General features: G+C 67.1%; 56 protein-coding genes (2 of these 56 cut by a window edge). 22 read left to right on the top strand and 34 right to left on the bottom strand.

All coding sequences use genetic code 11. From position 1 onward, the window contains the following. The 6 genes from JF542_RS05640 to JF542_RS05615 all read right to left on the bottom strand — a co-directional run. Positions 1–719: the 5' portion of a hypothetical protein gene (locus JF542_RS05640; RefSeq protein ID WP_207075064.1), read on the bottom strand. 112 nt of this gene lie to the left of the window's left edge; only the first 719 of its 831 coding nucleotides appear in the window; it begins with the start codon at positions 717–719; its stop codon lies beyond the left edge, outside the window. A 373-nt stretch (positions 720–1,092) separates the two neighbouring features. Then, on the bottom strand, positions 1,093–1,884 hold the full coding sequence (locus tag JF542_RS05635) for a glutathione S-transferase C-terminal domain-containing protein (RefSeq protein ID WP_207075063.1): 792 nt from the start codon (positions 1,882–1,884) through the stop codon (positions 1,093–1,095). Positions 1,885–1,893: 9 nt separating this feature from the next. Then, complete coding sequence (locus tag JF542_RS05630; protein WP_242533603.1) at positions 1,894–3,240, bottom strand: cytochrome P450; 1,347 nt, start codon at positions 3,238–3,240, stop codon at positions 1,894–1,896. A 10-nt stretch (positions 3,241–3,250) separates the two neighbouring features. After that, positions 3,251–4,960 carry a Dyp-type peroxidase gene (locus JF542_RS05625; RefSeq protein ID WP_207075062.1) on the bottom strand — a complete coding sequence of 570 codons (1,710 nt, stop codon included), beginning with the start codon at positions 4,958–4,960 and terminating at the stop codon, positions 3,251–3,253. Positions 4,961–4,973: 13 nt separating this feature from the next. Further along, positions 4,974–5,987 (bottom strand): hypothetical protein, encoded by a 1,014-nt coding sequence (locus tag JF542_RS05620; RefSeq protein ID WP_207075061.1) that lies wholly within the window; start codon positions 5,985–5,987, stop codon positions 4,974–4,976. A gap of 1 nt (position 5,988) precedes the next feature. Next, a complete protein-coding gene (locus tag JF542_RS05615) occupies positions 5,989–6,660 on the bottom strand; it encodes a hypothetical protein (RefSeq protein ID WP_207075060.1) in 672 nt (223 codons plus the stop codon). A 725-nt stretch (positions 6,661–7,385) separates the two neighbouring features. Here JF542_RS05615 and JF542_RS24505 point away from each other — a divergent pair. From JF542_RS24505 to JF542_RS05600, 4 genes are read left to right on the top strand one after another with little or no spacing between them, the layout of a single operon-like run. Beyond that, positions 7,386–7,508, top strand: coding sequence for a hypothetical protein (locus JF542_RS24505; protein ID WP_277988576.1), 123 nt, complete (start codon positions 7,386–7,388; stop codon positions 7,506–7,508). Continuing rightward, positions 7,509–7,871, top strand: coding sequence for a MarR family transcriptional regulator (locus tag JF542_RS05610; protein ID WP_207075059.1), 363 nt, complete (start codon positions 7,509–7,511; stop codon positions 7,869–7,871). It begins immediately after the preceding gene. Further along, complete coding sequence (locus JF542_RS05605) at positions 7,868–8,935, top strand: efflux RND transporter periplasmic adaptor subunit (RefSeq protein WP_207075058.1); 1,068 nt, start codon at positions 7,868–7,870, stop codon at positions 8,933–8,935. The genes JF542_RS05610 and JF542_RS05605 overlap by 4 nt, the downstream gene beginning before the upstream one ends. A 10-nt stretch (positions 8,936–8,945) precedes the next feature. Continuing rightward, complete coding sequence (locus tag JF542_RS05600) at positions 8,946–11,996, top strand: efflux RND transporter permease subunit (protein WP_207075057.1); 3,051 nt, start codon at positions 8,946–8,948, stop codon at positions 11,994–11,996. A 77-nt stretch (positions 11,997–12,073) separates the two neighbouring features. Here JF542_RS05600 and JF542_RS05595 read toward each other — a convergent pair whose 3' ends face one another. Further along, entirely contained in the window at positions 12,074–13,264 is a 1,191-nt protein-coding gene (locus tag JF542_RS05595; RefSeq protein ID WP_110740114.1) for an MFS transporter, read from the bottom strand. 195 nt (positions 13,265–13,459) lie between these two features. Between JF542_RS05595 and JF542_RS05590 the strand changes: the two genes are divergently transcribed. Beyond that, complete coding sequence (locus tag JF542_RS05590) at positions 13,460–14,053, top strand: TetR family transcriptional regulator (protein ID WP_207075056.1); 594 nt, start codon at positions 13,460–13,462, stop codon at positions 14,051–14,053. Here JF542_RS05590 and JF542_RS05585 read toward each other — a convergent pair. Then, a complete protein-coding gene (locus JF542_RS05585; RefSeq protein ID WP_207075055.1) occupies positions 14,050–15,126 on the bottom strand; it encodes an ABC transporter ATP-binding protein in 1,077 nt (358 codons plus the stop codon). The two genes, JF542_RS05590 and JF542_RS05585, sit on opposite strands and share 4 nt — an antisense overlap. Positions 15,127–15,259: 133 nt before the next feature. Here JF542_RS05585 and JF542_RS05580 point away from each other — a divergent pair, with 133 nt between their 5' ends. The 11 genes from JF542_RS05580 to JF542_RS05530 all read left to right on the top strand — a co-directional run bounded on the left by JF542_RS05580 (position 15,260) and on the right by JF542_RS05530 (position 25,805). Further along, the gene (locus JF542_RS05580; RefSeq protein WP_007802878.1) at positions 15,260–15,961 is read left to right on the top strand and encodes a GntR family transcriptional regulator; all 702 of its coding nucleotides are present in this window, start codon (positions 15,260–15,262) and stop codon (positions 15,959–15,961) included. Further along, on the top strand, positions 15,958–16,869 hold the full coding sequence (locus JF542_RS05575; protein ID WP_207075054.1) for an alpha/beta hydrolase: 912 nt from the start codon (positions 15,958–15,960) through the stop codon (positions 16,867–16,869). Before JF542_RS05580 ends, JF542_RS05575 begins: the two co-directional genes overlap by 4 nt. 24 nt (positions 16,870–16,893) lie before the next feature. Continuing rightward, complete coding sequence (locus tag JF542_RS05570; protein WP_207075053.1) at positions 16,894–18,108, top strand: ABC transporter substrate-binding protein; 1,215 nt, start codon at positions 16,894–16,896, stop codon at positions 18,106–18,108. Positions 18,109–18,184: 76 nt separating this feature from the next. Beyond that, a complete protein-coding gene (locus JF542_RS05565; protein WP_007802884.1) occupies positions 18,185–19,108 on the top strand; it encodes a carbohydrate ABC transporter permease in 924 nt (307 codons plus the stop codon). Further along, the gene (locus JF542_RS05560) at positions 19,108–19,941 is read left to right on the top strand and encodes a carbohydrate ABC transporter permease (RefSeq protein WP_007802885.1); all 834 of its coding nucleotides are present in this window, start codon (positions 19,108–19,110) and stop codon (positions 19,939–19,941) included. The genes JF542_RS05565 and JF542_RS05560 overlap by 1 nt, the downstream gene beginning before the upstream one ends. A gap of 17 nt (positions 19,942–19,958) precedes the next feature. Beyond that, positions 19,959–20,846: a TIM barrel protein gene (locus JF542_RS05555; RefSeq protein WP_207075052.1), complete on the top strand. Its 888-nt coding sequence runs from the start codon at positions 19,959–19,961 to the stop codon at positions 20,844–20,846. Beyond that, complete coding sequence (locus JF542_RS05550) at positions 20,843–21,838, top strand: Gfo/Idh/MocA family protein (RefSeq protein WP_207075051.1); 996 nt, start codon at positions 20,843–20,845, stop codon at positions 21,836–21,838. Before JF542_RS05555 ends, JF542_RS05550 begins: the two co-directional genes overlap by 4 nt. A 211-nt stretch (positions 21,839–22,049) precedes the next feature. Then, positions 22,050–22,955 carry a glycine betaine ABC transporter substrate-binding protein OsmF gene (osmF, locus tag JF542_RS05545; protein WP_007802890.1) on the top strand — a complete coding sequence of 302 codons (906 nt, stop codon included), beginning with the start codon at positions 22,050–22,052 and terminating at the stop codon, positions 22,953–22,955. Positions 22,956–22,966: 11 nt separating this feature from the next. Beyond that, positions 22,967–24,136 (top strand): ABC transporter permease subunit, encoded by a 1,170-nt coding sequence (locus JF542_RS05540; protein WP_207075050.1) that lies wholly within the window; start codon positions 22,967–22,969, stop codon positions 24,134–24,136. After that, positions 24,133–25,068: an ABC transporter ATP-binding protein gene (locus JF542_RS05535; protein ID WP_007802895.1), complete on the top strand. Its 936-nt coding sequence runs from the start codon at positions 24,133–24,135 to the stop codon at positions 25,066–25,068. Before JF542_RS05540 ends, JF542_RS05535 begins: the two co-directional genes overlap by 4 nt. Then, complete coding sequence (locus tag JF542_RS05530; RefSeq protein ID WP_207075049.1) at positions 25,065–25,805, top strand: ABC transporter permease subunit; 741 nt, start codon at positions 25,065–25,067, stop codon at positions 25,803–25,805. The genes JF542_RS05535 and JF542_RS05530 overlap by 4 nt, the downstream gene beginning before the upstream one ends. A 103-nt stretch (positions 25,806–25,908) precedes the next feature. On the opposite strand, the gene JF542_RS05525 is transcribed toward JF542_RS05530, so the two are convergent. Further along, positions 25,909–26,223 carry a DUF6476 family protein gene (locus JF542_RS05525; protein WP_207075048.1) on the bottom strand — a complete coding sequence of 105 codons (315 nt, stop codon included), beginning with the start codon at positions 26,221–26,223 and terminating at the stop codon, positions 25,909–25,911. Between JF542_RS05525 and JF542_RS05520 the strand changes: the two genes are divergently transcribed. The 4 genes from JF542_RS05520 (at position 26,222) to phaR (ending at position 30,152) form a co-directional block, all read left to right on the top strand. Then, the gene (locus JF542_RS05520; protein WP_207075047.1) at positions 26,222–27,253 is read left to right on the top strand and encodes an RluA family pseudouridine synthase; all 1,032 of its coding nucleotides are present in this window, start codon (positions 26,222–26,224) and stop codon (positions 27,251–27,253) included. The genes JF542_RS05525 and JF542_RS05520 overlap by 2 nt on opposite strands. A gap of 241 nt (positions 27,254–27,494) precedes the next feature. Next, complete coding sequence (rpoH, locus tag JF542_RS05515) at positions 27,495–28,391, top strand: RNA polymerase sigma factor RpoH (protein WP_007802902.1); 897 nt, start codon at positions 27,495–27,497, stop codon at positions 28,389–28,391. Positions 28,392–28,526: 135 nt separating this feature from the next. Further along, entirely contained in the window at positions 28,527–29,498 is a 972-nt protein-coding gene (locus tag JF542_RS05510) for a Gfo/Idh/MocA family protein (RefSeq protein ID WP_207075046.1), read from the top strand. A gap of 93 nt (positions 29,499–29,591) precedes the next feature. Next, positions 29,592–30,152, top strand: coding sequence for a polyhydroxyalkanoate synthesis repressor PhaR (phaR, locus tag JF542_RS05505; RefSeq protein WP_007802906.1), 561 nt, complete (start codon positions 29,592–29,594; stop codon positions 30,150–30,152). A 107-nt stretch (positions 30,153–30,259) separates the two neighbouring features. Here phaR and JF542_RS05500 read toward each other — a convergent pair whose 3' ends face one another. The 15 genes from JF542_RS05500 to JF542_RS05430 all read right to left on the bottom strand — a co-directional run bounded on the left by JF542_RS05500 (position 30,260) and on the right by JF542_RS05430 (position 43,844). Then, the gene (locus tag JF542_RS05500; RefSeq protein ID WP_207075045.1) at positions 30,260–31,471 is read right to left on the bottom strand and encodes a DegT/DnrJ/EryC1/StrS family aminotransferase; all 1,212 of its coding nucleotides are present in this window, start codon (positions 31,469–31,471) and stop codon (positions 30,260–30,262) included. Positions 31,472–31,591: 120 nt separating this feature from the next. After that, the gene (locus JF542_RS05495) at positions 31,592–32,893 is read right to left on the bottom strand and encodes an FAD-dependent oxidoreductase (RefSeq protein WP_207075044.1); all 1,302 of its coding nucleotides are present in this window, start codon (positions 32,891–32,893) and stop codon (positions 31,592–31,594) included. A gap of 90 nt (positions 32,894–32,983) precedes the next feature. Beyond that, positions 32,984–34,345, bottom strand: a complete 1,362-nt coding sequence (locus tag JF542_RS05490) for a glutamine synthetase family protein (RefSeq protein WP_007802912.1) — start codon at positions 34,343–34,345, stop codon at positions 32,984–32,986. Beyond that, on the bottom strand, positions 34,342–35,022 hold the full coding sequence (locus tag JF542_RS05485; protein ID WP_207075043.1) for a type 1 glutamine amidotransferase: 681 nt from the start codon (positions 35,020–35,022) through the stop codon (positions 34,342–34,344). Before JF542_RS05485 ends, JF542_RS05490 begins: the two co-directional genes overlap by 4 nt. Positions 35,023–35,084: 62 nt before the next feature. Beyond that, the gene (locus JF542_RS05480) at positions 35,085–36,428 is read right to left on the bottom strand and encodes a glutamine synthetase family protein (protein ID WP_007802916.1); all 1,344 of its coding nucleotides are present in this window, start codon (positions 36,426–36,428) and stop codon (positions 35,085–35,087) included. Between the two features lie 109 nt (positions 36,429–36,537). Then, positions 36,538–36,954, bottom strand: a complete 417-nt coding sequence (locus tag JF542_RS05475) for a hypothetical protein (RefSeq protein WP_207075042.1) — start codon at positions 36,952–36,954, stop codon at positions 36,538–36,540. Positions 36,955–37,063: 109 nt separating this feature from the next. After that, complete coding sequence (locus JF542_RS05470) at positions 37,064–37,870, bottom strand: ABC transporter permease (protein ID WP_207075041.1); 807 nt, start codon at positions 37,868–37,870, stop codon at positions 37,064–37,066. A 112-nt stretch (positions 37,871–37,982) separates the two neighbouring features. Beyond that, complete coding sequence (locus JF542_RS05465; RefSeq protein WP_207075040.1) at positions 37,983–38,864, bottom strand: ABC transporter permease; 882 nt, start codon at positions 38,862–38,864, stop codon at positions 37,983–37,985. A 101-nt stretch (positions 38,865–38,965) separates the two neighbouring features. Further along, positions 38,966–39,688, bottom strand: a complete 723-nt coding sequence (locus tag JF542_RS05460; RefSeq protein WP_207075039.1) for a transporter substrate-binding domain-containing protein — start codon at positions 39,686–39,688, stop codon at positions 38,966–38,968. Between the two features lie 39 nt (positions 39,689–39,727). Further along, positions 39,728–40,504 (bottom strand): ABC transporter ATP-binding protein, encoded by a 777-nt coding sequence (locus JF542_RS05455; protein WP_007802924.1) that lies wholly within the window; start codon positions 40,502–40,504, stop codon positions 39,728–39,730. A gap of 191 nt (positions 40,505–40,695) precedes the next feature. Continuing rightward, on the bottom strand, positions 40,696–41,136 hold the full coding sequence (locus JF542_RS05450; protein ID WP_207075202.1) for a tellurite resistance TerB family protein: 441 nt from the start codon (positions 41,134–41,136) through the stop codon (positions 40,696–40,698). A 67-nt stretch (positions 41,137–41,203) separates the two neighbouring features. Continuing rightward, entirely contained in the window at positions 41,204–41,647 is a 444-nt protein-coding gene (locus JF542_RS05445) for a tellurite resistance TerB family protein (protein WP_007802926.1), read from the bottom strand. A 63-nt stretch (positions 41,648–41,710) separates the two neighbouring features. After that, positions 41,711–42,133, bottom strand: a complete 423-nt coding sequence (locus tag JF542_RS05440; RefSeq protein WP_207075038.1) for a tellurite resistance TerB family protein — start codon at positions 42,131–42,133, stop codon at positions 41,711–41,713. Positions 42,134–42,338: 205 nt separating this feature from the next. Continuing rightward, positions 42,339–43,025, bottom strand: coding sequence for a hypothetical protein (locus JF542_RS05435; protein WP_007802928.1), 687 nt, complete (start codon positions 43,023–43,025; stop codon positions 42,339–42,341). A gap of 33 nt (positions 43,026–43,058) precedes the next feature. Further along, positions 43,059–43,844 carry a 23S rRNA (adenine(2030)-N(6))-methyltransferase RlmJ gene (locus JF542_RS05430; RefSeq protein ID WP_207075037.1) on the bottom strand — a complete coding sequence of 262 codons (786 nt, stop codon included), beginning with the start codon at positions 43,842–43,844 and terminating at the stop codon, positions 43,059–43,061. A gap of 282 nt (positions 43,845–44,126) precedes the next feature. Here JF542_RS05430 and JF542_RS05425 point away from each other — a divergent pair, with 282 nt between their 5' ends. Further along, entirely contained in the window at positions 44,127–44,774 is a 648-nt protein-coding gene (locus JF542_RS05425; RefSeq protein WP_340689141.1) for an aspartate/glutamate racemase family protein, read from the top strand. A 17-nt stretch (positions 44,775–44,791) separates the two neighbouring features. On the opposite strand, the gene JF542_RS24375 is transcribed toward JF542_RS05425, so the two are convergent. Continuing rightward, positions 44,792–45,331, bottom strand: a complete 540-nt coding sequence (locus tag JF542_RS24375) for an ATP-binding cassette domain-containing protein (RefSeq protein WP_423734648.1) — start codon at positions 45,329–45,331, stop codon at positions 44,792–44,794. Between JF542_RS24375 and JF542_RS05410 the strand changes: the two genes are divergently transcribed. Beyond that, positions 45,330–45,659: an amidohydrolase family protein gene (locus JF542_RS05410; protein ID WP_242533601.1), complete on the top strand. Its 330-nt coding sequence runs from the start codon at positions 45,330–45,332 to the stop codon at positions 45,657–45,659. The genes JF542_RS24375 and JF542_RS05410 overlap by 2 nt on opposite strands. Before the next feature lie 4 nt (positions 45,660–45,663). Here the strand turns inward: JF542_RS05410 and JF542_RS05405 are convergent, their stop codons facing one another. From JF542_RS05405 to araD, 9 genes are all read right to left on the bottom strand, one after another. Beyond that, complete coding sequence (locus JF542_RS05405; protein ID WP_207075036.1) at positions 45,664–46,332, bottom strand: GntR family transcriptional regulator; 669 nt, start codon at positions 46,330–46,332, stop codon at positions 45,664–45,666. 138 nt (positions 46,333–46,470) lie between these two features. Then, the gene (locus tag JF542_RS05400; protein ID WP_207075035.1) at positions 46,471–47,799 is read right to left on the bottom strand and encodes a Y-family DNA polymerase; all 1,329 of its coding nucleotides are present in this window, start codon (positions 47,797–47,799) and stop codon (positions 46,471–46,473) included. Between the two features lie 141 nt (positions 47,800–47,940). Next, a complete protein-coding gene (locus tag JF542_RS05395; RefSeq protein ID WP_207075034.1) occupies positions 47,941–49,338 on the bottom strand; it encodes an NAD-dependent succinate-semialdehyde dehydrogenase in 1,398 nt (465 codons plus the stop codon). A gap of 236 nt (positions 49,339–49,574) precedes the next feature. Next, positions 49,575–50,564 carry an aldose epimerase family protein gene (locus JF542_RS05390; protein WP_207075033.1) on the bottom strand — a complete coding sequence of 330 codons (990 nt, stop codon included), beginning with the start codon at positions 50,562–50,564 and terminating at the stop codon, positions 49,575–49,577. Between the two features lies 1 nt (position 50,565). Beyond that, entirely contained in the window at positions 50,566–51,414 is an 849-nt protein-coding gene (locus tag JF542_RS05385; protein WP_207075032.1) for an SMP-30/gluconolactonase/LRE family protein, read from the bottom strand. Between the two features lie 129 nt (positions 51,415–51,543). Further along, positions 51,544–53,052 (bottom strand): aldehyde dehydrogenase (NADP(+)), encoded by a 1,509-nt coding sequence (locus tag JF542_RS05380; protein ID WP_207075031.1) that lies wholly within the window; start codon positions 53,050–53,052, stop codon positions 51,544–51,546. Between the two features lie 13 nt (positions 53,053–53,065). After that, positions 53,066–53,995, bottom strand: coding sequence for a dihydrodipicolinate synthase family protein (locus JF542_RS05375; protein WP_207075030.1), 930 nt, complete (start codon positions 53,993–53,995; stop codon positions 53,066–53,068). 15 nt (positions 53,996–54,010) lie between these two features. Next, positions 54,011–54,937, bottom strand: coding sequence for a Gfo/Idh/MocA family protein (locus JF542_RS05370; RefSeq protein ID WP_207075029.1), 927 nt, complete (start codon positions 54,935–54,937; stop codon positions 54,011–54,013). After that, positions 54,937–56,208, bottom strand: the 3' portion of a protein-coding gene (araD, locus tag JF542_RS05365; RefSeq protein WP_207075028.1) for an L-arabinonate dehydratase. The gene runs 474 nt beyond the window's last position; the window shows 1,272 of its 1,746 coding nt (coding positions 475–1,746); the start codon falls outside the window, past its right edge; the stop codon is at positions 54,937–54,939. Before araD ends, JF542_RS05370 begins: the two co-directional genes overlap by 1 nt.

Genomic DNA, 56,208 nt, shown 5'->3' with positions numbered 1-56,208 from the left:
GAGCTGTCGGCGCCGAGCGGTGTCGATGCCGCGCCCGCCGAGCCCACGGTGCCGCCGCAGGCGAAGGTGCCGGCGGTGCCGCAGAACGTGCCCGCGCTGCCGACGCTGCCGGCGGTGCCGACGGTGCCTCCGGCCTGGGTCGAGCTGTCGCCCATGCCGCTGCCGCCGAGCGGCGTCGAGGCGGCGCCCGCCGAGCCGACGCTGCCCACGGTGAAGGCGGATCCGGCGGTGCCGCAGACCGAGCCGAGGCAGCCACCCGTGCCGACGCTGCCGGCGGTGCCGCCGGCCTGGGTCGCGTCGCCGCTCTGTGCCGAGATCGGGCCGACGCTGCCGACCGAGCCGCAGGGCAGGCAGGGCGGGGGCGGAGGCATGGTCGCGACGGTGGCGCAGGGTGGAGGCGGCGGCGGGGGCGGTAGGGTTGCGACGGTCCCGCAGGGCGGAGGCGGCGGCAGCGTGGCGATCGTGCCGCACGGGAAGCATGGCGCGGGCCGCAGGCTCGCGATGGTGACCGAGGTGGCGGCGGCGCCCTGGGGGCCGCCGCCGCCCAGAGGCGTCGATGCCGCGCCTCCCGAACCGGCCGTGCCAGCGGTCGCAAAGGTTGCCGCGGTGCCGCAGACGCTGCCCACGGAGCCCACGGTGCCGACCGAGGCGGCGGTGCCTCCGGCCTGGGTCGAGGATGCCATCGTTGCGGCGGAGGTTCCTGCTTGCTGCATGGCCATTTCCAATGCTCCTATCTGATCAATGGTTGAGGAAAGTCGGGTCTTGAAGTCCGTGAGTGTGAGGTCTGAAAGGCCAAGCTCCTTCAGATCCGCGGCCTTGGCGGATTTCAGTTTTTCATAATATTCGGGGTCATTGCGGGCCCTGAGGGCGAGGTCGGCGAGGATGAGCGCGGTCTCGTCTGGGCCGTCCGAACCGTTCGAAGCGGAGTCGTCCTGTGGTTTGTCAGCCAAAAGAAAAACCTCCCAAAGTTGCAATTAGAGAATCAATACAACGTAGAGTTGTTATACCGCAAACATGCTCAATTTGGAACCGTTCTGTGCCTGATCGGGCGGTCCGGAGCCTTGAAAGCGACGAGCCGGAGCGGCAGTCGGCTCATCGCAGCTGCAGAAGCTGCGCCGCGCGGTGGGTGTCATAGATCCGCTGGATGTATCGGCCTGTGGGGCGCTGGCGCAGGGGCTTGTAGATCTCCTGCATGAAGACCGGGCAGCGCGCCTCGAGCGGCAGCATGCCGTGATACCCTTGTGCGAGCACCATCGGCGCCAGCGAGGCGGCGGTGGCGAGATCGGCGAAGGTCAGCGTCTCGCCCACCAGGTAGCGCCGCCCGTCGGAGAGCCTCGCGTCGAGCCTGTCGAAGCCGGCGTGGATGGTCTCGAGCGCGCTGTCGGCGACGCTCTGATCGAGTTTCAGCCCCTTGTACATCAGGCTGCGGATCACCGGAAAGGCGAGGCGCAGGGTAAGGGTTTCGTACCAAGGCACCCCGGTGGTCAGAGACGGCCAGACCACGGGCTTGTATTTCAGCAGGTTCCAGTAGGACCACTGCACCACCGCGGTGCCGATGCCGAACCGGGCGTCGTGTTGCAGCGTGTCGACCTCCTTCCAGCGTTCGGGCTCGACCATCTTGTCGGGCCAGAGCCGTTTGTCCGGCGCGGCCTTAAGCTCGAGCTGGTCGAGGATGGCCTGAATGCCCGCGGATTTCGTTCCGCGATCGGCCGAGACCAGCAGCGGGTAGCCCTCCGCGCTCACGCCCCAGCTCTTCAGGGCCAGCACGTGAAAGATCGGCGCGTGGGGGCGCTCGCGATAGGCCACCCCGTAATGGCTCAGAAGCCAGCGCCCGAGATCGACATCGGTGGAGGGCAGCAGGGTCACGAGCAGGGGCTGGGACATGGCGGACCTTCAGTCGTAGAGCAGGTGGAAGTGCTGCGGATGCGGGGTGCCGCCGGTGTCGATCTGCCCGGCGGGCCCCTCGGCGCGGCGCAGGTTGGGCTGGGCGATGAGCGGTTTCAGGATCGCCGGGATCACCGCCTTGTTGATTGCCGCCCCAAAGCAGGTGTGCATGCCGTAGCCCCAGATGATGTAGTCCTCCCACGGGCGGTCGGTGCGGAAGCTGTTCGGGTCGGAAATGCGGTAGCGGTCGAACATCGCCGAGAGGGTGGCGGCAAAGACGATCTGGCCTTTGCGGATCTTTGCTTCGCGCAGGGTCGAGCGCGCCACCACCGTGTCGTGCAGGGCGCGGCGATAGATCACCGGGTTGTGCGGGTTGAAGCGTAGCGCCTCCCAGATGAACTGCTCGAAGACCGGATCGTTCGAGCGCGCAGCACGCTGCGCCGCCGCCAGCTCCTCGGGACGGTTCAGAAGCTCGTCTAGGGCGAGGCAGCAGGCCTTGGAGATCGTGGGGATCGCCCCGATCAGCAGCCCCAGCAGGTTGTTGCGGATGCCGAGATCATCCATCCCCGGCGTGCCAGCGCCCTGCAGTGCGAGGCAGCGGTTGAGGATCTGCGGCCGATCATCGGGGGCGGCCTTGCGGTCGGCGATGGCACTGTCGAGATAGTCGCGCAGCCCCGCGGCACAGCGCATGGCGCGGGTGTCGAGCTCTGGATCGGCGGGCAGGTCCTCGAACAGGTACCAGAACAGGACGGTGGTCCAGTCCTGCATGGTCTCGCGCTCTCCGCCGACACCGAAATAGGTGTCGGTCATGTCCCACGGCACCTGCAGGAACAGTTCGGGCACCGCGTCGATGCGACCGCCGGCGGCGGTGACGATCTCGTCGGCCAGCTGTGCCGCGCGCGGCAGCACCACCTCGGCCACATCCGGGCGGCGGGCGGCGAGGCGCATGGCCGAGGTGTCGCGGGTGTAGTCCCAGCCGGGCTGCATCCCGAGAAAGAAGTTTTCGCCCCCGGTCAGCTTGCGCATGCGCGGGCCGTAGACGACCTCGAAATCCGCGTTGCGGTTGAGCACGTCGATGCAATCCTCGTGGCGGGTAACAACGGCGGTGCCGGTGTTGTCATAGGCCTTCATCAGCACCGCCTTGAGCGACAGGTTGGGCCAGAAGGCGCGCAGCACCGCGAAAACCTTCTCCTGCGTGGCGGCGGCGGTGAAGAACGGCGCCAGCGCCGCCTTGCCGCCCTTGGCGAAGACGCCGGCCCCCTTTGCGATCAGCCAGACCAGCGCCGCCAGCCCCTCGGCCATCACCATGACGAAGCGGGCGAGGGTGGTGAGACATCCTTTCAGCCGTGCCAGCATCAAAGCGCCCTCACGTCGGATCGACGATGCCCATCGCGATCATCCGCAGAGCGATCATCGAGGGCACGAAGAAATAGTCGCCGCCGCGGCATTCCACGAAGGTCTTGAGCCGCGTCATCATGTAGGGCGGCTTGCCGCTCTTCGGGTCCGACGGGATCGTGTGGCGGGTGTGGTGGTCGTGGCGGCCCAGCATCGGGCAGGTGTTGTTGCCTTGGTGAAAGTCGAGCCCGTACTGGATCCATTGCTGCTGCACGAACTCGAACTGCCGGAACAGGTCGACCCCCATCACCATCATGATCACCCCCTGTTCCGAGGCGTCGTCGCGGGGCTCGAAATTCGGCGGCCCGTAGGGCAGGCCGCGGCGCAGCACCCGGCGGCGCTTGTTGAGGGCATGGGTGGCCTTGGGGTTCTCGAATTGCTTGCCGGTCTCGGGATCGATGCCGAACTGGTTCAGCGGATCGAGGTAATCGCGGGTGTTCATCCGCCGCATATGCGCGCCGCCGGGGCACTTGAAGCCCGCCATGTCGTCGGCATAGCGGAAATCCGAGGCCGCGGGACTGCGGATATAGGCAAGGTTCTTCTCCCAGGCGAGCGGGGTCTTCAGCATGGCCCCCGTGTCGTCGCGCCAGCCGAGCTTTGTCCCGAGGGCGATCCAGTCGTCGTAGCCGGGCACCACCGCCAGAGGCACGCCGTCCGACCAGCGGCCGCACATCTTGGCAAGGATGGTCTCCTTGGCCTGCGGCAGGTCCACGCCCATGGTCTCGGCGTATTGCGCGGCCTCGGCGTCGACCACCTCGTGGAAGCTCGCGACGTTCTCGTGCAGCTTGCGGTAGGCCATGAAGGTGCCGTTCTGCATGAATTCTGGCGGCATCGCGGTGGGCGGCAGCTCCTGGCTTTCGCCGGGATGGCCGAGGATGAACTCGCCCGGTTCCAGCGGCTCCCAGTCGCCGCCCATGCGCTTGCCGCGCCCGATCAGCGCTGTCTTCTCCTTTTCGGGCGGGTACTGGCCCTTGAAGACCGGGTCGCCGATGCCGTCGGTGAAGCCGAAATGCTCGCGTGCGGTGGGCAGGGCGAGACCCTCGAAATCGTCGAACACCGCCGAAGCCGCCTGGTAGGGCTGATCGCCGGCCTTGCCATTGGCCTCGATCAACTCGACACCGCTGCCGGTGAGCGATTTCAGCCACGCGGTCTTGGCCTCGAGCTCCGGGTGCGGCTGTTTGAGCCGCGCCAGCCCCTCCGGCGTCTCGGGGTCGGCGCCGCCAAGATCGGGCTGGGCGTTGAGGGTGACGAGGATATGCACGTCCTCGGCGCCGCCCTTGCCCTCCTTGCGGTTGCCCTGCCAGATCGGATCCCAGTCACGGTCCCAGTCGGGATCGTCATCGGCGGTTCTGGTCGGATCGCGGTCGCCCAGCATGGAGGCGCGGCTGCGCATCCCCGAGATGAACACGTCGGGCATGCCCTGAAGCGTCCGGTCCGGCACCTCGAGCCAGTAGAGCCCCATGAAGGTGAAGGCGATGTTTACGGTGCACTCGGGCTTGTCGGCCTCCTCCGGCCAACGCGCCGAGGTGGTCACCTGCTTGCGCACCGCATCGACGAAGGCGCGCCCGGCGGCGGGGTTGCGGATGCGGAAGAACAGGTAGCGCGCGAAAGGGAAGGAGAAGCGCCCGTAGGCGCGGGTGACGTTGCCCTGGATGTCGTGCAGGTTCAGCTGATCGGCCATGACTCCCCCTCCCTTACAAACCGGCGCGCGGCTGCGGCGCACTGTCCGAGATCACGCCCGGCTGCTGTGTCGGTCCGGAGACGTCGCCCGGCGCGTGCCGTTTCAGGAAATCGCCGAAAGCCGCCTGCAACGCCTCGGGCCGGGCGTGCTGGTTGGCGGCGATGAAATCGGCAAAGGCCTGCTGGGTGTAGAGCGCCTTGAGCACGGTCGGCAGGTCATCATGGCTGGCCGGGGGCAGCGGTTTGGCCCCGTTCGCGAGCGCGAAGCGTACCGAGATCAGGAACGCAAGCGCCGTGAGCGCCAGCGCCACCAGTGCGAGCCCCAGTGTGTTCATGCCAAGCACATGGATCACCCCGAAGATCCGCAGCACCAGTGCTGCCAGCGCCACCACCGCCGGGATGCCTACGGCGGCGATCAGCCCCTTCAGCGGCAGCGTGTTGAAGGCCGGGAGCGAGAGGTAATAATCGTGGTAGGGCATCGTCGTCTCGACATGGCAGCGCTCGAGATAGGCGCCGAAGGCGGCGCCGCTGTCGGTGCCGTCGAAGCCGTGGCAATTGCCGAAGATCGCCTTGATCTCCTCTCCCATCGTCTCCCAGAGTGTCTGGGCATAGGCCAGCCGCACCTTGCGCTGCTCCTCCGGGCCGAGGTTCGAGGGAAGGGGATCGCCCTCCTTCGCGATGGCGTCGATATCGGCGGTGAAGACGAGATAGGCCGAGCGCAGTCGGTCGACCTTGCCCGGGACGATGGTGTTGACGCCCTTCACCGTGGCCACCAGCGCATCCTGCGCGCTGCGGCCGTTGTAGACCACGTCATCAAGGACGAACATGCGGGCGAAGTGATTGCGGCTGTTGCGGGCAAAGGGCGCGGCGAACTTGGTCTTCTGCGTCGCGGGGGTCTGGTGCGCCGGGGGCAGGCGGGCAAGCTCGATGCGCACCTTCTGCTTGTAAGAGACATCGCCATGCGGTCCGCCGCGCCGGATCGGGATCAGGTAGGTCAGAAACAGGTGTCCGGTGTCGAGATCTGCCATGTCATGCCCCCCGCTTGGCGGTGAAACACGCCTGTGCTGCTTCGACATAGGCCAACCGGTTGACGTCGGCGCGCTCGGTGTCGAGGCTGGCGACCGGTCCGAACCCGGGATCGCCGAGATCGTTCTGGATCTCGAGATAGGCGGCGTTGAACGCCTTGACGAAGGCCTCGGGCGTGTCCTTGCCATGGGCCTCGGCGAGGCCGAGCACCTGGTCATAGACCTTGAGCGCCGATTTGATATCGCGCTGCGCCGAGCCGGGCGTGGCGTTGTAGTAATAGTCGGTGCCGATCTGGTTGTAGGTGATGTAATCCTTGAACGGCGTGATCGGGATCGAGAGCGGGTACTTGCTGGCGGAGTACCAGAACAGGTTGAGACCGTTCGGGATGCCGTCGGAAAAGGCGTCGATATACTGGTCCCAGGTGCCGTTGAAATTCGAGCAGAACAGCATGTAGTCGTTGTCGAGGCTCTCCTTGCCCTGACCGAGATCGGGCCACTGGTCGCGCTTGACGATGACCCATCGGGCGAAGTGGATGAGAGACAGTCCAAGCAGACCCATCAGGTTCGAGGGCAGGCCGCGCGCCGCCATGAAGAGCAATCGGTTGATCCAGGTGACGGCCGGGCGACTGGGGGTCACCACGTTCATCGCATAGGCTTTTCCCGCGACGTTCGACATGGGGGCCCTCCAATGGTTTGGGTATAATTTACGTAAGGTCAAATCACCTATAGAGTGTATCAAGACGCAACGGGTCGCCTTGAGTCAAAGGATATTTTTCGCGGCGGCGCAGCAATGCGGCACCGGCTTGGTGGACTCCAAATCGCTTGTCGGGCGTGATTTCAGTAAGTCCGTGGCCGTTCGGACAGGCGTCTCGGCCTTGGCGGCGGACCGGCAAGATCTTGTCAAATAGATATATTCATGCGCAGGCCCGTGCGTGAGAGGTGCCGTGCGGCCACGCGGCGCGGGTCTTTGACCTGGTGCTTTGCGGCGAGCGTTCGTGGCGGTTAGGCTGGAGCGTAGAGATCCCGCGCAACTCGCCGGGGCACAGGCAAGGACCGTCCGCATGAACCCTGCACCCGTACTCCTGCTGATCATCGCTGCACTTGGTCTCTCGGCCTGCGGCGTGCCCTTCGTGCCGCTGATCTGACCACGGCGCGGGGGCCCGCCGCGACGCCGGACATTCCCCATCCGCTTCGACAGAAACCCGGCCGCACGCGCGCCGGGATGGGAGTGTTGTGGCTCGCGTGACATGCCCGCGCGACCTCGCGATCGACAGACCTATGTCGTGCCGAGACGCGGGGAGGGGCCGCGAGGCACGGTGCAGGCATTTCGGCCGTGAAATATTTCGAGACTTGAAATGTTTCAGTTGTCGAACTAATTCGCAGCGGGAAAGGGGACCGCCCATGCCGACTCTCGCCGACCGCCTTCTCGATCCGTCCGGAGGCCAGCTCCCGCAAGAGCTGCGCATCCTGTTCGGGCATTTCGTGCTGTCACACGCGCTCGACGAGCAGATGGATCACTGCTAGGTGGCCAGCGCGCTGACCAAGCCCGAGCGCAAGCTGATGATGCATCTGGGCGTGCCGCGCCGCATGGGCCAGCTTGCCGAGGACCTGAACACCCAGCCCTCGACGGTGACGGCGGTGGCCGACCAGCTCGAGGCCAAGGCAATGGTGCTGCGTGAACGCGACCCCGACGACCGGCGCGCCTGGCAGCTTCGCCTGACCGAGGCAGGGCAGGAGGCGCGAAGCGATCTGATCGAGCGGATCGTTGCGCAGTTCCGCGAGCTCTCCGGCCTGAGCCCCGACGAAATGACCCAGCTCGCCACGCTGATGGACCGCGTGGCTGAGCGTATCCTGCAGAACGGACTGCCGAAGGGATTTACCCTATGACCATCTTCTCCCGGTTCCCCCTCGCCGCCGCCGCGGTGACGATGATCCTCGCCTCGTCGCAGGCAGCGCTCGCCCAGACCGAGCCGCAGCCCTCGCTGCGCCCGGTGAAGCTCGCCGTGGTCGAGGCCGGCACGCAGGAGCTCACCCGCCAGTTCTTCGGCAAGGTGGTGGCGCGGCGCACGGTTGATCTCGCCTTTCAGGTGGGTGGCCAGATCGAGCGCTTCCCTGTCGTCGAAGGCAGTTCCATCGAGCAGGGCGCGCTGATCGCGCAGCTCGACCTTCGCCCGTTCCAGCTTTCGCTTGACCAGGCGCAGCTGCAGAAGGAGCAGGCCGACCGCAATCTCGAGCGCCTCAACAAGTTGCGCGGCAGCACGGTCAGCGAGTCGGCTCTCGACGATGCAGAAACCCAGTCCGGGCTGACCCGGATCTCCGTCGACAACGCACAGATCGCGCTCGACGATGCGACGCTTTACGCGCCGTTCGACGCGCTCGTCGCCTCGCGCATGGTCGAGAACTACACCACGATCTCGGCCGGCACGCCGGTGGTGCGCCTGCATGACATGTCCGAGATCCGGGTCGAGATCGACGTGCCCGAGGTGCTGATCCAGAAGGCCGACGTGGCCGACGATGTGAGCGTGCTGGCGCGCTTCCCGTCCTCGCCCGAAACGTACCAGATGACCGTGCGCGAGCTGAATGCCGAGACCTCGGCCATCGGGCAGACCTATCGCGCCACCTTCGGCATGGCCCCGCCAGAGGGGCTCGACGTTCTGCCGGGCTCGTCGGTGACGGTGATCGCGAGACTGAGCCGCGGCGAGCCGCGCATCGAGATCCCGGCGGCAGCGGTGCAGATCGCCTCGGACGGGTCCACCTTCGTGTTCCGCTTCGACCCGAAGGGCGCCGCAGAGGGTACGCTCACGCGGCTGCCTGTGACGGTCGAGCCGACCGACGATGGCGGCGTGGCGGTGATCGAGGGGCTGCAATCGGGCGACGAGATCGTCGTCGCCGGGGTCAGTGACCTTACCGACGGCATGAAGGCGCGCCGCTTCGTCGGCTTTGGCGAGTGAGGGCAGGGGTATGACCACCATTGCACGCGGCTCGATCGAGCGGCCGATCTACACGTGGATCCTGATCCTCATCCTGTTCTTCGGCGGCATCTGGGGGTTCTTCTCCATCGGCCGTCTCGAAGACCCGGCCTTCACCATCAAGAACGCCGTCATCGTCACCCAGTATCCCGGCGCCTCGGCCGAGCAGGTGGCGACGGAGGTCTCGGAGCCGCTGGAATCCGAGATCCAGAAGATGGGCGAGCTGAAGACCATCACCTCGGTCAACCGCCCCGGCGTCTCGACCATCGAGGTCGAGATCAAGTCGACCTATGACGGCACCGAGCTGCCGCAGATCTGGACCGACCTGCGCAACCGGGTGGGCGATGCGCGGCTGCCCTCGGGCGCCGGTGCGCCTTACGTCAACGACAGCTTCGGAGACGTCTACGGCCTGTTCTATGCCATCACGGCCGATGGTTTTTCGGATGCCGAGAAGCACCGGCTGGCGATCTTCCTGCGCCGCGAGTTGCTCGCGGTGGACGGGGTGGCCGATGTCGAGACCGCGGGCCTGCCCGACGAGGCGATCTTCGTCGAGCCCGACATCGCCCGCGCGGTCAACCAGAACATCCCGCCCACCGCGCTGGCCTCGGCAATCTCGGAGGCCGACAGCGTCTCGCAAGCCGGCACGCTCGAGCGCGACGGCTCGCGTACGGTGATCCAGCGCCCTCAGGGCGAGGACACGGTCTCGGCCATCGCCGGGCTCACGGTGGGCGTGCAGGGCGAGATCATCAACCTGATCGACCTCGCCGAGGTCTATCGCGGGCGGCAGGACAACCCCGATCTGATCATCCGGCAGAATGGCCACGAGGCCTTCACGCTCGGTGTCGCGGGGCTGTCCTCGGAGAACATCGTCGAGGTCGGCGAACGGGTCGACGCCAAGCTCGCCGAGCTCGACAAGGACATTCCGCTCGGCGTCGAGATCACGCCGATCTACCAGCAGCACGTGGTGGTGGACGAGGCGTCGAACGCCTTCCTGCTCAACCTTGCCACCTCGGTCGCCATCGTGGTCGTCGTGCTGGCGCTGGCGATGGGCTGGCGCGCGGCGGTCGTGGTGGGCGCGACGCTGCTGCTGACCGTGATCGGGACGGTGTTCTTCATGGCGATCTTCTCGATCGAGATGGAGCGCATCTCGCTCGGGGCGCTGATCATCGCCATGGGGATGCTGGTCGACAACGCCATCGTGGTGGCCGAGGGCATGCAGGTTTCGATGCTGCACGGCAAGCGCGGCCCGGCGGCGGCGGACGAGGCGACGAAGAAGACCCAGGTGCCGCTGCTCGGCGCCACGGTGATCGGCATCATGGCCTTTGCCGGGATCGGCACGAGCCCCGACGCTACCGGCGAGTTCCTGTTCTCGCTCTTCGCGGTCATCGGCATGTCGCTGATGCTGTCGTGGATCCTCGCCATCACGGTGACGCCCTATCTTGGCAACAAGCTCTTCGTGACCAAGGACGAGGGCGACCACGATGCCTATGGCGGGTTTTTCTTCCGCCTGTTCGGGCGCACGCTCGACCTCGCGCTGCGGCTGCGCTGGCTGGTCGTGGTGGGTCTGATCGCGCTGACGGCGGTGTGTTTCAACGCCTTTGCCAAGCTGCCGCAGCAGTTCTTCCCCGACAGCAACACGCCGCTGTTCTTCGTGCACTACAAGCTGCCGCAGGGCGCCTCGATCGCCAAGACCTCCGAGGATCTGAAGGTGCTCGAGGGCTGGCTCGCGGAGCGTGACGAGGTGGTCGCGACGACCACCTTCGTGGGACAGGGTGCGACGCGCTTCATGCTGACCTATCAGGCCGAGAAGGCGAACCCGTCCTACGGCCACATCATCGTGCGCACCGCCACGCTCGACGAGATCCCGCAGCTCAAGTCCGATCTTGATGCCTTCGGCGCCGAGGCCCTGCCGCAGGGCGAGATGCGCACCAAGCGGCTGGTCTTCGGCCCCGGTGGCGGCGATCCGGTGGCGGCGCGGTTCTCCGGGCCCGACCCGGAGGTGCTGCGCAACCTTGCCATCGAGGCGCAGGCGGTGATGAAAGAGGCCAGCGACAAGATCACCACCACCCGCACCGACTGGCGCGAACAGGAGTTGGTGCTGCGCCCGCGCTATGCAACCGACCGGGCGCAGGCGGCGGGGATCAGCCGCGACGACGTCTCGAAGACCCTGCTGACGGCCACCGACGGCACGCAGGCGGGCACCTATCGCGAGGGCGAGCGCCTGATCCCGATCCTCGTGCGCGAGGATCCCGACAGCGATCTGACCCTGATGGACCAGGTGATCTATTCCAGCGCGGCGGAATCCTTCGTGCCCATCGAGCAGGTGGTCGACGGCTTCGAGTTCATCCCCGAGAACACGCTTGTGCATCGCCGCGACCGCGTGCTGACCATCACCGTGGGCGCCGACATCGTCGACGGCGTGACCGCCGCAACGGCCTTTGGCGAGGTGCGCGGCGCGGTCGAGGCGATGGAGTTGCCGCTGGGCTACAAGCTCGAATGGGGCGGCGACTACGAGAGCTCGAGCGAGGCGCAGGCGGCGCTCGGGACCCAGCTTCCGGTCAGCTTCCTGATCATGGTGCTGATCTCGATCCTGCTGTTCAACGCGCTGCGCCAGCCGCTGATCATCTGGCTGCTTGTCCCGATGTCGGTCAACGGCGTGGTGCTGGGGCTTGGCCTTACCGGGCTGCCTTTCAGCTTTACCGCGCTGCTCGGCCTGCTGTCGCTGTCGGGGATGCTGATCAAGAACGGCATCGTGCTGGTCGAGGAAATCGACCTGCTGCGCGAAGAGGGCGAGGCGCTGCGCCCGGCGATCATCCGGGCCTCCACATCGCGCCTGCGCCCGGTGGTGCTGGCGGCGGCGACGACGATCCTCGGCATGGCGCCGCTGCTGGGAGACGCGTTCTTCGTGTCGATGGCGGTGACGATCATGGGCGGTCTGGCCTTCGCCACCGTGCTGACGCTGGTGGCTGCCCCGGTGCTCTACTACATCTTCTTCCGCAGGGAAGAGCGCCGCAACGTGGCGGCGCGCGAGGCAACCGCCTGACAGATACAAGAACGGGCGGCGGATCAGATCCGCCGCCCGTCGCAGTCAAGGGCCGGGTGCCGTCCGGATCTCGGGCCTCAGGCCGGCAGCGGGCGGGCTGCGGGATCGCGCGGCGCCCGCAGTCCGATCAATGCCACCAGTGCCAGCAGCGTCAGCAGCGCACCGGTCGCGAGGAAGGTCGTGGCATAGCCCAGCGAGGCAATCAGCGGCGTTGAGGCGAAGGGCGAGAGGAACTGCCCAAGAAAGATGCTCGTGGTGATGGCGCCAGCCGCCAGCCCGCGGCGATGCGCAGGTGCGATGCCCACGGCGAGGCCGAGGAAGGTCGGCATCAGCAGGCCGCCGCCGGCTCCGATGAAGGCCGCGCCCAGCAGGGTCAGGCCAAAGCTCGGGGCGATCCCGAACAGGTAGAACCCGGTTGCGAAGCCCATGAAGCCGAGTGCCGGGGTGCCCGAGCGGCCCAGCCGCATCCGGACCTTGCCGAAGAACAGCGAGACAATGCCGCCGGCCAGCGTCATCGCGCCCATCAGCATGCCGGCGGCCTGTGGCTCGGGATGACCGATCGAGGCGAGGAAATAGGGCGCCTGTGTCGGCAGCAGGTAGAAGCAGACGAAGCACAGCCCGGCCAGCAGGATCACCAGCACCAGCGTGGCCACCCAGTTGGCCTCGCCGTCGGAGGCGGCGGGCTCGACCTGCGATGCGCTGCGGTCGGATTTCTCCAGCGTCAGCATCATGATCGGCAGGTAGACCAGCGCGATGCCGTAGATCGCGAAGGGCGCAAGGGGCGTGAAGGCGGCCAGCCAGCCGGCCAGCATCAGCAAGATGAGGCCGCCGAAATTGGTTGCCGCGATTTGCAGGCCCATGAAGTTGCCGCGCTTCTCGCCCTTGAAATAGTCACCGATCAGCGCTGTCTGGGCGGTCATGATCATCGCCACGGCAACCCCGAGGAACAGTCGGCTGAACAGCACCAGCTTGAGGGTCGGCAGGTAGAGACCGGCGGTGCCGGCGATGGCGAAGAGCGCCACGCCCGCGAGAAGCTGAAGGCGGCGGCCGAAGCGGTCGGCCAGCGCGCCGGCGAAGGGCGCGAGAATCGCCACCATCAGCGAGGGCGCGGTGACCAGCAGGCGCGCCAGCAGCGCGGCGTTCTCCTCGTCGGCGAAGCGCGCCTCGATGCCCGGCAGGGACGGGCTGATCAGGCTGTTGGAGAGGATCGTCAGCGACGCGGCCAATAGCAGCGCGACGGCCCGGGAATCCTTGAGCAAGCTCAACATCATATGGTCTTTCGGTTGGACCGCCGAAACTCACGGCGCCCGGCCCCGGCCAGGGTCCGCAGCAGTTCCGTGCAGGCATGTCGACATAGAGAAACCCGCGAACGCCGAAAATCATCGGGAAGAGGCGCGCGGGCAGTTGATTACATTTTTCTAATTCTGTAATTGGCGAAAACCGATGCGTCAAGGAGGAGCGGCGTGCCACGGACAGGTCTCAGCCCGGAAGAAGCGCGGCAGCGTGCCGTAGAGATCGCGGTTGCCCGGATCCGTGAAAACGGGTTCGTGAAGCTGCGGCTGGCGGATGTGGCGCGCGAGATGGGCGTGAGTCACGCAGCGCTTTACGCGCATTTTCGCGACAAGGCGGCGCTGCTCGACGCCGTGACCGAAAGCTGGCTGGTCGATGCGCGGGCGCGCACCGCCGCGATCTGTGGCGGCAGTGCGCCGCCGGCGGAGCGCATCGAGGACTGGTTCGTCGCGCGCTACCGGATCAAGAGCGCTCGCGTGCGCACGGATCCCGAGATCTTTTACGGCTTCAACGAGGCGACGGCCGGCGAGCGCCCGGTGATCCGCGATCACATGCTCCGCCTGCATCAGGAGCTTGCGGGTTTGCTTCGCGAAGCCGGCCTCGGCGCAGAGGCCGAGGCGACGATGCTCGAAGAGGCGCTGGCGGGATTTCTGCACCCGGCGCTGATCGGCCCGGGGCCGAAGCCAGAGCGCGAAGACGCGCTCCGGCGATTGCTCAAGGTGGTGCTGGCCGGTCTGGCCGCGTCAAAGGAGGGCGGTGGGGCCTAGGCCGCGTCGAGGCGCTGTCCGGATTCGCCGTCGAAGTAATGCAGCTTCGCGCGGTCGTAGCCCAGCGGCAGGGTCTCGCCGGAGCGCAGCGGCACGTTCGGCGCGAGCCGTGCCGAGACCTCGTGCTCTCCCAGCCGGCAGATCGCGATGGTGTCAGAGCCGAGCGGTTCGTAGATGTCGACCACCGGGCTCATCGCGCCCTGACCGGGCGCCGCGAGCGCCAGATCCTCGGGCCGCACGCCGACGTCGAGCCGTGTGCCATCGCGCGCCGCGACCTCACCGAGTTCCAGCGTGCCGCCCTTCATGCGCAGCACCGGGGCCGCGCCCGAGCGGTCGAGCTCGCCCGAGAACACGTTCATCTGCGGCGAGCCGATGAATTCGCCCACGAAGCGGCAGTTCGGGCGCTCGTATAGCTCCATCGGCGGGCCTTCCTGCACGATGTGGCCGGCCTTCAGGACCACCACCTTGTCGGCCAGCGTCATCGCCTCGGTTTGGTCGTGGGTGACGTAGACCGTGGTGGTGCCGAGCATCGCGTGCAGGCGCTTGATCTGGGTGCGCATCTCGACCCGGAGCTTGGCGTCGAGGTTCGACAGCGGCTCGTCGAAGAGGAACACCGACGGCTCTCGCACAATGGCACGGCCCATGGCGACGCGCTGGCGCTGGCCGCCCGAGAGCTGGCCCGGCTTGCGGTCGAGATAGTCGCCGATCTGCAGGATGCCCGCCGCCTCCTCGACCTTGGGGGCGATATCAGAGGCCTTCCAGCCGCGCATCTTCAGTCCGAAGCCGATATTCTCGCGGATCGTCATATGCGGGTAGAGCGCGTAGTCCTGGAACACCATGGCCACGTCGCGGCCCTTGGGTTCGATCTCGTTGACCACGCGGCCCCCGATTCTCAGCGTCCCGCCCGAGATCTCCTCGAGCCCGGCGATCATCCGCAGCATTGTCGACTTGCCGCAGCCCGAGGGCCCGACAAAGGCGACGAACTCGCCCTCTTTCACGTGCAAATCAACACCATGGATCGCGCGATGCGCGCCATAGTTCTTGACGATGCCCTCCAGCTGGATCTCTGCCATGTGGTCCTCCCTGACCTGCGGCCCCGGAATTCTGGGGTTGTATTATCGATATTTGTGATGTTATCGATATTGATAATGGACGACAAGGGCAAAGCCGCAAGGCGCCGCCCGACGGGAGGAGGATCGGCACAGGATGGCCGTGGAGAGTTTCACCAGCATGACCGTGAGCGATGTCACGCCGCGCCGCACGAGCAAGCGCAGCCATGCGCTGTTCGAGGCGCTGGAGAAGGAGATCGTGCTGGGAACTCTCAAGCCCGAGCAGGCGCTGACCGAGATGGATCTCGCACAGCGCTTCGAGTGCAGCCAGGGCACGGTGCGCGAGGCCTTGATGCGGCTCAACGAGGAGGGGCTGGTGAACCGCCTGCCCAATCGCGGCACCACCGTCGCGCCGTGCCATGCCGACGACGCGCGCGCGCTGTTGCATGTGCGCCGAGAGGTCGAATGCTCCTATCTCGACCGCGTGGTGGCCCGCGCCGACGCGATGCTCGAGCGTGATCTGCACGACCGGCTCAACGCCATGCGCAACGCCGCCCGCGACGGCGACGAGTACCGGCTCTCGGTCTTCGACCGCGCCTTCCACCGGCGCCTGTTCGAGGCCGCCGACCTGCCCTTGGTGGCGCCGATCCTGACCCGCTGCCTGATCCACAACCACCGCTTCAAGATCCTCAACGCCCAGCCCAATCGCGAGCTGGAGGCGACGGCGGAGCGCCACGTACCGATCCTTGATGCGTTGGCCGAGCGGGATGTCGAGACGCTGCGCGAGCTGCTCTCGCACCATATCGCCACGATCGTCGATTTCGGGCCCGACCTCAGCAACACCGGAGAAAGCGCATGAGCGCGCCCACCGCCAATATGCGCGCCGTGCTCGAGCGGCTGGCGCAGGAGGATGCCGGGCTTGGCGACCCGACGCTGATGCCGCCGCAGCACGCCCGCGCGCTGGCCGAGCTGACCAACCAGCGCTGGAACGCAGAGCTGCCAGAGATGGCCGAAGCGCGCACGGTGATGCATGCCGGGATGCCAGCCCGCTGGGTGGTGCCGGCCAACGACACCGGCACCGAGGCGATCCTGCACGTGCATGGCGGAGGCTGGGCGCTGTGTTCGCCGATGACCCACGAGGGTGCGTCGCGGCGCATCGCCGAGGCCTGCGCCTGCCCGGTGCTGACGGTGGATTACCGCCTCGCGCCAGAGCATCCATATCCCGCGGGTCTCGACGACATTCTTCGCGCGTGGAAAGCCCTCGAGCCGGGCCGGCGCTGGAGCATCGGTGGCGACAGCGCTGGGGCAAACCTTTCGCTCGCGGCAATGCTGCGGCTGATCGACGAGGGCGCCGAGCTGCCGGCCTGCGGGCTGCTGTTCTACGGCGTCTACGGTGCGGATTTTGACAGCGACAGCTACATCAGCAACGCCGAGGGCCCGGGCCTGACCCGCGCCAAGATGATGCGCTACTGGGACTGGTACGTCTCCGAGCCCAAGCGCGACGCGCCCGCCGTGGCACCTCTGGCCGCCAGCGACGCACAGCTCGCCGCGCTGCCGCCGCTTTACTTGAACGCCGCCGAGCTCGACCCGCTGCTCTCGGACACCGAGGCGCTGGTCGCGCGGCTCCGTGCGCTTGGCCGCGACGATGCATACGAACTGATCGCGGGTGTCGTGCACGGCTTCATGCAAATGGGCTCTGCCCTGCCGGAGGCGCGTGACGCGTTCACGCGGGCGGGCGAGGTCTTTCGCAGGATTGCCGCTCCGTAGGGGCGGAAACACAGGGAGGAAGTTATGAAATTCAAGACATTGACAGGCATCGCCTCGACGCTGGCGCTCTGCGCGGGCATGGCCAGCGCCGACAGCACGGTGCGCTTCTGGTACCATTTCGACAACGCCGACAACCCGATGGACGCGCTTGTCGCCGCCTTCGAGGAGGCCAACCCCGACATCACCGTCGAGGCCGAGAACATTCCGTGGAACAGCTATTACGACCAGCTCTATACCGCGGTGATCGGTGGCAACGCGCCCGACGCGGCGATGGTCAAGATGTTCGCCCAGCCCCGCCTCGTCGAGATGGGTGCGCTGGCGCCGATCGATGACTGGCTGGCGGACTGGGACGGCGCTGACGGGCTGCAGGACAACCTGATCGAACTCACCAAGGGCCCGGACGGCCAGCAGTATTACCTGCCGGTGCAATACGTGGTGCTGTATCTCTACTACCGCCCCGACATGTTCGAGGAGCTGGGCCTGTCGGTGCCCACCACCTGCGACGAGTTCCGCGAGACCGCCAAGGCTCTGACCCGCGACACGGATGGCGACGGCCAGACCGATGTCTATGGCTTCGGCTTCCGTGGTGCCAAGGGCGGGCACGATCACTGGGCAACCTTCACGCTCGGCGCCGAGGGCGTCAGCCTGACTGAGGGCCTCACCTCCGAGGCGGGCGTCGCCGGCACGCAGTTCGTGGCGGATCTCTTCCAGCAGGACGGGGTCTTCCCGCCCTCGGCCCCCAACGATGGCTTCCAGGAGATCATCGGCGCCTTCAAGGCCGGCAAGACCGCGATGACCATCCACCATATCGGCTCGGCCAACGGCATGGTGGAAGCGCTGGGAGACAATGTCTCCGCCGCGCCGGTGCCGGAATGCGGCGGCGGCCACTGGACGGCCTTCGGCGACGAAAGCACCGCGGTGCTGTCCTCGGCCGAGGATCCGGAAGCGGCATGGAAGTGGATCACCTTCCTGTCCACCGAGGGCAACAACACGATGTTCAACGAGGCCACCGGCCAGCTGCCCGTGGTCAAGGCCGACAGCGAAAGCTGGACGCTGCACCCGCAACGCTTCGTGCAGGCCACCGTCGACAGCCTGCCCTTCGCCGAGATGCTGCCCAACAGCTCGGCCACGGCGGATTTCGTCAACACCGCATGGCCCACCAACATGCAGCGCGTGCTGACCGGCGATATCGCGCCGGCCGAGATGAACGCCAAGATCGAAGAGCTCTTCGCCGAGTAAGCGCTCTGCCCAGATCCGGGCGCCCATGCGTGGCGCCCGGACACCCCCGCTCCCCAAGCCGAAAGCCCCGTGCCCCATGACGGACGCGACCATGACCCATGTCTCTGAGACACCCAAGCACCGCGCCTCTCTGGGCCGTCAGGTGCTGCCCTACGCGATGCTCACCCCGGCGGTGCTCGTCACGCTCGCCATCGTGTTCTTCCCGATGCTGCAGACCGCGTGGATGAGCCTGCACGAATACGTGCTCTTCCGGCCCAATGACTTCACCTGGGTCGGGCTCGACAACTTCAAGGCGGCGCTCAACGACGAGGTGTTCTGGATCTCGCTCAAGCACACCATCATCTGGATGTGCACGACGATCCCGGCGCAGCTCCTGCTTGGCCTGGTGACCGCGCTGTTGCTCAACCAGGAGTTCCCGTGGCGCCCGGTGGCCCGTGCCCTGATCATCATCCCGTGGGCGCTGCCCTCGGTGGTGATCGCGCTGATGTGGGTGTGGATCTACGACAGCAATTACGGCATCGCCAACGAGTTCCTGCTGCGCATGGGGCTGATCCAGCAGGCGATCCCGTGGCTTGCCGATCCCGACACCGCGCTGGCCTCGATCATCCTCACGCTGACGTGGCAGGGCTTCCCGTTCTTCGCGGTGATGATCCTCGCCGGCCTGCAATCGATCCCGCAGAGCTACTATGAGGCCGCTTCGATCGACGGTGCCTCGGCCTGGCGCCAGTTCTGGCACATCACCCTGCCCGGCATCTCGGGCGTGATGATGACCGCGGTGCTGCTGCGGATGATCTGGGTCGCCAACAGCTTCGACGTGATCTTCGTGATGACCGGAGGTGGCCCCGGCTATGCCACCCACACGCTGCCGCTCTATGCCTTCATCAAGGCCCGCACCAATCTCGATTTCGGCTACGGCTCGGCCATTGCCGTGCTCTTCACCCTGCTGCTGATGGTGGTCGTGGTCTTCTACCTCAAGCGCACCGGAAAGGCGGCGTCCTGATGGCCCTGCACAAACCCTCGACCACCAAGCGCATCCTGACGGTCGACCTGCCGATGCTGGCCATTCTGGTCTTCACGCTCGGGCCTTACCTGTGGATGTTCATCACCTCGATCAGCGACGAGAGCACGCTCTTCACCGAAGGCCCGTCGCTGCTCAATGCCACCATCGAGAACTACACGCGGCTGTTCCGCACCGTGGGCTTCGCCGAGAACCTGCTCGACAGCTTCATCGTTGCCGGCGGCACGGTGATCGTCGGGCTGTCGCTCAGCGTCACGGCGGCCTATTCGTTCTCGCGCTTCAACTTCAGGGGAAAGCGCATCCTGATGCTGCAGTTCCTGCTCATCAACATGTTCCCGCTGGTGCTGCTGATCCTGCCGCTTTTCGTGCTGATGCGGGTGCTCGGGCTGCTCGACACCCATATCGCGCTGATCATCGCCAACTCGACCGTGGCGATCCCGTTCTCGATCTGGATGATGGTCAGCTACATGAACGGCATTCCGCGCTCGCTTGACGAGGCGGCGATGACGGACGGCTGCACCCGGATGCAGGCGCTGCGCCGCGTGGTGCTGCCGCTCTGCCTGCCCGGCATCATCGCCACCGGCATCTACATCTTCATCACCTCGTGGAACGAGTACCTCTATGCCCTCACGCTTGGCGGCCGCAACGTGCGCACGATCACGGTCGCCGTGCAGACGCTGATCGGCGAATACGAGGTGCAATGGGGGCTGCTCACCGCCGGCGGCATCGTCGGCGCCCTCCCCGCCACCGTGCTCTTCCTGCTGGTGCAGAAACGCCTGATCTCCGGCCTCACGCAAGGTGCGGTCAAGGGCTGACGGAAAGGACAAGAAACGTGAAAAACCCCATCGGCATCATCTCAATGCAGTTCATCCGGCCCTTCGCCGGCAAGGATCTGCACTATTTCCAGAAGGCCGCCGATCTCGGCTTCGACTTCGTCGAGCTTCTGGTCCCCGAGCCCGAGGACGACCTCTCGATCGCCGACGTGAAGAAGGCCGCCGACGATGCCGGCATCTTCACCGTACTGGCCGCCCGCGTGAACCAGCAGCGCTCCATCGCCTCGGAGGATGCGGCCAACCGGCAGGGCGGCATGGATTACCTCAAGCTCTGCATCGACGTCGCGGCCGAGCTTGGCGGCGGCATCGTCGGCGGGCCGCTCTACGGTGAGCCTATGGTGTTTGCCGGTCGCCCGCCGGTGCCGCGCAGCGACGACGAGATCGCCGCCCGCGCCGAGCGCACGATCTCGGCCTTCCAGACCATCGCGCCGCAGGCCGAGGCCGCCGGCGTGACCTTCGCGGTCGAGGCGCTGAACCGGTTCGAGACCGATATCCTGTCGACAACCCGGCAGGCCTGCGAGGTGGTGGACGCGGTCGACAACCCCGGCTTCAAGCTGATGCTCGACACCTTCCACATGAACATGGAAGAGCGCTCGATCCCCGATGCGATCCGCATGGCGGGCGACCGCATCGTGCATTTCCAGGCCAACGAGAACCATCGCGGCCATCCCGGCACCGGCCATATCGACTGGACCGCCGTGATGCGCGCGCTGGCGCAGGTGAACTATGCCGGGCCGATCTCGCTCGAGCCGTTCCGCCGCGCCGATGACCGTATCGCGCTGCCCATCGCCCACTGGCGCGCCCCGCGCGAGGATGAGAGCGACAAGCTCATGGCCGGGCTCGGCGTCATCCGAAACGCGCTGGCGCTGGCGGAGGTGGACCAATGATCAATATCGGCTGGATCGGCTGCGGCCGTCACGCGCGCCAGATGCTGCTGCCGCAGCTCGGGCGCAACGACATCCGCATCGCGGCGCTCTGCGACCGCGACGGCGAGGCGCTGAAGAAGACCGCCGCAGAATACGGCGTCACCGCGCTGCACGACGATTTCCGCGAGATGATCAAGACGCCGGGGCTCGACGCCATCGGCATGGCGGTCGGCCCCGAGCTGCACCGCATGGCGACGCTGGCGGCGCTCGAGGCGGGGCTGCCGGTGTTCATGGAGAAACCGCCCGCCGCCACCGCCGCCGGCGCGCTGGAGATCGCCAAGGCCTCGGAGGCTGCCGGCAAACCGGTGATGGTCGGCTTCATGAAGCGCTATTCCACCGGCAACCGCATGGCGATGAACGTGCTCAGGGGCGGCGATTTCGGCGATGTTCTGGGCATCACCGGCGCCTACATGACCGCGCCCACCTATTTCGAGGGCGAGCCCGACTACAGCGGCTTCTACCTGCATCACTGCGTGCATTACATGGACCTGATCCCGTGGTTTGCAGGCGAGGATTTCGGCGACATGCAGGTCCGCTCGGTCTCGCCGCAGCCGGGCAAGCTGTTGCTGCACCTCAACTTTACGACAGAAGCCGGAAAGATCGGCAACATCGTCATGGGTACGGTGCAGTCGCGTGGCACGCCGATGGAAGAGATCCGCATCATGGGCGATCACGCCCGGCTGCACGTCGACAACATCATCAACGTGGCGCTCTACCGCGATCCGCCCTTCAAGGCCGAGGATCCCGGCGCGGTGCTCGACCCGGCCTGCGACACGCTGAGCTGGACGCCGAACTTCACCGCCGCCGCCAACGAGGATCACAAGGGCTACGCGGCGCTGCTGGCAGACGTGGCCGCCGTCCTGCGCGGCGAGAGCCGCAACGTGCCCGATATCGGCGACGGGGTGCGCGCGATGGAGCGCCTCGAGCGGATGATCTCGCAGATCGAGGCCTGACCGGGCCATTCTCGCCGCCGGGAGCCACGTGCTCGCGGCGGCGGTTTCCCGGGGGCTGGCAAGGTCCGATCTCAGCGCCAGGGCGCTTGGCGGTCGACAAATGCCGGGTGCCCGTGCTTTCCTTCTTGGTGAACGACGCCTGCGCGCTAGGTCCGACGGGGAAACGCCCTGAACGGGCACGGCCACCTACCCCGGAGGAGCTCAGACCGCCATGAAATCCCAGATCCTTACTGCCGCCCTCGCGCTTGCATCCGCGCTCGGAACCGCCGCCCATGCCGAGATCACCGTCTCGTCCAAGATCGACACCGAGGGCGGGTTGCTTGGCAACATGATCGCTCTGGCGCTCGAGGATGCCGGACTGCCGGTGGAGCGCCGGCTGCAGCTCGGCGGCACCCAGGTGGTGCGTGAGGCGCTGCTCGCGGGTCAGATCGACATCTACCCGGAATATACCGGCAACGCGGCGTATTTCTTCAACGAGGCCGACAGCGAGGTCTGGAAGAACCCCGAAGAGGCTTATGCCCGCGCCGCCGAGCTCGACACCGAGAACGATTTGACGTGGCTGCAATCGGCGCCTGCGAACAACACCTGGGCCATCGCGCTGACCGGGCCGCTGGCCGAGGAAAACGAGCTGGTCACCATGTCGGATTTCGGCGCCTGGGTGGCGGATGGCGGCGAGATCAAGCTCGCGGCCTCGACCGAGTTCGTCTCCTCTCCGGCGGTGTTGCCGGCGATGCAGGAGACCTATGGCTTCGAGCTTGGCCCCGACCAGACGGTGATCCTGTCGGGCGGTGACACCGCGGCGACGATTCAGGCGGCGGCGCGCGGCACCTCGGGTGTGAACGCGGCGATGGCCTACGGCACCGATGGCGGCGTCGGCGCCGCGGGCCTCGTGGTGATGGAGGACGACAAGGGTGTGCAGCCGGTCTACGAGCCGGCGCCTGTGGTGCGCGATACCGTGCTCGAGGAATACCCGGCCATCTCCGAGGTGCTGAACCCGATCTTCAGCGATCTCGACATGGCGACCCTGCAAGAGCTCAATGGCCGCATCCAGGTCGGTGGCGAACCCGCCGAGGCGGTCGCGCGCGAGTATCTGACCACCATCGGCGTGCTCGACTGATCGCCCTCGCGGTGCCTGCCCGAACTCTTCCGGCTGTCTCGCCGCCCGGCGCGCTGTTCGCGGCGCTGGGGGCGCTGGCGCTGCTGGCGCCTTTCATGACGCTCGCCGCGAACCGCATCGTGGCGGGCGAGGGCGTGGACGTCTGGATGGTTGCGCCCTCCGGCGCGGTGGCATCGGGGCTTGCCGCCGTTGTTGCAGCGCTGGCGCTTGGCCTGCTGCCGCGCTGGCCGTGGCTGCGGCTCGCAGGGGCGGCGCTCGGCCTTGCCGGGGTTGTCTGGTTGCTGGGGCAGGGCACGCAAACGATGCTCGAGGGGGCCGGGACCTATGCCCGCGTGTCGCCGGCGCCGGGCTTCTGGTACCTCTTGGTGATCCTCGGCCTGCTGATGGCCGACGCGCTCTCGGCGCTGTCGCCCGGGCCGCTGGCGCGGGCCGGGCTGCTGGCCGTGGCACTGCTTGCGGTCGCACTGGTGCTGCAGATGGATGCGTTGACGCAGCTGTCGATCTTCCGGGAATACGACGGCCGGCGCGCCGCCTTTGCCACCGCCTTCTGGCGCCATCTCGGCCTTGCCTTCGGCTCGCTCGCGGTGGCCGCGGCGATAGGCTTTCCGCTCGGCATCCTGTGTCATCGCAACGCCCGGATGCGCGCCGCGCTGCTGCCGGTGCTGAGCTTTCTCCAGACCATTCCCTCGCTTGCCATGTTCGGCATCATGATCCCGTTGCTCGGCTGGGTTGGTGACAGCGTGCCCGGCGCCGAAGCGCTCGGTATCGCGGGCATCGGCTTCGCCCCGGCCTTCCTCGCGCTGGTGCTCTATTCGCTGCTGCCGGTGGTCGCCAACACCGTGGCCGGGCTCGACAGCACGCCGCCTGCCGCCCGCGACGCGGCGCGCGGCATGGGCATGACCTCGCGCCAGCGCCTGTGGCAGGTCGAACTGCCGCTTGGCCTGCCGGTGATCCTCGCCGGGCTGCGCATCGTGCTGGTGCAGAACATCGGCCTTGCGGTGATCGCGGCACTGATCGGCGGCGGCGGCTTCGGCACCTTCGTCTTTCAGGGCCTCAACCAGACGGCCACCGACCTGATCCTGCTCGGCGCCCTGCCGACCGTGGCGCTGGCGCTGATCGCCGCCATCGTGATGGACATTCTGGTCGAGCTGGCCAGCCCGACCCCGGAGACCCGCCCATGATCGAGATCGACGCCATCACCAAGATCTATGACGGCACGCCGGCGGTGGACGCGGTCTCGCTCACCGTCGAGACCGGCACCATCACCGCCATCGTCGGGACCTCCGGCTCGGGCAAGACCACGCTGCTGCGGATGATCAACCGCCTTGTCGAGCCAAGCTCTGGTGAGGTCCGGATCAACGGCGAGCCGACCACCGGCCTGCCCAAGGAGGCGCTGCGGCGGCGCATCGGCTATGCCATTCAGGGCCACGGTCTGTTTCCGCATCACAGCGTGGCGCGCAACATCGGCGCCGTGCCGCGGCTGCTCGGCTGGCCGCGCGACAAGATCCGCGCTCGCGTCGACGAACTGCTCGATCTGTTCTCGATGCCGCCCGACGAGTTTCGCGACCGCTATCCCGGCGAGCTGTCCGGCGGTCAGCAGCAGCGCGTCGGCGTGGCGCGGGCGCTGGCCTCGCGGCCCGACATGATCCTGATGGACGAGCCCTTCGGGGCGCTCGACCCGATTATCCGAACCCGCGCGCAGGAGGATTTGCGGCGCATCCAGAGGGCGCTCGGCTCGACCATCCTGATCGTCACTCATGACATGGAAGAGGCGATCCAGCTTGGCGACAAGGTGGCGGTGATGGATGCCGGCAAGCTGGTGCAATACGCGGCCCCTGCCGAGATCATCGCCAAGCCCGCCACCGAGTTCGTGTCCGAGATGGTTGGCGGCGTAGATCGTCCGCTGAAGCTGCTGTCGCTGTTCCCGGTCTCCGAGATTGTCGAAGAGGGCACTGTCGACGGTCCGGTCGTCGACGCGTCGACCAGCCTGCGGGATGCGCTCTCGACCTGCCTGTGGAGCGGGAGGGATGCGCTGCGCGTGGAGCGCGATGGCGCCGCCCTCGGTCATGTCACGCTGGCGGCGATCCGCGCCCGTGCCGAGGCGCACGGGTGAGCCGGGGTGCGGCCCTCCGCGCGGCGCTGATTGCGCTGCTGCTGTCGCTGGTGCTGCGGCCCGCTTGGTTCGAGCCGCTCTTCGCGCCGGCCGCTCCCGCGGGCGGCCCGGTGATCTATGAGCGTGCCTCGCTGCTGTCGCTGTCGCTGAGCCATCTGGGGCTGGTGGCGCTGGCCTCGGGCGCGGCGACGCTGGTGGCGGTGACGCTGGCGGTGCTGGTGACGCGGCCCGCCGGGGCGGCCTTCCGGCCGCTGTCGCGCACCATCACCAATATCGGCCAGACCTTCCCACCCGTCGCGGTGCTGGCGTTGGCGGTGCCGGCGCTTGGCTTCGGGGCCGGGCCGACGCTGGTGGCGCTGTTCCTCTACGGGCTGTTGCCGATCTTCGAGAACGCGGTGACGGGCCTGTCGAGCCTGCCTCCCTCGGCGATGGAGGCGGCGCGGGGCATCGGGCTTGACCGGCGCCAGCGGCTGTTTCAGGTCGAGCTGCCGCTTGCCCTTCCGGTGATCCTGACCGGGATCAGGCTCTCGGTGGTGATCGCGCTCGGCACCGCCACGATCGGCTCCACGGTGGCCGCGCGCACGCTGGGCGAGGTGATCATCGCGGGGCTGTTGACGAACAACACCGCCTATGTGCTGCAAGGCGGCCTGATCGTCGGCCTGTTCGCGGTGCTGATCTATGACGCGCTCGTCCAGCTCGAGCGCCGGCTGGCGCGGCGGCTTGGGGTCGCGGGCTGAGCGGGGCTGGCTGAGGCAAGCCGGTGCAGGCGACGGGGCGGTGGGTTTTCCGGCCGCGCGCGCCGCAGGAGACACGCGGAGCGCCCGCGCGGCTGCTCTTGGCTCAGGGGCCGGCCTCGACTGCAATGCGTTGCCGGATCTCTCCCGAGGCGCGGTCGAAGATCAGGATCTCGTCGTCCGCCGTCACCACCGCGTACCAGTCGGACCCTTGCGTGTAGGCGGTGGCGGTGGTGCCGTCGGGCAGGGTGATGATCTCGGGCAGCGGCACGCGGGTGGTGCGGTACTGGATGACAATCATCGCAAGGATCGCTAGAAGCCCGGCGATCATCACGCCCGTGAGCACGGTGACCAGCAGGCGCAGGAAGCGCAGGTTGGTCGGCTCGGGCAACTGTTCGTCGGGATCGGGAGTCTGGGACATGGACAAGGCCTTGCGCATCATCATCGGGGAAGCCCCGCCTGCGCGCCTTGATAAGGCGCTGGCGCGGGATGTGCCAGAGGCAGCGGCGCTGTCGCGGACCCGGCTTGCCAGGCTCATCGCCGAGGGCGCGGTCACGCGCGGCGGAGAGGTGCTGAGCGATCCCAAGGCCAAGGTTGCCGAGGGTGACGAGATCGTCATCGCCGTGCCGCAGGCCGAAGAGAGCCATATCGGCCCCGAGGACATCCCCCTCGATATCGTCTGGGAGGATGACGACCTCGTGGTGGTGAACAAGCCCGCCGGCATGGTGGTGCACCCGGCGCCGGGCACGCCCACGGGCACGCTCGTCAATGCGCTGCTGCACCATTTCGGCGGCAAGCTCTCGGGGGTCGGCGGCGTGGCGCGGCCGGGCATCGTGCACCGCATCGACAAGGACACCAGTGGGCTTCTGGTGGTGGCCAAGTCGGACCGCGCGCATCACGGGCTCGCGGCGCAGTTCGAGGCGCACAGCGCCGACCGCGCCTACCGGGCGATCTGCTACGGCGTGCCCAACCAGGGCGATCCACGGCTTCTGGGCACCCGTGGCGTGTCGGTTGAGCCGGGCGGGGTGCTCTGCATCCAGTCCGGGCTGGCGCGGCATAAGACCGACCGGCAGCGGCAGGCGGTGTTCTTCGACGGGCAGGGCCGGCACGCGGTGACCCGGGCGCGGGTCCTCGAGAGCTTTGGCGCGCCGCCGGCGATGGCGCTGCTCGAGTGTCGGCTCGAGACCGGGCGCACGCATCAGATCCGCGTGCATATGGCCCATGCCGGGCACGGGCTGGTGGGTGATCCGGTCTATGGCGGACGCCGCAAACCGCCGGTCAAGGCGATCGGCGAGGCGGCGGCAACCGAGGTCGCCGGCTTCGACCGGCAGGCGCTGCACGCTGCCGAGCTGGGCTTCGATCATCCGGCCACCGGCGAGCGGCTGCGCTTCGAGGCGCCGCTGCCCGCGGACATGCAGAGCCTGCTCGAGGCGCTCCGTAACGCCGGGTGACACGATTGTGTGTGCCTAGGCGCACACAATTCCCGCCGTATCGGCCGTTTACGTGCATCCCGCACATATGACATCAAGTTCCCAACCGCGTGAGCGCGGCGTTTTGACGGACCCGTCCGACGGAAGCCTGCGTTAACGTCGTATAAAGGTCTCAAGGTGACACACCTTGCAAACTCATGGTGGCGCTCCCATATGGGATGTTAAGCCCCGTAACATTGGAGGAACCGGGCACGTGAGCAACGTGAGCAAATATGCCAATCTGCCGGCACCGTCCCCAGAGGCGGGCCTGAGCCGCTATCTGTCCGAAATCCGGAAGTTCCCGCTTCTGGAGCCCGAAGAAGAGTACATGCTGGCCAAGCGTTGGGTCGAGGATCAGGACGCCGAGTCGGCGCACCGTCTCGTCACCAGCCACCTGCGCCTCGCTGCCAAGATCGCCATGGGCTACCGTGGTTACGGTCTGCCGCAGGCCGAGGTGATCTCGGAGGCCAACGTGGGCCTGATGCAGGCGGTCAAGCGCTTCGATCCCGAAAAGGGCTTCCGCCTCGCGACCTACGCCATGTGGTGGATTCGTGCCTCCATTCAGGAATATATCCTGCGCTCGTGGTCGCTGGTGAAGCTCGGCACGACCAGCGCTCAGAAGAAGCTGTTCTTCAATCTGCGCAAAGCCAAGAGCCGCATCGGCGCGCTCGAGGACGGTGACCTGCGGCCCGAGCATGTCGAGCGTATCGCCACCGATCTTGGTGTGACGCATGACGAGGTGATCTCGATGAACCGCCGCCTTTCGGGTGGCGATGCCTCGCTGAACGCCACGGTGGGCAGCGATGACGAGAGCTCGATGCAATGGCAGGACTGGCTTGAGGATGAGAGCGCCGACCAGGCGGGCGACTATGCCGAGCGCAACGAGCTCGAGGCGCGCCGCGAACTGCTGACCGAGGCGATGGACGTTCTCAACGAGCGCGAGCGCGACATCCTCACCCAGCGTCGACTGGCCGAGCAGCCGGTGACACTCGAGGAGTTGTCTGGCGTCTACGATGTCAGCCGCGAGCGCATCCGCCAGATCGAGGTCCGCGCCTTCGAGAAACTGCAGAAGCGCATGCGCGATCTCGCGCAGGAGCAGGGCATGCTCAGTAGCGCCTGAGCCCGGACGTTAAGGTAGATGGTACGCGCCTGCCCCCTTGGGGCAGGCGTTTTTTTGTTCGCTGACGCTGGAGGGCCGGGTTGCGCGCCCCGCTCGTCGCGCTACCGTCAGCGGTAACGGAACAGGAGCATCATCATGGCCGATCACTTGCGCTGGGGTATTCTGGGCGCCTCGAACTTCGCCCGTCAGCAGATGGCGCCCGCGATCCACGCGGCGCGCGGCGGGGCGCTGTCGGCCATCGCCACCTCGGCGCCCGAGAAGGCTGCGCCCTTTGCCGAATTCGCGCCCGGACTGCGGGTCTTCGATGATTACGACGCGCTGCTCGCCGATCCCGAGATCGACGCGGTCTATATCCCTCTGCCCAATTCGATGCATGTGGCGTGGAGCGAGAAGGCCGCCGAGGCCGGCAAGCACGTGCTGTGCGAAAAGCCCATCGCGATGGAGGCGTCCGGGATCGACCGGCTGATCGAAACCCGCGACCGCACTGGCAAGCTGATCGCCGAGGCGTGGATGATCGCGCATCACCCCCAGTTCGGCAAGGCGCGCGAGCTGATCCAGGATGGTGCCTTGGGAAAAATCGTGCGCATCGACTCGACCCACAGCTTTTTCAACGACGATCTCGACAACATACGCAACCGTCCCGAGACCGGTGGCGGCGCCCTTGGCGACATTGGCATCTACGCCTTCGGCTCGATCCGGCTGATCACCGGGCAGGAGCCGGAAGAGCTGCTGGCGGTCGAGACCGACTGGGTCAACGGCATCGATGCCAGCACCCACATCATGGCCCGCTTTCCGGAGTTTCTCTACACCGGGCGGGTCTCGATGCGGGCGGCGCCGTGGCAGGAGATCGTGGTGCATGGGGAGCGCGCGGTGCTGCGCCTGCCGGTGCCCTTCAACGTCCAGGTCTTCGGCCAGGCCTCGCTCGAACTGCACCGCCCAGGCGGGCACGTGGAGAGCTGGCGCTGGCCGGCTGAGAACCACTACGTGCTGCAGGTCGAGGCGTTCAACCGCGCGGTGTCAGAGCAGGCAGACTGGCCGTTGCCGTTGGAATTCTCGCGCGGGACACAAGCGTGGATCGACCGGATTCTCGCCGCGTCGCGGGGCTGATCGCGGGCTTCATGCTTGCACGCAAAGGCTTTTCTTTTTTTCTGCGCTCGCATAGGCTTTCGCTGCAATGCTGCATGCCAGGGAGGGCACCAGGTGGCCGATACGGAAAAACCGCTGCTGATCAAGCGCTATGCCAGCCGCCGTCTCTACAACACCGAGACGAGCGACTACGTCACGCTGGAGGACATCGCGGGCTTCATTCGCGATGGGCGCGACGTGCAGATCGTCGATCTGAAATCCGGTGACGACCTGACCCGGCAATACCTGCTGCAAATCGTGGCCGAGCACGAGAGCCGCGGCGAAAGCGTGCTGCCGATCAATGTTCTCACCGATCTGGTGCGCAGCTACACCACGCAGGCCACCTCGTCGGTGCCGCAGTTCCTTGCCGCGTCGTTCGAGATGTTCCGCGAAAGTCAGTCGAAATGGGCCGAGACCGTCAACGCCAACCCGATGATGCCGAAGATCCCCGGCTTCGAGGCGATGCAGGCCCAGCAGGAGGCCTTTCTCAAGGCGATGACCGGCAACATGGGCAAGCAGTGGTCCGGCCCCGAGGCCGAAGGCGAGACGCCGGGCAAGGGTGAAGAGGAAGACCTCGACGCCATAAAGAAACAGCTGGCCGAGCTGCAGAGCAAGCTTTCCAAGATGAACAAGTGACCCGCGCGGCCCTCACGGGCCGCCGCGTGTGCGCAAAGACGGAGAACGGGCGGGGAGATCCCCGCCCGTTCTCCGTTCGTCGTGAGTGGTCTTGGTCTTGATGGGTCTCAGGTGCCGTAGGCGCGGGTCTCGCCCATCACCGCCTCGGCGGCGTTGATCAGGATATCGGCCACGCCGGCACAATCCTCGAGCGTCAGCCGCGCCGGCAGGCGGGTGTCGCAGGCGCGCTCGAGCATGGCGCGGGTCTGCGGCAGCTCGGGGATCTCGCGCAGGAACTGCCAATTCCAGAAGGCGCGGGCGTTGTCCGAGGACAGGCCGAAAACCTGCACCTTCACGCCCATCGCGGCGGCGGTTTCGGCGAAGGCGCGCATCTCCTCGCGATCCATGCCGACAAGGTTGAACTGCAGCGAATCCGGTGCGCGCTCCTCGCGCTCGAGCTTGGCCGGGACCTCGATCCACGGGCTCATCTCGATGCGTTCGGCGACGAAGTCGTGGTTGCGGCGGCCGTCTTCGACGCGGCGCGCCACATGCGGCAGCTGCGGCCGGATCACCGCAGCCGACAGGTTCGACATGCGCAGATTGTAGAGCGGCAGCTTGTTCTGCCAGCGCGCAAAGGCCTCTTCGAGGTCGGCCCGGTTGTCACCGCGCGCCATGTGCTTTTGCCAGTTGTGCTCGTAGGCACCCGACAGGATCACCGCCTGCGCCACCACATCGGCATCGTCGGTGATCAGGATGCCGCCCTCGCCGGCATTGACCAGCTTGTAGCTCTGGAACGAGAAGCAGCCGATCTTGCCGATGGTGCCGATGTTGCGCCCGCCCCAGACCGTGCCGAGGCTGTGCGCCGCGTCTTCCACCACCGGGATGCCGCGGGCGTCGCAGAGCGCCATGATCGCGTCCATGTCCGAGGTGTGGCCACGCATGTGGCTGATGATGACCGCCTGAACACCGCCGAGCTTGGCTTCGAAATCCGCCATGTCGATGCGGTAATTGTCGCCGACCTCGCAGAGCACCGGCACGCAGTCCGCGTGTACGATGGCCGAGGGCACGGCGGCGAAGGTAAAGCCCGGGATCATCACGCGCGCGTCGCGCGGCAGGCCGAGCGCCTTCAGTGAGAGGAACAGCGCCGCCGAGCAGCTCGACACCGCCAGCGCGTATTTGCTGCCCAGCATCGCGGCGAACTCGCGCTCGAGCAGCGCCACCGGCGCATCCTCGGGGGCGGTGTAGCGGAACAGGTCTCCGGATTGCAGAAGCCGGTCGATCTCGGCGCGCGCTTCCGCGGGGATCGGCTCTGCGTCGTGCATGTTGGGCAGGCTGCTCATATTTCAAAATCCTGAATGTCGTATTCTGGAAATCTTAAACATCAGTTCTGTGACAGCCAAGTGAAAACCGCCTCCCGAGGGAGGCGGTGCGGGGCAGATCCGTTGCGAAAAGGTCGCGGTTCAGAGCCCGATGCGGTCGCGCAGCGCGAACCAGGTCATCGCGAGCGTGAGCAGCGGCGTGCGGAAGGCGGGCCCGCCGGGGAAGGGCGGGACGGGCAGGGCGGCCATGGCGTCGAAGCCCTGCGACTGGCCGCGCACCGCCTCGGCCAGCAGCCGCCCGGCATGGACGGCGGTGCCGACCCCGTGGCCGGAATAGCCCGAGGCGCTGAGCACGTTGGGCGCGAGCCGCGCGAGGAACGGCAGGCGCTTCATGGTGATCCCCAGCGTGCCGCCCCAGGCGTAATCGAGCCGTACGCCGGCGAGCTGCGGGAAGATCTCCAGCATCGGCTTGCGCACCTTGGCCTTGATGTCGGCGGGGAACTTGTAACCATAGCTCTCGCCGCCGCCGAACAGCAGGCGGCCGTCATGGCTGAGCCGGAAGTAGTTCACCACGTGGCGCGAGTCGGCCACCGCGATGTCGCGGGTCAGCACCTCGGCGGTGCGCGCCCCCAGCGGCTCGGTGGCGGCGATGAAATTGTTGATCGGCATCACCCGCCGCGCCACCCGGGGCTGAAGCTTGCCGAGATAGCCGTTGCCGGCATAGATCACGTGATCGGCGCGCACCGATCCGCGCTCGCAGGTCACGACGCAGTCGGCACCTTCCTGCACCTCCGTCACGAAGCTCTGCTCGAAGATCCGCGCCCCGGCGCTCGCCGCGGCCTTGGCCAGCCCCTGCGAGAAGCGAAGCGGATGAAGATGCGCCGCCCCCATGTCGACCACGCCGCCGCAATAATCCGGTGAGGGGCAGATGGCGCGGAAGCTCTCGGCATCGTGGCGCTCGATCTCGTAGCCATAGTGCGCGCCCATGTGCTCGGCGTACTCGTGCAGATGCTGCACCTCGCCGGGGCGCGAGCCGCACCATGCGACGCCGTCGCGCAGGTGGCAGTCGATGTCGTGCTTCGCGATCAGGTCGCGCACGAGATCCTTGGCCTCCTCGCCCAGATCCCAGTACTTGCGCGCGTCCTCGCGCCCGAGCATCTCCTCGAGCGTCAGCTGGTCCTGCCGCTGCCCCGAGCCCAGCTGCCCGCCATTGCGCCCCGAGGCGCCGAACCCCACCCGATGCGCCTCGAGCAGCACCACGTCGAGCCCGGCCTCGGCCATGTGCAGCGCCGCCGAGAGCCCGGTGAATCCCGCCCCGATGATGCAGACATCGGCCCGCGCCTCGCCCTCGAGCGCCGGGAAGGCCCCGAGATCGGTCGCGGTGGCCGCATACCAGCTCTCCGGGTAGTGCCCGCGTCGGTCATTGGAAAACAGCAGGTCCACAACCCAGCCCTTCTCTTCGTCAAAAATACTCCGGGGTGAATTGGCCGAAGGCCAAGAGGGGCAGCGCCCCTTCCGCCCCCGGCAGAGCGCTCACACGTTGAGCAGCAGGTGCTCGCGCTCCCACGGGCTGATCACCGACAGGAATTCCTCGTATTCCGCCCGCTTCACGATCGAGTAGACCCGCGCGAAATCCTTGCCCATCACCTCGTGCAGCGCCTCGGCCTCGTCCCAGAGTTCCAGCGCCGAGCCCAGAACGCGCGGGATGTCTCCCTCGCCCTCGTAGGCGTCACCGCGGAACTGCTTCGACGGGCGGCGTTCTTCCATCAGCCCGAGATAGCCGCAGGCCAGCGAGGCCGCGATGCCGAGATAGGGGTTGCAATCCATCCCCGCGAGCCGGTTCTCGACCCGTCGGCTCTCAGATCCCGAGAGCGGGATGCGGATGCCGGTGGTGCGGTTGTCGCGGCCCCATTCGAGGTTGATCGGCGCGGCGTGGTCGCGCACGTATCGGCGATACGAATTGACATAGGGCGCCATCACCGCCACCGCCGCCGGCAGGTAGGTCTGCAGCCCGCCGATGAAGTGGTAGAACGCGTCGGTCTCGCCGCCCTGAGGTCCGGAGAAGATGTTGCGCCCGGTCTCGCGATCCATCACCGAGTGGTGGATATGCATCGCCGAGCCCGGCTCGTTGGCGATCGGCTTGGCCATGAAGGTGGCGAAGCAGTCATGCCGCAGCGCCGCCTCGCGGATCAGCCGCTTGAAGTAGAACACTTCGTCGGCCAGCTTCACCGGATCGCCGTGCAGCAGGTTGATCTCGAGCTGGCCGGCGCCGCCTTCCTGGGTGATGCCGTCGATCTCGAAGCCCTGCGCCTCGGCGAAATCGTAGATGTCGTCGATCACCGGACCGAACTCGTCCACCGCGGTCATCGAATAGGCCTGGCGCGCCGCGGCCGGGCGGCCCGAGCGGCCCATCATCGGTTCGATATCCTTGGCCGGGTCGAGGTTGCGGGCGACGATGAAGAACTCCATCTCCGGCGCCACGATCGGCTCCCAGCCCTGATCCTCGTAGAGCTTGACCACGCGCTTGAGCACGTTGCGCGGCGCGTATTCGATCGGATCGCCGTGCCGGTCGAAGGCGTCATGGATCACCTGCAGCGTCCAGTCCCCGGTCCAGGGCGCGGCGCTGGCGGTGGTCATGTCAGGCTTGAGGATCATGTCGCGCTCGATGAATCCCTCTTCGCCAGCGGCCTCGCCCCATTCGCCGGTGATGGTCTGGAAGAAGATCGAGTCGGGCAGGTGGAAATACGCCTGCCGGGCGAATTTCGATGCCGGCACGGCCTTGCCGCGGGCGATGCCCGGCAGATCGGAGATGATGCACTCGACTTCGTCGAGCCTGCGGCCCTCGAGATATGCGGCGGCGGATTCCGGCAGGCTGGCGGTCCATTCGGTGCTCATAGCCGCTTCTCCTTGAAGAACCGCGCGAATTGCGCACCCACGTCGCCGCTGTCGAGCGGCATCTCTAGCTTGGTCTTGGCGTCCTCGATGAGCTCGGCCGGCACCACGCCCGGGGCGCGGTGCTCGATCAGGCTGTCGACATAGTTGCGGCGGAATTCAGGGTGCGGCTGCACCGTGTAGGCGTGCCCGGGATAGAGGATCGCGGCGTTGTGGCACTTTTCCGACGAGGCCACCACCTCGGCACCGGGCGGCAGCTCGGTGACCTGGTCCTGGTGCCAGGCGTTCACCAGCCGCGTGCTGTCGGGATACTTGTAGAGCGTGGGTCCGATGACCCAGCCCCTGTCGGATTTCTCGACCTTGCCGCCAAGCGCCTGCGCGATGACCTGATGGCCGAAGCAGACCCCGATCAGCGGCTTGCCGGCGGCGTGGATCGCGCGGATCAGCTCTTCGAGCGGTGCCATCCACGGGTGATCCTCGTAGGCGCCGTGGCGCGAGCCGGTGATCAGCCAGCCATCGGCAGCGTCAGGCCCGTCGGGGAAGTCGCCGTTGACCACTTTCCAGGTCTCGAACTCGAAGCCATGCCCGTCGAGCAGGGCGTGGAATTGCGTGTCGTAATCCCCGACCTCTTCGAGGATCACGTCCGGGACGAGCCCGGGTTGCAGAATGCCGATTTTCATGAAGCACCGATATCGTTGATGGCCGGAGGGTAGTCCTGCCGCCCTTGGGCGGCAAGAGGGCCTCAGACGGTGTCGAGATAGATTTCCACCTGCTCCTGGGGCGAGAGCTCGGACATGAAATGCAGCTCCTGCCGCTTGGTCAGCAGCAGGTTGCGGATCAGCCCCTCGGGCAGGATGCGCGGCATCACCTCGCTGGCCTCGAACGCGTCCATGGCCTTTTCCCAGCTGCCCGGAATCAGCGGCAGGTCCTGCGCATAGGCGTTGCCGGTGATCGGTGCGGGCGGCTCGGTGCCGTCTTCGATGCCGTTCAGCGCTGCGCCCAGCAGGGTGGCCAGCAGCAGGTAGGGGTTCACGTCGCCGCCCGCCACGCGGTGCTCGATGCGGCGGCCCTTGGGGCTGCCGCCGGGGATGCGGATGGCCGAGGTGCGGTTCTCGTAGGCCCAGGAGATGCCGCAGGGCGCGTGGTTCTCGGGCACCAGCCGGTCGTAGCTGTTGCCGTGCGGGGCGAAGATCAGCGTGCTGTCATGCATCGCATCCATCAGCCCGCCCACCGCATGGCGCATCTTATCGGTGCCCTTGGGGCCGCCATCGTCGAAGATGTTGTTGCCGTCCTCGTCGAGCACCGAGAAATGCACGTGCATGCCGGAGCCCGGGTAATCCTCGTAGGGCTTCGCCATGAACGAGGCGGCAAAGCCGTGGCGCCGGGCGAGCCCGCGCACCAGCATCTTGAAGAACCAGGCATCGTCGGCGGCGCGCAGCGCGTCGGGCTGGTGCATGAGGTTGAGCTCGAACTGCCCGAGCCCGGCCTCCGAGATCGCCGTGTCGGCGGGGATGTCCATGTCCTCGCAGGCGTCGTAGAGATCGGTGAAGAAGATGTCGAAGGCGTCGAGCGCCCGGATCGACATCACCTCCGCCGCCTTGCGGCGTTTCTGCGAGCGCGGCGAGAGCGGCACCTGAAGCGACTTGCCGCTGTCGTCGATGAGGAAGAACTCGAGCTCGATCGCCACCACCGGCGTGAGGCCGAGCTTGCGGTAGCGCTTGAGCACCGCCGAGAGCGCGTGGCGCGGATCACCGTCGAAGGGCCGGCCGTCCTCGCGATACATCCAGATCGGCAGGAGCGCGGTGGGCGCCTCGAGCCACGGCATCGGCACGAAGCCGCGCTCGGTCGGATAGAGCACGCCGTCGCGATCGCCGGTCTCGAAGACGAGGGGGCTTTCGTCGATATCCTCGCCCCAGATGTCGAGATTGAGCACCGAGAGCGGGAAGCGGGTGCCGTCCTCGACCACCTTGTCGGCGAAGCGCGCGGGCACACGCTTGCCGCGTGGTTGTCCGTTGAGGTCGCTTGCCGCCACACGGATGGTGCGGACCTGCGGGTTCTTGCGCAGCCAGCTTTTGGGGTCGTTCATGGGTCACCGTAGAATTTGATCAAATTCTGGATAACGTGCCGCGCGGGGGGCTGGCAAGGAAAATTCCGGCGTCGTGGCGTCGCGCGGGGGGCGGGGGCCGGAAAGCTGCTCAGCGGATCGCCACAGGCAGCAGAAAGCCCACCGTCTTCCCGGCATCGCGGTCATTGCCCATCAGGTAGACCCGAAGGGTGTAATCGTCACTCGCGGGCAGAACCACGCTGGCCTTGCGGTCTTCCCTCTGGCCTAGGAAGATTGCCTCGTAGGTGGCGCCTGGCGGCATGTTGTTGAAATAGATCGTGCCGTCGCCATTGGTGCCGTCGACCGTGATGCTCGCCTCGAGCGTCTGGCCCGCCGAGGCGCCGAGCGCGTAGTCGATGACCTCCTGCCCGGTAATGGTGCCGCTGATCGTGGCGCTCGACGCGCCTGGCTCGAACGCGACGCGCGACTGTTGCTGCGCGGCGGCCGGCTCGGCGCTGAACTCGGCGGCGATGGCGAGGAAGATGGCTGTGGTGATACGTGTCGGCATGGCTGCCTCCCTCCGGTCCCGGATGCGGAGCGCCGCGCCTGTGCGGGCGCCGCCCGCAGCCCCATCCTGCACCGGGCAGGCGGATCGGCAAAGCCTTTTCGACCGGACCTCAGCGCAGCAGGTTGGGCCGGTATCTGACCTTTGAGCGGCGGGCCTGCGGCAGGTGCCGGTTGAGCCGCCGGTTGATCGCCCCGAACAGCCAGATAATCAGCAGCGTCAGCGCGATGAAATAGCCGGCGAGGATCGGGTAGGCCACGAAGGGGTTGAAGGTCTTGTCGGCGAAGTAGTTGGCATAATAAAGCGCGTCGCCGCGCTGCTGCCAGGCCGGGAAACCCGAGAAGAACACCAGCGTGGTGGCGTGGAACAGGAAGATCGCCTCGTTGGTATAGGCGGGCCAGGCCAGCCGCAGCATGGTCGGCCAGACGATGCGGCGGAAGCGCGGCCAGCCCGAGAAGCCGTAGGCGTCGGCGGCCTCGACATCGCCCTTGGGCACCGAGAGCAGCGCGCCGTAGAAGATCTCGCCACTATAGGCGGCGGTGTTGAAGAACAGCACCACCAGCGCGCCGAGCCACGCCGAGGAGAAGGGCGCGAAGATCGGCGAGACGGACTTCAGACTCAGGAACAGGAAATAGGCAAAGAAGAACTGGATGAAGAGCGGAGAGCCGCGGAACAGGAAGATGAACCATTCCGAAAGCTTGCGCGGCAGCCAGCGGGGCGAGGCCTTGCCGACCGCCAGCGCGGTGGCGAGGAAGAACCCCGAGACCAGCGCCACGATGCCGAAATAGACGTTCCAGATCATCCCCGAGCCGATCAGCACCGCCTGCTTGCACAGGGTGAAATCGTCCCGCGGCAGCAGCCGCTCGCCGATCCCCAGCGAGCGCAGCCCGTAATCGGCCACCACGTCCCAGCAGCTCATGCCCGGCCTCCCTTGCCAAAGGCCCGCATCTTCTTCTGGCCAAAAATATCCCGGGGGAGTCCGTGCTTGCACGGGCGGGGGCAGAGCCCCCAAACAGCGCTCCTCACACTCATCACGCTGCCTTTCTCTGGGCCTCGCCACCCACGGTGGCCTGGCCATGGGTCAGCCGCGTCATCAGCTTCGCCAGCGCGATCTCAGAGACCCGGGTGAACAGCAGGTAGAACACCAGCAGCCCGAGGAAGTACCACACCCGCCAGTCCGCATGCGGGTAGTCCGAGAACCGCGCCGTCTTGGCGCCGCCCAGTTCGCGGGCCCAGTAGACGATGTCCTCGACGCCCAGCAGGAACAGCAGCGGCGTGGCCTTGATCAGCACCATCCAAAGGTTCGACAGCCCGGGCAGGGCATAGACCCACATCTGCGGGATCAGGACGCGCCAGAAGGTCTGGCGGTGCGTCATGCCATAGGCCTCGGCGGTCTCGAGCTGGGCATGCGGCACCGCGCGCATGGCGCCGTAGAGCACGTTGGCGGCGAAGGCGCCGAACACGATCGAGAAGGTCAGTACCGCCAGCGAGAAGCCGTAGACCTCGTGCCAGATCTGCGGCGCGGTCGAGAGCGGCAGCTTGGCGGCGTCGCAGACGATGAAATCCGAACCCTGCCGGATCGGATCGGTCCAGTCGGGGCATTTTACCTTGTGCCGCAGGTACTCGAAGCCCTGGTCGAGCGCGATCACGAAGAACAGGAAGAACACGATGTCCGGCACGCCGCGCACCATGGCGATGTAGAGCTTGCCCAGCCAGCTCAGCGGCGCAAAGCGCGCACGGGCCGCGGCGGCGCCGGCGAAGCCGAAGCCGAGCGCCACCGGCGCCGTGATCGCGAGCAGCAGCAGCACCGTCCCGAAGGAGGTGTAGAACAGCATCAGCTTGCCGGTGGTGAAGTAGCAGGCAAACCACGCCGGGGTCGACAGGACCGAGGGGTCGGTGCAGAAGGAAAACATGCGGGTCCGGGGCTGGGGCGCCGCGACAGCGCGGCGCAGGGCGGCGGAACGGAGGTGGGAGACGCGGGCGGGCCCGCGCCTCCGGTGTCAGGTCGGGACGATCAGTAGGTGTCGGTGCCTTCGCCGAACCACTTGATCAGCAGCTCGTTGAGCGAGCCGTCTTCCTTCATCGAGGTGATCGCGGTGTCGAAGGTGTCCTTCAGCTCGCCGTCGCTCTCGCGGATGCCCATGCCGGTGCCGCGGCCGAGGGTGACGGTCTCGCCCACGAACATCAGCTCGCCGGCGGATTCCTCGACGATCGGCGTCAGGTAGTCGGTGTCGAAGAACACCGCGTCGGCTTCACCGTTGCGCAGGGCCGAGATGATCTCGTCGGCGGTGGCATACTCAAGCAGCGTCGCGCCGCTTTCCGAGATGTAGCCCGACTGCAGGGTCGAGGTCTGCGCCGCGACCACGCCGTCAAGCGGGGCGTCCTCGCTCAGCGCCACGTAGGACGAGGTCGCCGGCGGGATGTAGTCCTGGGTGAAGTCGATCACCTCTTCGCGGTCGTCGTTGATCGACATGCCGGCGATGATGGTGTCGTAGTTGCCCGAAACGAGGTTGGGGATGATCGAGTCCCACTCGTTGGTGACCCACTCGCAGGTCAGCTCGGCGCGGGCGCAAAGCTCGTCGCCGAGATCGCGTTCGAAGCCGTCGACCTCGCCGTCATCGTTGATGAAGTTGTACGGAGGGTAGGCGCCCTCGGTGCCCATGCGCACGACGTCCTGCGCCAGAGCCATCGAGGCGGTCATGGCAAGTGCGGCGGTGCCGAGAAGGATGTTCTTCATAAGTTAGCTCCCTTGGTTGGTCTCTTTGGACCCCGCCGGTCAGGCGTGGGTCGTGGATTTCAGGAATCCGCGCAGGCGCTCGGACTTTGGGGCGCCGAACAGCGTCTCCGGCGGGCCCTGTTCCTCGATCAGGCCCTGGTGCAGGAACACCACGTGATCGCTCACGTCATGGGCCATCTTCATGTCATGGGTGACGATGATCATCGTGCGGCCCTCGCCGGCGAGGTCCTTGATGACCTTGACCACCTCCTGTTCGAGCTCCGGGTCGAGCGCCGAGGTTGGCTCGTCGAAGAGCAGCGCTTCGGGTTCCATGCAGAGCGCCCGCGCGATTGCTGCGCGCTGCTGCTGGCCGCCCGAGAGCTGCGCCGGGTAGACATCGCACTTGTCGCCGATGCCGACCTTCTCGAGATAGCCGCGGGCGGCCTTTTCGACCGAGCCGCGGTCGCGCGCCAGTACGGTGACGGGGGCCTCCATGACGTTTTGCAGGATCGTCATGTGGGCCCAGAGATTGAATTGCTGGAACACCATCGACAGGTTCGTCCGGATGCGCAGCACCTGTTTGGGATCTGCGGGGCGACGGTGATGGCTCTCGCCCTTCCAGACCACGGGCTCGCCCTTGAACAGGATCTCGCCCTGCTGGCTGTCCTCGAGCAGGTTGCAGCAGCGCAGCAGCGTCGACTTGCCCGAGCCCGACGACCCGATCAGCGACACCACGTCGCCGCGATGGGCGGTCACGTCCACGCCCTTGAGCACCTCGAGGCTGCCATAGGCCTTGTGAAGGTTGCGGATCTCGATGACGGGCGTTGGATTTGGCAAGCCTGACCTCTGGCGGCGGTTTCGATCAGGGGGGAGGATGGGCGCAAACAGCCGCAGTTTGCAATGCGCAAAACGCGACCAAAGGCAGGGTTATCGCCGCGTCAATCGGCAAATGCCTCGTTTCGAGGCGCCGGTCTGCGCAAGGGCTGGGCCGCCCAATGGCTCTCAGGGTTGAGGTAAGTGGGCCCCGCTCAGCTTCCGCGTTCAACCCGCTGCCGGGCGAGGGCGGAATCGCGGTCGTTGATGCCCAGAAGGTTCGACACCAGCCGCAGCAGCGCATCCTCCTCGGCGTCGCGCACCCCGTCGGCAAGCACCACCTGCCAGAGCGCCTCGATCACGCCGATGCGGTGATCGTAATCGACCGCATCCTTGATGGCGCGGGTGAAACGCACCGTGTCGGGCGCTTCGGCCTCGAGCTGCTCGCCCTCGCTGCGCAGCTTGGCGGCCTCGAAGGGCGACAGGCCGTAACGCGCGACATTGATGCGGTCGATGCGCTGGCGCTCGCTCTCGTCATAGGTTTCGTCGGCGCGGGCGACACGCACCAGCAGCGCGGTCAGCGCCAGCCGCGCGTCGGCATCGGGAAGGGTTTGCGGGCTGGGCTCGACGAGCCGCTTGAGGAAATCTGCGAACATGGGCATGGATATAGCGCCAGTCGGGCCCGCGGGAAAGAGACGCTCTCGCCCGCGTGAGCCGAGGCCGTCAGGGGATGACGGCGCTGGCGCGGGCCTCCTCTGAATCGGTGCGCTCGAGCCCGAGGTGATCCTCGATCAGCTCGACCAGCGCTGTCTCGTCGGCATCGCTGATGCCATCGATCTCGGCCAGCTTCCACATCGCCTCGACCGCGGCACGGCGGTGCTCGTAATCGACGCCGTCGCGGATGCGGGCTGCCATCTCCTCGATGCCGGGCATCTCGAAGGCCAGCCGCTCGCATTCCGCCCGCATCTTGGCCGCCTGCAGCGGTTTGAGATGATAGGCCTCGGCGAGAATGCGGTCGATCTGCTCGACTTCCTCGAAGAGATAGGTGTGATCGGCGATCGCCACCTTCACCAGCAGCGCGCCCATGGCATGGGCGGCGTCGAGCTCGTGCAGCGGCTTTGCCGGTGCTGCGCGGTGATGAAAGAACGATTTCAGTCGCTCGAACATTGGGGGTCTCCTGCGTGGTTCCGCCAGTGTGACAGCAGTGCAGGCGTGGCAACAGAGGATTCGTCAGCCCGCGCGCAAGGGCGCCGGGTTTGTTGCGGAATGAGCGCCAAGAAACAGCTTCGAGAGCGCCTCGAGCTGCGGGTCCTGCGAGGGGCCGACCGCCAGAAGCACCTGATGCAGGCTCAGGGCAAAGCGCTGCCGGTCGCTGAGGCCCACGGCGCGCTGCAGGATCTCGGCGAAGCTGGCGCAGTCCGGCGCCACCGCCTCGACCCGTTCGCAGGCCTCGCGCATCTCCGACGCCTCGCGCGCGGTCAGGTCGTAGCACAGCGCCAGAACCGCCTCGAAGGTGGCGGGCTCGGCGAACAGGCCGGCGTGGTCGGTGCGCGACGCTCGCAGGAGCAGCGCTCCCAGCGCCAGCGGCGCATCGCCGGGATCGAACGGTGCCGCAAAGGGCGATGCGAGCCAGAATCTCAGGTTGCGTCCCAAGCTGGCCGCTCCCGAGGCTTCGTATCGGTCGGTGCAGTCGGCAGGTGTTGCATCGCGATCCTTTCTCATGGCGCGCCGTCGTAAACTGGGGCACGAACGCGCACTCGGCAATGCTTGTGATGCGACAGGGCCAGGCGCAACGGTCCGGGGTGGGCGGCAGCCTGCCGCGAGGGCAGCGGCGTGCCGCCGTATGAGCCTCCGGGTCTCATCCGCGTCGCGCCCGGTCCGGCAGGGGCCGCGCGCCCATGAGTTCGTGAAACTCGAAGCGTAGGTTGTCGATGCCGAGCCCCTCGGGATCGGCGTTCTCGACGGTGAAGCCGGCGATGTCGGGCAGGGCGCCACGGCGCAGCAGGGTCAGCGTGCCTGTATCGCGGTCGACCTGCTTGCGAAGGCTGTGGATCGGCGCGCCGGTGCGGTCGAAGAACACCAGCGTCACCGTGCCTCCCTCGCCGCCGCGGATGTCGAGCGCCAGTGCTGGCTGGTCACGGTCGAAAAGCGCCGCGATGGACCCTTCGCCCACCGCCCCGGCATCGGGGAAGCCGCGCGGCCCGTGGCCCTTGAGCACATTGTCACCCCAGAGGCTTATGGTGCCGAGATTGCTGCCATCCTCGCCCGCCAGCAGCGTCAGCGGCGGCAGAGGGCGTCCGACGAGATGATCGTGGCCGGTGTCGATCTCGAGCAACTGGCCGAGGAACCGCTCGCCGAAGCGCACGCCCTTGCCGTCGACCACGCCCGACAGCGCCCGCCCGACGCCGTAACCCGAGGGGAAGGTCTGGAAGTCGATCAGCCGGGTGAAATCGAGGCTGTCCGGCGGGACCTCGCAGATCGGGTCCTCGCAGGCGAGCGCCGGGGCGGCGCAGACAAGGCAGAAAAGGCGGGCAAGCCAGCGCATGGGGTGCAGGCTACACCCGTTCCGATATTCCGGTCAGCGTTTTTTCGCGCTTTGAAAGAGCCGGTCGAGCCGTTTTGCCTCCTCCTGCATCCCCCAGGGCGGGTTGATCACGAACATGCCCGAGCCGACCATGCGGTGGCCCTCGCGGATCGGCGGGAAGCGCAACTCGTGGCGCAGGGCCCCGGGATGGTCGCGTTCGAGCGCCGCCAGCATCGGCGCGTGCAGGTTCGAGGTCAGGATCGGATACCAGAGCGCGAGGATGCCGACGTTCCATTTCTTCGCCACCTTGGCGAGGAATTTCGGGATGCGCTCGTAATCCTGCTTTACCTCGTAGGAGGGATCGACCAGCAGCACGCCGCGGCGCGGCTCGGGCGGGCAGAGGCTCTGCGCCAGCTCGAACCCGTCCTGCTGGTGGATCGCCACGTTACGGGCGCCGAGCGCGCCAAGCAGGGCCGCGTGTTCCTGCGGGTGCAGCTCTGCAAGGTGCAGCCGGTCTTGATCGCGCAGCAGAGTGCGCGCGATCAGCGGCGAGCCGGGATAGGCGTTTGGCCCGTGGTCGGCGCGAATCCGGGCCAGCGCGCGGGCGTAGGGGTGGCTCTTGGGCAGTGCGGCGGCCAGCACGCCGATCCCCTGTTCTGCCTCGCCGGTCTTCACCGCCTCGGCGGCAGAGAGATCGTAGAGCCCGCGCCCGGCATGAGTCTCGATATAGCTGAGCGGCTTGTCCTTCTGGGTGAGGTAGTCGAGCATCCACGCCATCAGAGCGTGCTTCTGCACATCGGCAAGGTTTCCGGCGTGGTAAAGGTGCTGGTAGGACAGCATGGTCGTTCCTTGGTCCAGTGACGCCGCAGCGGGATCGTCGCGTGCGTAAGGTCTGTCCGACGGCTCGCGTCGGGGGTTCGACCTGTCCATACGTGCTTTCGGCGCCACTGTCGCCCCGGCTCTTTGTTTGGCGTCATGGCGTTTGCAGGGCTGTCGCCGGGCACGGGTCTGGCTCCGGTCCGATACGGGCCTGTTTTCGTCGCCTCAAATGGCATTCCATATTTTCGAGAGGCTCGGTCTCGGGTATAAAATCGGCAACAGACCAGCGAGGTATGCCGGCCCGTGACCGTGCTCTTGATGAACCCCAATTCCTGCCGCGAGACGACGCAGACCATGTGCCGCATCGCCGGCGGCGTGCTGGGCGATGTGCCGTCTGGCTGGACCGCAGACGCGGGGCCCCGGCTCCTCACCAGCCCCGAGGCGCTGGACGCGGCGGCGGCTTGCGTTGCCACGGTGCGTGTCCCGGCTGATGCGCAAGCCGTCATCGTCGCGGCGTTCGGCGATCCGGGGGCGGGTGCGTTGCAGCGCCGGATCCCGGTGCCGGTGATCGGCATCGGTGCCGCGGCCGCCCGCGCCTGCGGGCGTGCCGGTGCGCGCTTCGCCGTCGCCACGACAACGCCGGCGCTTCGGGGGCGGATCGACTCTCTCATGGCTGCGGGTCGCGGCGGGTATCTCGGGTGTTTTCTGGCAGAAGGAGACCCGGTGGAGCTGATGGCCAGCGAAGACTCGCTCGACCGGGGGCTTCTCGCCGCGGTCGAACGCGCGGCCTTGGCCGGGGCCGAGCGGGTGATCATCGGCGGCGGCCCGCTGGGGGCGGCCGCGGAGCGGCTGTCGCAGGTCAGCCCGGTGCGGCTGGTGAACCCGTTACGCGCCGCCGCCGAAGAGGTTCTGGGCCGTCTGGCGGCAGCGCAGACGGCCCACATGGCGTGAGAGGCGGGACAGGCGGTCTACTGTGCCGTCTCCCGGGCGATGTGCGCGAGCACCTCCTCGAGCCCTGCGATGCGCCCCGGCCGGCCGATCAGCCGCAGGTGCAGGCCAATCGACATCATCCGCGCGGCGCGTGCCCCCTCGGCGTAGAGCCGGTCGAAGGCGCCCGTCACGTAGGTGCTGAAATCCGCCGCCTGCACGAAGCCGCCGCCGGGCGAGAAGCGCATGTCGTTGGTGTCGAACGCATAAGGAAGGAGTACGTGATCGCCTGCCATCCGCGGGATGTCATCGTCGTAGACATCGCTGTCATAGAGAAAGTCGCCGCGGTCGAGCAGCAGGGATTTCAGTTCGACCGGCATGGTCTCGCGCAGCTTGCGGTCGAGCGCCGAGAACGGCTCGTCGAACAGAAAAAGATCGGGGCCGACGACCAGCGCGCGGGCCACGGCGACGCGCTGCTGCTGGCCACCCGAGAGCGCGGCGATGGGACGATCCGCGGACCCGGTCATGCGCACCAGCGAGAGCGCCTCGGCCACTGGCGTGCCGGTGGCGGCCTTGGCCATGCCCCGCGCCCGCAACCCGAAGGCCACGTTCTCGGCCACCGTCGCCGGGGCGGAGGCGCTGAAGGGGCACGGTGCGACCGGGCAGCTGCGGGTCGGAGATCCCGCCGACCTGATCCTGCTCGATCCGCTGGCGCCGAACCTGCGCCCGCTCATCGACGGCTTCGGCGTGGTGGCGCATTCCGCCTCGGCGGGCAACGTCACCGATGTCATGGTGCAAGGGGCGTGGCTGATCCGCGACCGCAAGCCCACCCGAGTGAACGCCGCCGAGGTCGTGGCCGAGGCGCAGCGCGTTGCGGAGGGCCTCTGGGCCCGGGCCGAGGCGGGCTGAGCCGCTAGAGCAGGGCGGCGACGGTCGCGCCGGTGTGCAGCAGGTGCCTCCGCCAGATCCGTCCGGCGCCGTCCGCATCGCCGGCGCGCAGCGCCCGCATCAGTTCTTCGTGTTCCGCGACCGCTTCCTGGAGGCGCTCGGGCTTCATGATCGCGAGGAAGCGGCCGCGACGGGCGCGCGCCATCAGCTTGCGATGCGTCTCGGTGACGATGGGGTTGCCGCAGGCCCCGACGATCAGGTCATGAATCTCGGAATTGGTGTCGAAATAGTCCGAGTGGTTGCCGACCTTGTGATAGGTCAGCATCCGGTCGTGCATCTCTTCGAGCCGGTCGAGGGTCTCGGGGTCGATGCGCTCTGCCAGTCTCTCGGCGGCAAGACTTTCGAGCGAGGCGATCACGTCGAACAGGGCCAGCGCCTCCTCGGCGCCGTATTGCAGCACCTGCGCGCCCTTGTTGCGCGAGATGGTGATCAGCCCGTCCGCATCGATCAGCTTCAGCGCCTCGCGGACCGGTGTGCGCGACACTTCGAGCTCGGCCGAGATCTTGCGTTCGACGATCCGCGAGCCGGGCGGGTAGACACCCTTGACGATGCGATCGCGGAGGATGTCCGCGACCCATTGCGCGGTTGCGGTTGCGCTGTCCGGTCTGTGCGTGTGGGCCGTGTCTGCAACCATGTCCGATGCCTTGGCAAGAGATCCGCTGATATGGCATGCCATTCTGGTGTGGCGCCAGAGGAAATCAAGCCCAAGCTGCCTTGCGGTTGGGCGCGCGTTGCTATGGCCGCGCATTCATCGGCGTGGAGGCGGGTCCGCTCAGTAGGACAGGAAACGGGTTTCTTCATCCCGCGTCGGCGCGTCGCTGAAATCCGCCTCCTCGGGGATGCGGCCGAAGGCGATCTTTGCACCGACGTAGCCACCGGGAATGTCGTCCTGCACCCCCAGCGACAGGGCCTTCGTGCCGTGTGAACGGCGCAGGCTGTCCATCAGGTCGCTGACCTTCTCCCATCTCTCGCGCGAAGCCGTGTCGCCTCCGTCCTCGAGTGCGCCGCCGAACAGGTCGCCGGTGATCTCGTCATCCGAAACCAGCCCGTGCAACGTGACGCTGACCGAGTGCGGCGAGAAGCGAAGGGAACGGCGCGCCTCCGTCAGCGCCTTCGACAGCGCACGGGTTAAACTGCGGTCGTCGCGCGCGGCGGGAAATGCCTCGCGCCACGTCCATTGCGCCGTCTCGGGGCCGCGCCTGCCACGGAAACCGAGGCTCAGCTCGGTCGCGCGAAGCTCGTCCCGGCGCAGTCGCCGCGCGGCGCTCAGCAGGAGCTGCCGGGCGCAGGCTTCGACCTGATCCGGGCTGCGCCCGTCGCGCGGCAGCACGCGGCCGTGGCCATACATGCTTTTCCTGGTCTCGGGCCGCTCGGCATGGAAGCCGTGAAACTCGTTCCAGAAACGCTCGCCCTCGACATTGCCCCAGATCTTGCGCGCCTGCTTCGGCGCGAGGCGCCAAAGGCCGTCGATGTCCTGCACCCTCGAGGCGGCGAGCCGCGCGCCGATGCCCTTGGAGATGCCGGGCAGATCGCGGAGGTCGAGATGGGAAAGGCTGCCGGGCAACCCCCGCGCCTCGATCAGCGCAAAGCCGTCGGGCTTGTTCATTTCGGCGCCGACCTTGGCGAGCAACTCGGTGGGAGCCATGCCGATGGAGCAGGTGAGCGCCGGGCTGAACGCCTCTCTCAGCGCGGACTTGATGCGGTCGGACAAGGTCTTGCCCTGCGCCGCCTCGCCGGGCGAGAGATGGCAGACCACCTCGTCGATCGAGCGCACCTTGGCCACTGGCAGGATGGTGCCCACGACGTCGAGAATGCGTTTGTGCAGCCGGACATAGGCATCGTGCCGCGCGATCACGAAGATCATGTCAGGGAGGATCCGGCGCGCCTCACGGACCGAACTGCCCGAGGCCACGCCGCGCGCCTTGGCCTCGCGGCTGACGGCAATGCAAGAGGTGTGCGGGGAATCGAGCGGCACGACCCCCAAGGGGCGGCCGCGCAGGTCGGCGTTGAAATGCTGCTCGGCGGAGGCGAAGAAGCTGTCGAAATCGAGATACAGGCGTTCCACTTTCGGCCCGTCTGCCCTCTCGTGCGTCCCACTCATGCCGCGCGCCCTTTCCTGCATACTTCAAGCGATATGTCGGGTCTGCGGGGCCGTCGTGAACGCCCCCGGGGCGTCGGCGCAGATCGGAAACAGAACGGGCGGAGCCGTGAAGCTCCGCCCGTCGTGCTTGTTGCCTCCGGGTCAGCCCGGCAGGGTGATGGCCTTGGCGTTGATGAACTCGGTCATGCCGAAGCCGCCATGTTCACGCCCGTAACCACTGTCCTTGACGCCGCCGAAGGGCATTTCCGGCGTCGCGAGGTTGAAGTGGTTGATGAACACCATGCCGGTGTCGAAATGCTGCTTCGCCAGTTCCAGCGCGCGGTCCTCATCCTTGCTGAAGATGCCGCCGCCAAGGCCGAAGCGGCTGTCATTGGCGATGCGCATGGCATCGTTGTCATCCTTGGCGCGGATCACCGACGCCACCGGACCGAAAAGCTCTTCGTCATAGGCCGGCTGGCCGGGTTCCACTTCAGTCAGAACGGTGGCCGGATAGTAGTAGCCGGTGCCCTCGGGCATGGTGCCGCCCACGGCAATCTTCGCGCCCTTGGCGACGGATTTCTCGACCTGCTCGTGCAGTGTCTCGCGCAGGTCCTTGCGCGCCATCGGGCCAAGATCGGTGTCCTTCTTGGTAGGATCGCCGAGGCTCACTTCGCCCATCGCCTTGACGTAGCCGTCGACGAAGGCGTCATAGACCTTGTCTGCCACCACGAAGCGCTTGGCGTTCACGCAGGTCTGGCCATTGTTGTAGATCCGGCCCGCGACGCAGGTCTTCACGGCAAGATCGATATCGGCATCTTCCAGCACGAGGTAGGCGTCGTTGGAGCCAAGCTCCATCACCGTTTTCTTCAGGTGCTCGCCCGCCTTGGCGGCGATGATGCTGCCGGATTTGGCACTGCCGGTCATGGTCACGCCGCGCACCAGCTCGTGGGCGATCAGCTCATCGGACTGATCGTGATCGATCAGCATTACGGTGAAGAGGTTCTTCGGCAGGCCAGCCTCCTCGAAGATATCACGCAGCATTAGGCCCGAGCCGGTACAGATCTCGGCATGCTTCAGCAGCACACCGTTGCCGGCCATCAGGTTGGCGATGGCGTAGCGGACCGCCTGATAAGCGGGGAAGTTCCAGGGCTGAATGCCGTAGATCACGCCGATCGGCGACTTGCTGATAACGCCCTTGCGACCGTCCTGAAGTTCACGGGTTTCGTCCGCAAGGACCTCAGGACCGGCCTGTGCCGTCCAGTCGCAGATCGCGGAGCAAAGATCGATCTCGTCACGGCTGTCCTCCAGCCGCTTGCCCATTTCGCGGGTCATCAGGGCGGCAAACTCGTCCTTGCGCTCCTGCAGCTTCGCGCCGATGGCCTTCAGGACCTTGCCGCGCTCTTCATGCGACGTCATCCGCCAGTCGGAGAAAGCTGCGTGGCAGGCGTCGAGCGCTGCGTGCATCTCCTCGTCGCTCATCAGCGGGTAGGTGTCGATCACCTCTTCTGTGGCCGGATTGGTCGTGGTCATGGCGCGGTCGGGACTGTGGGTGTCCTTCATCTCGTGTCCTTTCCAAATCGGTATCTGCCACCCAACGTGCGCCAAAGGCCCGCGTTCCTTGACGGCGCTCACGAGCGCTTGATTGCAAGGTCATAGGGTGTCACCGGCCAGCAACCGTGACACTGCGCCTGCCGCGCGGACGACCACGCGCTCATGCCAGGGCTGGCGCAGTGGGCGCTGGTCGATCCTGTCGGCCGGGAGATCCAAGCCAGTACAAGCCTCTCAGCGCTCCCCGCTTATGTGTTGCGGAACCTGTATGTCGTCCGGTTGCGATAGATCTGGCCGGGACGGATCACCGGGTTCGGAAAGGTCGGATGGTTCGGGGCGTCGGGCCATTCCTGCGTCTCCAGCGCGATGGCGGCGCGTGGCCCATATGCGGCACGGTCGGGATCAGGCCCCGCCGGCGCTGCGATGTGATCCGCGGTATAGACCTGGAGCCCGGGGGCGTCGGTCTCGACCTCGAGCTGCAGGCCCGACGGTGCCGTGAGCCGAGCCGCAGGCCCTGTCCCGCGTGCGAGACAGAAGTTGTGATCGATCGTTTGCGGGCCCAGAGACCGCGGACGGCGAAAATCGAAGGGCGTTTCCGCGACGGACGCGATTTCGCCGGTCGGGATCTGCTCTGCGGTCACCGGCAGGTAGCGTTCCGCCGCGATCTGGAGACGACACTGGTCAATATTGCCCTCATCGCTCAGCGCGAAATAGGAATGATGCGCGAAGGAGAGCGGGCAGGGCGCCGAGGGCGTGGCTTCGGTCACGATCTCCAGCCCGCTGTCTTGGCAGCGGTAGGTGGTGGTGATGGCGAGCTCTCCGGGAAAGCCCATGTGGCCGTCGGGCAATTCGAGCGCGAAGGTGGCGTGATCGGCGCCATGATCGACCAGATCCCAGGGCAGGGTTGCGGTGCCCTCGCGACCGCCATGAAGGCAGGTGTGGCCTGCTTCGTTGCGGTCGAGCGTCACCTCTTGGCCGTCGAGTGTGAACCGCCCGCCGCCGATCCGGTTGGCGTAGCGGCCGACGGTGGCGCCGAAATAGGTCATCTTCCCGAGATATGGCGCGAGGCTGGAGGCGCCGAGCACCAGAGGATGCGACACCCCGTCAAGCCGCAGGTCGCGCAGGCGGGCGCCATGGCTCAGGAGCGAGGCGCGCAGCGCGCCACGTCCGATCTCGACCTGCATGACCTGCGTGCCGTCCGGGAGTGTGCCGAAGGCGGTGATCTGGTCACGCGCCATGTCAGGCCCGCACCCGCGGCTCTATCAGGCCCGCGACCGGGCTCTCGGCCTGATAGAGCAGCCCCTGCGCCGCGGCGGGATGCTCGATCCCCTCACGCGCGGTGCTGATGTAGAGTCGCCGCAGGTCAGGACCGCCGAAGGCCGGGCAGGAGCTGTGCCGTCCGCCCACGAGGATCTCCCGGTCGAACTGCCCGTCGGGGAGGTAGCGCGCGACCCGGCCCGCGCCCCACTGGGCGTTCCAAAGCCCACCCTCGGCGTCGATCACCGCTCCGTCGGGAAACAGCCCCTGCGCGCGCAGGTCGAGGAAGACCTCGCGCTCCCCGCACGGCCAGCCGTCCGCGTCGAGCTCGACCCGCCAGATGATCTGGCGGCGCGTGTCGGCGAAATGGGCTGTCCTGCCGTCGGGGCTGAAACAGATCGCGTTGGGGATCGAGATGCTGTCGTAGAGCCGGGTCACCTTGCCATCCAAGTAGCGATAGATTGCCCCGGCCCCCGGCTCCGCGTGTTTGCCCATGGTGCCGATCCAGAAGCCGCCATGAGGGTCGGCCCGGCCATCGTTCGAGCGAGTGCGGTCATCCTCTGCTTCGATCTCCGCCAGCCGCTCGCGTTGGCCCGAACCGATGTCGAAGCGCCAGAGCCCGGTCTCGGAGGCGAGCAGCAGCGTGTCGCGGTCGATCCAGCCGGCGGCAGAGTGCATCTCGTCGAACTGCCACGCCAGCGGACCGGTGCCGTCGAAGGACAGCAACCGCGCGCTCAGGATATCGAACCAGAACAATTGCTGCCGTTCCGGGTGCCAGAACGCGCCCTCGCCCAGCTCGCAGGGTCGCGTGTCGCAGATGGTCGCGGTCATGGCGTCACACCTTCGGGCCGCAACGACGGGCTCTCTCCGCCACCTTGGCCGTCTTGGGCCCCCACCCGCAAGAGGCCAGGGGCGTCTTGCGCGTGAGGTTTTTCATTGTCTCCGGGCGCTTTGCCAAGGTCATTTCAGATCCTGCGGCAGCAGCGCCTCGGGCAGGTTCTGGTAGCAGACCGGACGCAGGAAGCGGCGGATCGCCATGGTCCCGACCGAGGTCGCGCCGAAATTCGTCGAGGCGGGGTAGGGGCCGCCATGCACCATGGCGTCGCAGACCTCGACCCCGGTGGGGAACCCGTTGGCCAGCACCCGGCCCGCCATGCGCTCGAGCACCGGCAACAGGCGTTGCGCCAGAGGAGTGTCGTCCTCGTCCATCATCAGCGTTGCGGTGAGCTGCCCGGCAAAACTGTTGGCGACGGCCAGCATCTCGTCCTCGTTGCGGACCACGATGGCAATGCCCAGCGGGCCGAAGACCTCGTGGCCCAGCGTCTCGTTCTCCATCCACGCCGTGCCGGTGGTGCGCAGCAGGTAGGGCGTGGCGTTGCGCAGGTCGCAGGTCGAGGTCATCACCTCCTGCACGCCGCTCTGCGACGACAGCGTCTCGGCCCCGGTGCGGTAGGCATCTGCGATGCCCTCAGTGAGCATGGTCTGCGGCGCGGTCGCCTCCAGCGCCTCTTTCGCGGCGGCGAGGAAGGCCTCGGTCTCGGAGCCTTCGATCAGCACAAGAGCGCCGGGGTTGGTGCAGAACTGCCCCGCCCCCATGGTGAGCGAGCCGGCCCAGCCTTTGGCCATCTCCTCGGCGCGGGCCGTCATCGCGGCGGGCAGGAAGAACATCGGGTTGATCGAGCCGAGCTCGCCGAAGAACGGGATCGGCTCCGGGCGCTGCGCGCAAAGATCGAACAGCGCCTTGCCGCCGCGCAGCGAGCCGGTGAAGCCGACCGCCTTGATCAGCGGATGCCGGACCAGCGCACCGCCGACCTCGTGGCTGCCGCCATGGATCATCGAGAAGGTCCCGGCGGGCATGCCGGTGGCCTCGATGGCGGCGTGGATCGCCTCGGCGACGACCTCGGCGGTGCCGGGATGGGCCTCGTGGCCCTTCACCACCACCGGACAGCCGGCAGCGAGGGCCGAGGCGGTGTCGCCGCCGGCGGTGGAGAAGGCCAGCGGGAAGTTCGAGGCGCCGAACACCGCCACCGGGCCGGTCGGGCGCTGCATCATCCGCAGGTCCGGGCGCGGCAGCGGCGCGCGGTCGGGCAGGGCGGCGTCGTTGCGGATATCGAGATAGGCGCCGTCCCGGATATGCGCCGCGAAGAGCCGCAGCTGGCCGGTGGTGCGGCCGCGCTCGCCCTCGAGCCGGCCAGCGGGCAGGCCGGTCTCGGCGGTGCCGATCTCGGTGATGGTGTCGCCGCGGGCGTCGATTTCGTCGGCGATGGCCTCGAGAAAGGTGGCGCGGGTCTCGCGCGTGGTGGTGGCGTAGGCCGGGAAGGCCGCCTCGGCAGCCTGTGCCGCCGCGTCGACCTGTGCTGGCGTCCCCTTCGAGACCGCGATCGGCGTGCCGGCGACCGGTGTCGAGGAGAAGGTGTCGTCGCTGCCGACCCAGGCGCCGGCGATCAGGTGTTTGCCGTGGAAAGTCATGTCGTTGCTCCTCTTACTTGCCCCAGCGCAGCGCCATGATGTCGAGATCACGCGCGAGCTCCAGAAGCCGGGTGCGGGTGCGGGGCGTCATCGGCTTGAGCGGGTGACGCACATGGTCCGAGGCGATCACGCCGCCTTCCTTGTAGATCACCTTGCAGGCGCGCAGACCGCACTGGCGGTTCTCGTGGTTGATCAGCGGCAGGCAAAGCTGCCACTGCGCCAGCGCCGCCGCCTTGTCGCCGGCGAGATAGTGGCTGACGATGGGGCGGATCTTCTCGGCGAACATGCCCGAGGTCATGGTGCCGGTCGCCCCGGCATCGAGATCGGCCAGCAGCGTGACCGCTTCTTCCCCGTCAAAGGGGCCGATGATGTCGCTGCCGCCCGCGGCGATCAGCGCCTCAAGCTTGTCGGCGGCAAACGGGGTTTCCATCTTGAAATAGCAGACATTCTCGATCTCGCGCGCCATCTTGGCCAAGAGCGGCACCGGCAGCGTGACGCCCGAGAGCGGCGCGTCCTGGATCATGATCGGGATCGAGATCGCGTCGGAAACCGCGGCGAAATGCTCGAGGATTCCGTCCGCTGCAGGCACCAGTCCGACGCCATGATAGGGCGGCATCATCATCAGCATCGCTGCGCCGAGCGACTGCGCGTGGGTCGCGCGCTCGATCGCCACCTGGGTCGAGAAATGCGAGATCGTGACGATCACCGGAACCCGGCCTGCCACATGCTCGAGGCAGAGCTTGGTGAGGACGCGGCGCTCCTCGTCGGAGAGCACGAACTGCTCGGAATAGTTGGCAAGGATGCAGATCGCGTCGACGCCCTGATCGATCAGGCAGTCGAGCGTGTTCTTCATGCCCTGAAGGTCGAGCGAGCCATCCTCGAAGAAGGGCGTGGGCGCGACGGGCAGGATGCCGGTGAGCGGGGTTGTCTTGAGGTCGGTCACGAAAATTCCTCGACGTCAGAAATGGAAGGGGGCGACGGTCTCGCGCCGGCCCAGCAGGCAGGCATCGGCGACGTGGCGCAGCGGCGAAAGGTCCATGTCGATCCGGCCGTTGCGCACGAGTTGCGCCATCTTGGCGTAGAGCCGGGGGTATTCCCCGGCGAGCCCGGTGAGCGCCTCGCCCGCGGGGGCGCCGTCGACGAACATCTGGGCGCCGCCATGGGTGAGTTTGAGCGTGCCCTCGGCGCAGATCGCTTTGATCTCCCAGGTCTGCTCGCCGTCCTGCCGGAAGTCGAAATCGCAGCTGATCGCGGCGCCGCCCGGGTGGCGGAAGGCGAGCTCTGCCGCGATCGGCGCTTGCCGATTGTCGGGGAAGGAGAGCACCGCCTCGCGGAGGTGGATCGCGTCGGGCAGGATCTCGGTCAGGATCGACAGCGCGTTGATGCCGGGATCGAACACGCCGAGCCCGCCGGGCTCGAAGATCCAGTCCTGCCCGGGATGCCAGCGCCGGACATCCTCGCGCCACGTGATATGAAGAGATTTCAGGGTTTTGTCCGCGAGCCACGCCTTGGCGGCGGCAACCTGCTGCGCCTCGCGCGAGTGCCACGTGGCATAGATCGACAGCCCGCGCGCGCGCGCCATCCGCTCAAGCTCGGCGCATTCCGAGAGCGTCGCGCCCGGCGGCTTCTCGAGCATCACGTGCCGCCCGGCGGCCAGCGCCTTGGCGGCAAATTCGAAGCGCGGGACAGGGGGCAGGCAGAGAGACACCACCCGGATCTCGGGGCAGGCCTCGAGCATCGCGTCGAGGCTGTCGAAGGCGTCGACCCCGTCGACCGTGCCGGAGCGCGAGACGGTGGCGGCAAGCTCCCAGTCCTCAGACGCCGAGAGGGCGGGAACGTGCTGGTCGATGGCGATCTTGCCGATGCCTGCGAGTGCGATCTGCATCAGTGCGAGTCCTTTCCGACGGCGTTGCCCCGGCAGCCCTTGAGGAAGTCGAGGTCCGCGCCGGTATCGGCGCCCTCCACGTGCTGCTGGTGCAGCCAGCCATAGCCACTCTCAAAGCTCTCCGCGGTCGGCGTCCAGTTGGAGAGGCGCTCGGCCAGTTCCGCTTCCGAGATGTCGAGATGCAGGCGCCGGCCCGGCACGTCGAGCTCGATCATGTCACCGCTGCGCACCACCGCCAGCGGACCACCGGCGGCGGCCTCGGGCGAGGTGTGCAGGACGACGGTGCCGTAGGCGGTGCCCGACATGCGCGCGTCCGAGATCCGCACCATGTCGGTGATGCCCTTTTGCAGGATCTTCGGCGGCAGGCCCATGTTGCCGACCTCGGACATGCCCGGATAGCCCTTCGGACCGCAGTTCTTCAGCACCATCACGCAGGTCTCGTCGATGTCGAGATCGGGCTCGTTGATCCGCGCCTTGTAGTCGTCGATATCCTCGAAGACGACGGCACGCCCCTTGTGCTGCAGCAGGTGCTTCGAGGCGGCCGAGGGCTTCAGCACCGCGCCGTTCGGCGCGAGATTGCCGCGCAGAACGGCGATGCCGCCCTGAGGGGTGAGGCCCTTGCCCACCGGACGGATCACGTCCTCGTTGTGGTTGAGCACGTCGCGAACCTCGTCCCAGATGCTCTCGCCCGAGACGGTGAGCGCGTCCTTGTGCAGAAGGCCCGCCTCTCCGAGCCGCTTGAGCACCACCGGCAGGCCGCCGGCATAGAAGAACTCCTCCATCAGGTATTCGCCCGAGGGCATCAGGTTGACGATGGTCTCGACATCGCGCCCGCAGCGGTCCCAGTCGTCGAGCGTGAGGTCCACGCCCTCGACCCGGCCCGCGATGGCAAGCAGGTGGATCACCGCGTTGGTCGAGCCGCCAATGGCCCCGTTGGTTCGAATGGCGTTCTCGAACGCCTGCTTGGTCATGATGTCAGATGGCTTGAGGTCATCCTTGACCATCTGCACGATGCGCCGCCCCGAGAGCTGCGCCATGACTCGGCGACGGCTGTCGACCGCCGGGATCGCGGCGTTGCCCGAGAGCGCCATGCCAAGCGCCTCGGCCATCGACGCCATCGTGGATGCGGTGCCCATGGTGTTGCAGGTGCCGGTCGAGCGCGACATGCCCGCCTCGGCCTCAAGGAACTCTTCCTGGGTCATCTCGCCGGCCTTCACCGCCTCGGAGAATTTCCACAGATGGGTGCCGGACCCGACACGCTCGCCGCGGAA

Origin of the sequence: Salipiger bermudensis (assembly GCF_017309175.1) — a bacterium.
Classification (GTDB): domain Bacteria; phylum Pseudomonadota; class Alphaproteobacteria; order Rhodobacterales; family Rhodobacteraceae; genus Salipiger; species Salipiger bermudensis.
The sequence above is the reverse complement of the archived record's forward strand: the minus strand, read 5'-3'. Positions and strand labels throughout refer to the sequence as shown.

Excerpts from the sequence above, each read along its gene's own strand:
- JF542_RS05450 (WP_207075202.1), bottom strand. The coding sequence starts at position 41,136 with ATGTTCGCAGATTTCCTCAAGCGGCTCGTCGAGCCCAGCCCGCAAACC.
- JF542_RS05630 (WP_242533603.1), bottom strand. The coding sequence starts at position 3,240 with ATGCTGGCACGGCTGAAAGGATGTCTCACCACCCTCGCCCGCTTCGTC.
- JF542_RS05620 (WP_207075061.1), bottom strand. The coding sequence starts at position 5,987 with ATGGCAGATCTCGACACCGGACACCTGTTTCTGACCTACCTGATCCCG.
- osmF (WP_007802890.1), top strand. The coding sequence starts at position 22,050 with ATGAAATCCCAGATCCTTACTGCCGCCCTCGCGCTTGCATCCGCGCTC.
- JF542_RS05600 (WP_207075057.1), top strand. The coding sequence starts at position 8,946 with ATGACCACCATTGCACGCGGCTCGATCGAGCGGCCGATCTACACGTGG.
- JF542_RS05580 (WP_007802878.1), top strand. The coding sequence starts at position 15,260 with ATGGCCGTGGAGAGTTTCACCAGCATGACCGTGAGCGATGTCACGCCG.
- JF542_RS05480 (WP_007802916.1), bottom strand. The coding sequence starts at position 36,428 with ATGAACGACCCCAAAAGCTGGCTGCGCAAGAACCCGCAGGTCCGCACC.
- JF542_RS05390 (WP_207075033.1), bottom strand. The coding sequence starts at position 50,564 with ATGGCGCGTGACCAGATCACCGCCTTCGGCACACTCCCGGACGGCACG.
- JF542_RS05525 (WP_207075048.1), bottom strand. The coding sequence starts at position 26,223 with ATGTCCCAGACTCCCGATCCCGACGAACAGTTGCCCGAGCCGACCAAC.
- JF542_RS05470 (WP_207075041.1), bottom strand. The coding sequence starts at position 37,870 with ATGAGCTGCTGGGACGTGGTGGCCGATTACGGGCTGCGCTCGCTGGGG.
- JF542_RS05465 (WP_207075040.1), bottom strand. The coding sequence starts at position 38,864 with ATGTTTTCCTTCTGCACCGACCCCTCGGTCCTGTCGACCCCGGCGTGG.
- JF542_RS05435 (WP_007802928.1), bottom strand. The coding sequence starts at position 43,025 with ATGCGCTGGCTTGCCCGCCTTTTCTGCCTTGTCTGCGCCGCCCCGGCG.
- JF542_RS05395 (WP_207075034.1), bottom strand. The coding sequence starts at position 49,338 with ATGAAGGACACCCACAGTCCCGACCGCGCCATGACCACGACCAATCCG.
- JF542_RS05550 (WP_207075051.1), top strand. The coding sequence starts at position 20,843 with ATGATCAATATCGGCTGGATCGGCTGCGGCCGTCACGCGCGCCAGATG.
- JF542_RS05575 (WP_207075054.1), top strand. The coding sequence starts at position 15,958 with ATGAGCGCGCCCACCGCCAATATGCGCGCCGTGCTCGAGCGGCTGGCG.
- JF542_RS05570 (WP_207075053.1), top strand. The coding sequence starts at position 16,894 with ATGAAATTCAAGACATTGACAGGCATCGCCTCGACGCTGGCGCTCTGC.
- JF542_RS05445 (WP_007802926.1), bottom strand. The coding sequence starts at position 41,647 with ATGTTCGAGCGACTGAAATCGTTCTTTCATCACCGCGCAGCACCGGCA.
- JF542_RS05560 (WP_007802885.1), top strand. The coding sequence starts at position 19,108 with ATGGCCCTGCACAAACCCTCGACCACCAAGCGCATCCTGACGGTCGAC.
- JF542_RS24505 (WP_277988576.1), top strand. The coding sequence starts at position 7,386 with ATGCCGACTCTCGCCGACCGCCTTCTCGATCCGTCCGGAGGCCAGCTC.
- JF542_RS05405 (WP_207075036.1), bottom strand. The coding sequence starts at position 46,332 with ATGGTTGCAGACACGGCCCACACGCACAGACCGGACAGCGCAACCGCA.
- JF542_RS05410 (WP_242533601.1), top strand. The coding sequence starts at position 45,330 with ATGCCCCGCGCCCGCAACCCGAAGGCCACGTTCTCGGCCACCGTCGCC.
- JF542_RS05475 (WP_207075042.1), bottom strand. The coding sequence starts at position 36,954 with ATGCCGACACGTATCACCACAGCCATCTTCCTCGCCATCGCCGCCGAG.
- JF542_RS05430 (WP_207075037.1), bottom strand. The coding sequence starts at position 43,844 with ATGCTGTCCTACCAGCACCTTTACCACGCCGGAAACCTTGCCGATGTG.
- JF542_RS05385 (WP_207075032.1), bottom strand. The coding sequence starts at position 51,414 with ATGACCGCGACCATCTGCGACACGCGACCCTGCGAGCTGGGCGAGGGC.
- JF542_RS05625 (WP_207075062.1), bottom strand. The coding sequence starts at position 4,960 with ATGGCCGATCAGCTGAACCTGCACGACATCCAGGGCAACGTCACCCGC.
- JF542_RS05535 (WP_007802895.1), top strand. The coding sequence starts at position 24,133 with ATGATCGAGATCGACGCCATCACCAAGATCTATGACGGCACGCCGGCG.
- JF542_RS05380 (WP_207075031.1), bottom strand. The coding sequence starts at position 53,052 with ATGACTTTCCACGGCAAACACCTGATCGCCGGCGCCTGGGTCGGCAGC.
- JF542_RS05615 (WP_207075060.1), bottom strand. The coding sequence starts at position 6,660 with ATGTCGAACGTCGCGGGAAAAGCCTATGCGATGAACGTGGTGACCCCC.
- JF542_RS05595 (WP_110740114.1), bottom strand. The coding sequence starts at position 13,264 with ATGTTGAGCTTGCTCAAGGATTCCCGGGCCGTCGCGCTGCTATTGGCC.
- JF542_RS05485 (WP_207075043.1), bottom strand. The coding sequence starts at position 35,022 with ATGAAAATCGGCATTCTGCAACCCGGGCTCGTCCCGGACGTGATCCTC.
- JF542_RS05635 (WP_207075063.1), bottom strand. The coding sequence starts at position 1,884 with ATGTCCCAGCCCCTGCTCGTGACCCTGCTGCCCTCCACCGATGTCGAT.
- JF542_RS24375 (WP_423734648.1), bottom strand. The coding sequence starts at position 45,331 with ATGGCCAAGGCCGCCACCGGCACGCCAGTGGCCGAGGCGCTCTCGCTG.
- JF542_RS05605 (WP_207075058.1), top strand. The coding sequence starts at position 7,868 with ATGACCATCTTCTCCCGGTTCCCCCTCGCCGCCGCCGCGGTGACGATG.
- JF542_RS05460 (WP_207075039.1), bottom strand. The coding sequence starts at position 39,688 with ATGAAGAACATCCTTCTCGGCACCGCCGCACTTGCCATGACCGCCTCG.
- JF542_RS05490 (WP_007802912.1), bottom strand. The coding sequence starts at position 34,345 with ATGAGCACCGAATGGACCGCCAGCCTGCCGGAATCCGCCGCCGCATAT.
- JF542_RS05510 (WP_207075046.1), top strand. The coding sequence starts at position 28,527 with ATGGCCGATCACTTGCGCTGGGGTATTCTGGGCGCCTCGAACTTCGCC.
- JF542_RS05520 (WP_207075047.1), top strand. The coding sequence starts at position 26,222 with ATGGACAAGGCCTTGCGCATCATCATCGGGGAAGCCCCGCCTGCGCGC.
- JF542_RS05370 (WP_207075029.1), bottom strand. The coding sequence starts at position 54,937 with ATGCAGATCGCACTCGCAGGCATCGGCAAGATCGCCATCGACCAGCAC.
- JF542_RS05400 (WP_207075035.1), bottom strand. The coding sequence starts at position 47,799 with ATGAGTGGGACGCACGAGAGGGCAGACGGGCCGAAAGTGGAACGCCTG.
- JF542_RS05585 (WP_207075055.1), bottom strand. The coding sequence starts at position 15,126 with ATGGCAGAGATCCAGCTGGAGGGCATCGTCAAGAACTATGGCGCGCAT.
- JF542_RS05500 (WP_207075045.1), bottom strand. The coding sequence starts at position 31,471 with ATGAGCAGCCTGCCCAACATGCACGACGCAGAGCCGATCCCCGCGGAA.
- JF542_RS05565 (WP_007802884.1), top strand. The coding sequence starts at position 18,185 with ATGACGGACGCGACCATGACCCATGTCTCTGAGACACCCAAGCACCGC.